Below are 57,671 nucleotides of genomic sequence, written 5' to 3' on the forward strand. Positions count from 1 at the left end.
TTTCAGCGTCTTTAGGTATCGTTCCGCGTCAACACAGTAGTGGCGGAAAAGATACTTTACTTGGGATAAGTAAGCGAGGAAATAGCTACTTAAGGTGCCTGTTGATCCAAGGAGCAAAAGCGGTTGTCTCCAGAGCAAAAACGAAGAATGATAAATTAAGTCAATGGATAAACCGACTAGTTCAAACTCGAGGGCATAATCGAGCATGTGTAGCTTATGCCAACAAGATGGCGAGAATGGCTTGGGCTATTAGCGCTTCAGGTGAGAGTTACTCACCCGTATAAATACTCTTCAAAGAATTGCGTAAGTGACTAAAACGATGACATAACAGGTCAAACCTGCATATTGAAAACCTATAGAGTTCAGTGGTAGTAAATACCGATAACCTGATCAGGACAATATGCGCGGATTACATCAAGGTCAGAAGTAATAATCTTCACTAAAAGACCGTATATATGACAGCAAACCTGTCCCTGCTATCGTTGAATGACACCTTGCAATACTGGAGGAGACCATATATGAACTCTGGATAATAAACCTATATCGAGCCGCTATTTTCAGCGCTAACTGCGTTGAATTTACTTGCAATAGGCTAGCTATTGACGCGTAAATTCGCCTTGTTTTCACTGAAAATCTCTGGCTAGAGAAGATAAATTTAAATATCACCATGATTCAACACGTTAGTAAATCTCTTAACCAGAGTTCAGGTTATCTACCCGTTAATTCTAAAAAGCCATGTTTAAACATGGCTTTTTTTGTTTTTGTGAGTCGCAATTAAACGGCGTTTGGGTATAATACCCGCCTAAAACCGGACATAAGTCCGCTATTTTGAAAAATACATTACTGAGGAGTATTTATGACTGTTGGCATTATTATGGGTTCTAAATCAGATTGGCCAACCATGGAACATGCAGCACTTATGCTAGAGCATTTTGGCATTAAGTACGAAACTAAAGTCGTGTCTGCACACCGCACTCCTCAATTACTTGCTGATTATGCAAGTTCAGCCGCAGAACGTGGTATTAAAGTGATTATTGCAGGCGCTGGCGGCGCTGCGCATTTACCGGGTATGGCTGCTGCTTTTACATCGCTTCCTGTACTGGGCGTACCTGTAAAATCAAAAGCATTAAATGGTGTTGATTCACTTTTATCTATTTGCCAAATGCCTAAAGGTGTTGCTGTTGGTACGCTTGCCATTGGTGAGCCGGGCGCTGCAAACGCAGGTTTACTAGCTGCACAAATTTTAGGGTGTCAAAATCCAGAAATTTTTGCAAAAATTGAAGCGTTTCGTAAAGCGCAAACCGACACTATATTAGCTAACCCAAACCCTGCAGAGTAATAATGAATATTTTAATATTAGGTGCAGGGCAACTTGCACGTATGATGAGCCTTGCAGGCGCGCCGCTTAATTTAAACGTAGTGGCGTACGATGTAGGCAGCAAGCAAATTATACACCCGCTAACTGGCGAGGTTTATACCACATCACTTGAGCAAGCAATTTCAAACGCAGATGCAATTACTGCCGAGTTTGAGCACATTCCTGATGACGTACTAACACTTTGCTGTAACAGCAATAAGTTTTACCCAGGAAAAGCCGCTATTAAAACCGGTGGCGATCGCTCGCTTGAAAAAGCATTGCTTGATAAAACAAACGTAACTTGTGCGCCGTACCAATTAATTACTGAAAAAGCGCATTTAGAACTTGCCGTTAAAACCCTAGGTAAGCCACTTGTTATTAAAACATGCCAAGCAGGTTACGATGGAAAAGGTCAATGGCGATTAAAGTCAGATGATCAAATAGACGAAATTTGGTCACAAATGGCTGATTTTATTGCATCGGGCACAGAGCTTGCGCCACATACAATTATTGCTGAAAAAATGATCCCGTTTGATCGTGAAGTCTCTATTATTGGTGCGCGCGATAAACACGGTAATGTTGCTATTTATCCGCTAACAGAAAACGAGCATACAAATGGTGTGTTAACTTTATCTATTGCGGGTAAAAACAATCGCAGCGTTGAAGCTCAAGCAAACGATGCATTTACTCAAATAGCAAACGAACTTAACTATGTTGGCGTACTAGCTATTGAATTTTTTGATGTACAAGGCACGTTACTCGTAAACGAAATTGCACCGCGTGTACATAACTCAGGCCACTGGACGCAGCAAGGTTGTCACTGTTCGCAGTTTGAAAACCACATGCGTGCTGTAGCAGGTTTACCGCTTGGTAATACAGAGCTTAAACACATTACCGCGATGATAAACGTACTAGGGCAACCTAGTATTCCAGCTGACGTACTAAAATACGCAGATGTGACTAGCCATTGGTACGGTAAAACTGCAAAACCAGGTCGTAAAATGGGCCATATAAACGTATCGGCCACTAGCATGAACGACCTAGCAGATAAATTAGGTGAGCTTACTGAATATTTACCTGAGCAAGACTACCCAGGTATTTTAAAAGCGGCAGCTAATTTAATCCTTCATTAAACGGCTAAATACTCGTTTTATTAAATGCCGAGCTTGCTCGGCTTTTTTATGTTTAAAAAAGGCGCGTGGATACCCAGTTTGTGAAATAATGATTGAGTCTAAAATTTTACAGTGAAATTATTTAATGAAACTTAAAGCAATTTATAGCGCACTACTTGTTGCCGCTTCTTTTAGTACTTTTTTTAGTAACAGTGCATTTGCATCAGACTCTCTTCGTGTTGCTACATTTAATGTAAGTATGGATGCAACTAATCACACGCCTAAAGGTGAGCAAATTAAAAGTGATGCTTTAGCTAACGCACTTAAAGCAAACCACCAGCAAATTAAAAACATAGCCGAAATTATTCAACGTGTTCACCCTGACATTATTTTACTTAACGAATTTGATTACATCCCAAAAGAGCAGGGCATTGAATACTTTAATAAACATTATTTAAATGTAGGTCAGCAAAAACAAGCGGCTATTAACTACCCTTACTCTTATATAGCCCCAGTAAATACAGGCCTAGCCACCGAGTTTGATTTAGATAATGATGGCAAAAAAAATGGCGTGATGGGCGATGCACAAGGCTTTGGCTTTTTTGAAGGCCATTATGGTATGGCAATTTTGTCAAAATACCCAATCGATTTTGATAAAGTAAGAACTCTTCAAACCTTTAAATATAAAGACATGCCAAATGCACTAATGCCAGTGATGCCTAAAACAGGCGAAAACTGGTATAACGCACAAGAATGGCAAGCACTTAGGCTCAGCTCTAAATCGTTTTGGGATTTACCTATTAACGTAAATGATAAAACCGTTCATGTTATTGCATCTCACCCAACACCGCCTGTATTTGATGGCGAAGAAGACAGGAACGGCAAGCGTAACCACGATGAAGTAAGGCTAATTGCTGACTATGTATCAAACGCCAAGTATATTTACGATGATAAAGGCCAAAAAGGCGGATTAAAAACTTACTCTCGTTTTGTTATTTTAGGTGATTTAAATGCCGCACCAGAGGGCGATAAAGCGCGTACAAATACCACCGATCAACTACTTAAAAACCCACTTATTAACGCTCAATTTGTTCCAAAAAGTGAAGGCGCTAAAGAGCAATACGATGTACCTTATGCACAAAATTACAGTGCTAATTGGCAAGCGCGTGTTGATTACGTACTACCGTCAAACTACGGCTTAAAAATTAAAGACGGTGGTGTGTTTTGGCCAACTAAAACTAGCGATGAATATCGTTTAATTAAGGACAGAAACGCTTCAAGCGATCATCGACTGGTGTGGCTTGATTTAATAGTTGAATAGCGTCCACTAATAAAGGGGGCGTTAGTAAACTGAGCTTTACCCTGTTTAATAGCTATTTATCTTAAAAAATTGCAATAACTTGAGTGCTTCTGCTTAAATACGGCTTAATTATAATAACCGTATAGAAGCACTATGATTTTTAATTTTTCTTCATCTAAAACGTTAGTGGCCTTAGCTGTTGCCTCAAGTGTCATGCTTGCAGGTTGTAGCGCTACTGCTAACACCTCTTCAACACAGCAAAGTGTATTACCAGCAACTAAGATTGCTGCGGTTGTAAACACACCAGCAGATATCGGCTCACAAAAAATAACGCTAGAACAAGCAATGGCCGATCCAGATTGGATGGGTAATCAGCCAGAGCGTGCTTACTGGGCTAGCGATTCGGCTACTATTATTTATGCTCAAAAAGAGCAAGGTAATACACTACGCGATTTATTTAGCCAATCTGTTACTAGCCAAACAGCAGAGCAGGTAGCACTTAATAAACTTCATACTGTGGGTTCAAATAAAGCTGTTTATTCAAAAAATAAAACAATGGCGGCCTACACGTTTAAAGGCAATGTATTTGTTAAAAACCTAAAAACGGGTGAACTTAAACAAATTACAGCTACATCAGCAAGCGAATCTAAACCACAATTTTTAAACAATGGCGATTTAGTTTATCGCCAAGGCAATGTGTTTTTTAGAGTTGATTTAAAAACAGGTTTAACGACTGAGCTTGCTAACTTAAAGCTTGCCGATGAGCCTAAAGGCATTGAAGAGCCAAGCACTTATATTGCTAAAGAGCAGCATAAACTGATTAAATTTGTAGCGCTTCAGCAAAAAAACAAAAAAGATAAGCAAGCGCGCAGTGAGCAAATTAATGAACAAAACGATTCAATTGCTAACACGGCTTACTACTTAGGTGACGGTAATAAAGTATCTGAAGCACAACTTTCATCAAATGGTGATGCGCTGTTAGTCGTTGTACAAAAGCAAACAGATTGGCGTGGTGAGGGCGATATTATGCCTAACTACATTACAAATGACGCCACTATTGAGCCTAAAAAAGCACGCCGCCGTGTAGCCGATGCTAAAGAAGAAACATCACAGCTTGTGTACATCAATTTAACTAATAAAGAGCAAACATCACTTAGCTTTAGTACCTTACCGGGTTTTGATGAAGATGTTTTAGCCGCAGTTAAAAAAGAAAATTATGCACGTGATGGTAAAACCTATAAGTCTAAAAAGGCGCCTCGTGGCATTAACCTTATTATGGACTGGGGTTTTGAGCAAAGCCCAATAGTATGGAACGATGACGGGTCACAAGTTGCTATCATGCTTGAAGCCTGGGACAACAAAGATCGTTGGCTTGCTACCGTTGATTTTGAAAGCAACAAACTCGTTTCGCAGCACCGCCTACATGACGATGCATGGATTGCTTATGCATTTAACGACTTTGGTTGGTTGCATAACTCAAACACGCTTTATTATCTATCGGAAGAGTCGGGTTATAGCCAGCTTTATAAAAAACCAGTAAATGGTAAAGCAACTGCGCTAACACAAGGCCAATTTGAAGTTTCTAATTTAACGCTTACCAGCGACGACAGCGCTATTTATTATAAAGCGAATGTTGAGCACCCAGGTCTTTACGAAATTTACCGTGTTAACCCGCAAACAGGTAAGAGTGAGCAAGTTACTGACTTAAATGGCATGACTGACTACACGTTAAGCCCTGATGAAACCAAGTTACTCCTTAAGCACTCTACAATTACCATGCCTAATGAGCTTTACGTAGCAGATGCTAAAGCAAATACAAAAGCCACGCGCTTAACTCATACAGTGTCGGATGAGTTTTTAGCTAAAAAGCTAACTGCACCTAAAATTGTAGCCGTGCCATCGAGCCATACTGATCAACCAATATACGCAAAAGTGTACTACCCAGCTGATTACGTAGAGGGTGAAGTAGGCAAAAACCGTAAAGCGGTTATTTTTAACCACGGCGCAGGCTACTTACAAAATTCACATATGGGGTTTTCGGTTTATTTTCGTGAATTTATGTTTCATTCATTACTAGCAGATGAAGGCTATATAGTAATGGATATGGATTACCGTGCGTCTAAAGGTTACGGACGCGATTGGCGTACTGCGATTTATCGTCAAATGGGCACGCCTGAAACACAAGATTTAGCCGATGGCGTTAAATGGATGGCGCAAAATGCCAACGTTGATACTAAAGCTGTCGGTACTTATGGCGGCTCTTACGGCGGCTTTATGACTTTTATGGCCTTATTTACCGCGCCAGAGTTATTTCAATCGGGTGCTGCACTTCGCCCTGTTACCGATTGGGCGCACTACAACACAGGTTACACAGCTAATATATTAAACCATCCTGATGTTGACCCGATTGCCTATGAACGTAGCTCGCCAATTTACTATGCTGAGGGTTTAAACAAGCGTTTATTAATTAACTCACCCATGGTTGACGATAACGTGTTTTTTCAAGATTCAGTACGTTTAGTACAGCGCTTAATAGAGCTGGAAAAGCAAAACTTTGAAACAGCGATATTCCCAGTTGAACCACATGGCTTTGTACAGCCTTCAAGCTGGTTAGACGAATACCGACGTATTCATAAGTTATTTAAAGAAACGCTTTAATTCTTAAAATAAAGTATAAAAACAAAAACGCAGCGTTAGTTTAATAAACTAACGCGGCGTTTTTATTGGAGGAGCAATAGCTTATGCGCTATTTTTGCTTTTTTAAGAGCTCTATAGCCAGTGGTATGGCAAGTAGAGTTCCACCAATAACGCCAATTAAATGTGCATCAATGGCCACAGTGGAGTTAATAAGTTTTCCTATATCGGCATTTGGGCCGCTAAATTGCTCAAACGCTATTTTAATCCATACGCCTATAAATAATAAATAACCCGATTTAAGTCCTACGGTTATATCTTTAACTGCCCCCCAAATAATTACGCCATGAAGTAAAGCACTTAACCCAGTGTAAATATGTATGCTTGGGCAAAACCAATACACACCGAGTCCACACCATAATGCCAGCAAGCATATATTAAACGCATAACGAGTAGGGGATGTATATTCACCATGCAAAAGCCATATTAATAAAACACCACTGGCATTTAATCCCAAATGAGCCCAATTAGCATGAACAAATTGGCTGGTGAAAATTCGCCACAGGTCACCTTCATGAATTAAGCTTCGGTTAAATTCAAGTAAATTATTTAAATCAAATGCAGCAAAAATGGTACTAAAAAGCAGCAAAATTATAGGCGGTAATATATAACGAGGTTGAATAGGGAAATTAAGCATTTTATTGTAATTTTTTAGTCAAAATTTTTGCATATTGTGCCCGTTTAACTTTAAGATGCCAAATACAACTACGTAATTAAGTGTTTTTAGTATTTTTATGCATTTTAAACTTAACTCATTATTTGCCATTGGACTGTGCGCAGTAACGCTGCCTTCTATTGCACAACCTACTCAAATCGAAACTCGCGAACCTGAAGCCGCTACTGGATTAATCCATAAACAAGTGGTGCAAGGGAATAAGTACATGGTTGCTGCGGCAAACCCATATGCTTCAAAAGCCGGTCAACAAATTTTAGCCCAAGGCGGCAGTGCGGTAGATGCTGCTATTGCTACTCAGCTTGTACTTACTTTAGTTGAGCCGCAGTCGTCAGGTATTGGCGGTGGTACATTTATGATGTACTACAACAAAGCAAACAATAAGCTTACTAGCTTTGATGGCCGTGAAACAGCTCCTGCAAATGCAGACGAAACGCTGTTTTTAGATAAGCACGGTAAAGCCGTTAAATGGATTGAAGCAGTAGTAGGAGGGCGCTCTGTTGGTGTACCTGGTATTTTACATGCCTTTGCAAGCGCGCATAAGCAATACGGTACATTGCCGTGGGAAGAACTTTTTAAACCAGCTATTGAACTTGCAGAGCAAGGCTTTGTAATTTCGCCGCGTTTACATGGCTTATTAGCACGCCAGTTAAACCCTGGCGTGTTGAGCATGCCTATTATTAACGAATATTTTTATCCAAATGGTAAATTAATTGAAGCAGGTAGTGTTAAAAAGAACCAACCACTTGCTGACTTATACAAAGACATTGCAAAGCAAGGCATTGATGCGTTTTACAAAGGCGAAAACGCTAAGCAAATGGTTAACGCCGTACAGCACTCTAAAATTGCTCCTGGTAAGTTGAGCGTACAAGACTTAGCGGATTACAAAAGCAAAGAACGCGACGCTGTGTGTATACAATACCGAGCGTACAACGTATGTTCAATGGCACCACCTAGTAGTGGTGGTGTAGCGGTGCTACAAATGCTTGGTCTACTTGAACATAAAGATATGAGCGCACTTAAGCCAAATGGCGAAAAAGCAATTCATTACTTTAGCCAAGCATCGCGTATTGCATTTGCCGACCGCGATATGTACATGGGCGACCCTGATTTCACCCAAGTACCTACAAAAGAGCTTTTAAACAAAGATTACATTGCCTCGCGCGCTAAATTAATTACCGAAACAGACCAACCAGCCGTTGCAGGTAATCCTGTAGGTTACTTAAGCTACGCAATGGATGACTCATACGAGTTACCGTCTACCTCGCACGTATCTATTGTCGATAGTAAAGGCAATGCAGTGTCGATGACCAGTTCAATTGAAATGGCGTTTGGCTCTACGGTTATGGTTAATGGCTTTATTTTAAATAACCAACTAACTGACTTTTCGTTATCGCCACGTAAAAACGGCAAACTTGTAGCAAACCGTGTAGAGGCTGGTAAACGCCCGCGTAGCTCTATGTCACCGGTAATGGTATTTAATAAAGATGGCAGCTTACGTTTAATTGTAGGCTCACCTGGTGGTAGTCGTATCATAGATTACGTTGCACAAGTTGTTGTGGGTGTTATTGACTGGAATTTATCAGCGCAAGACGCCATTAACTTACCGCGTACAACAAATCGTAACGATTACACCAGCCTTGAAAAAGGCACAGCCATAGAAGCTATTGCGCCTGCGCTTACTAAACGCGGCCACAATGTACGTATTATTGATTTAAACTCAGGCTTACACGCAGTTGAAGTTAAAAATAATACCTTATATGGCGGAGCTGATCCGCGCCGTGAAGGTATTGCGTTATCTGATTTAACTGATAATAACGCCACTATACAATTTTAAATTATGTATAATATGCTTGCGGGCAGTGAAGCCCGCATGTGTTTTCTCTCAATGGTCTGACAAGCTTAATTGTCGTTGCAATTAAACCTTTAATACTGATAATGACAGATCATAACTTAAGACTCCGTTAAAGCCTGGAAATATGACAACTAATACTGATCCTAACTACTTATATATTCATCATTCTGGCCCTGGCCTAATTGAAACACCGCTATTAAATAAAGGCAGTGCCTTTAGTAAAAAAGAACGCGAAAATTTCAATCTTGCTGGTTTACTTCCTCCTCGCTTTGAAACAATAGAAGAGCAAGTTGAGCGTTGTTATCAGCAGTACTCTAGCTTTACCGACAATCTTAATAAGCATATTTACTTACGTGCGATTCAAGATAATAACGAAACACTTTACTACCGTTTAGTGCGTGACCATCTTGAAGAAATGATGCCAATCATTTACACGCCTACAGTAGGTGATGCCTGTGAAAAATTCTCAGACATTTACCGCAGCGCACGTGGTTTGTTTATTTCGTATGAAGATCGCTACCAAATTGACGACATTTTACGAAACGCTACCAAAGGCAAAGTAAAAGTTATTGTTGTAACCGATGGCGAGCGTATTTTAGGCCTAGGCGATCAGGGTATTGGTGGCATGGGTATCCCAATTGGTAAACTGTCACTTTACACTGCGTGTGGTGGTATAAGCCCAGCATACACATTGCCTGTAATGCTTGATGTGGGTACTAATAACGAAAAGCTTTTAAACGATCCTATGTACATGGGTGCACGCCATAAGCGTATTGCTCAAGACGAATACGATGAGTTTTTAGATTTATTCATTAAAGCGGTTAAACGCCGTTGGCCAAATGTGTTACTTCAGTTTGAAGATTTTGCACAGCCAAATGCAATGCCACTACTTAAGCGCTACCGCAATGAAATTTGTAGCTTTAATGATGACATTCAAGGTACGGCGGCTGTAGCAGTAGGGTCTTTACTTGCTGCGTGTCGTATTAAAAATTCAACCCTAAGTCAACAAAAAGTAGTATTTGTGGGCGCTGGCTCTGCCGGTTGTGGTATTGCAGAGCAAATCATTAGCCAAATGGTGTTTGAAGGCATTAGTGAAGCACAGGCACGTAGCCAAGTATTTATGGTTGACCGTTTTGGTTTGCTTAGTGAAGGTATGGAAGGCTTACGCGATTTCCAACAAGCACTTGCACAACCGCAAGGCTCTTTAAGTGAGTGGACATACAGCGGTGAATACGCATCACTTCTTGATGTTATGCACTGTGCACAACCAGACATTTTAATTGGTGTATCAGGCCAACCTGGTTTATTTAGCGAACAAGTAATTCGCGCTATGCACGCCGGTTGTGAACAGCCAATTATTTTCCCATTAAGTAATCCATCTAAGCAGGTAGAAGCTCATCCTGCTGATGTTATTAAATGGACAGACGGTAAGGCACTTGTTGCAACAGGTAGCCCATTTGATCCGGTTGAATACAACGGTGAAATTTTCCCAATCCCACAATGTAACAACAGTTATATTTTTCCAGGTATTGGTTTAGGGGTTATTGCCGCTAAAGCGACACGCATTACAGATGCTATGTTAAGTGTGTCTAGCGAAATGCTTGCTGAATCATCGCCGCGTGCCAACACAGGTAAAGGTAGTTTATTACCAGCCCTAACTGAAATTGAAACGCTAAGTAAGCGTATTGCATTTGCCATTGCTAAAAAAGCAATCGAAGAGGGCGTTGCTCTTGAGATTACTGATGATGCGTTATGGGCAGCAATCGACAGAAATTACTGGTTACCAAAATACCGTAACTATAAACGTTGCAGTGTTTAATATGTTAAGTTAAAACAAAAAACAGGCAATTGCCTGTTTTTTTGTGCTTGTTCATATTTAATTAATACCAGTCTGCTTATATATGGGGTCTATTTAACGTTAAGAAAATTACGCTAGAATTAGGCAAAAGTTTTTATATCTAGTTGTTCTAAATAAAAAACTTTTAACGACGTTATAGTGCAATTTAATTCGTTAAATTGATCAAAGATTTATGCAGGTTGGTATAACCACGTAAGGTCTTTAATAACCTTAACAAAATTAAAGGATCGACTTATGAAAACACTGACTCTCGTTTTAGGTAGCGCACTGGCTTTAAATGTACTTAGTTTTGATGCACTTGCTGCTGCAACTCCCGATACTCCTCATATTTATGTTAAAGGCGAAGCAACCCTTACAACTATGCCAGATTACGTGCAACTTAGCGTAGGTATTACTGAGGTTGATAAAGACTTAATTGCGGCTAAAAATAAAACCGACTTAACCATCGCTAAAGCAATTAAGCTCGTAAAAGAAATTGGTGTTAAAGAGGGAGATATAAACGCCGGGCAAATCTCAATAAACCGTGATAGCCAATACAACCGCACTACCGGTAATCAAGAATTTAAAGGGTTTAAGGTTTCTCGTACATTAACTGTAAAGCTTAGCGATATAAATAAATACCCTGAGTTACTACAAAGCTTAGTTAACAACGGTATTAACGAAATTAATCAAACGCAATTTTTAGCAAGTAACTACAACGAGCTGCATAAAAAAGCGCAAAAGTTAGCAATTAAAGACGCACGTGACGCAGCAAAAGAGTTTAGTGAAGATTATGGCGTTGATTTAAAAGGATTGTACAGCGCATCACTAAGTCCACTCAATGTGCAGTCGCAGCCTTATATGCGTGCAGAAAAAGTAATGATGGCTGATAGCGCACCAAGTAACTATGTACCTGATGCCTACCATGCTGGAGAGATTAAAGTTACTGCCTCAAGCTATGCTGTGTACTACATAGACTAAAATATAGGTTCTTCCTAGGGACGATTAACTCTTTGTTGCCTACAGGATGTAGGTAAGGGGCGTGAGCAGGACGCGGAAGCTTTGCTCGGTTTTTACTTATTCTTACATGGATGTAAGTCATTAGAGTAACGCAGGAGCAGTTACCGAGCCCACTAGGTTACAAACCTCGCGCCGCGATTTAATCGCCCCTAGATTGAACAAATTTCAATCCACATAGTTCAACACGCCCTAGTCGTGCTCAAAACGTGCCACCAACTTCTCACCTTGCTCCTGGCTAATACGCGCTATTGAGTTGAGCATATTAGTCACTTCGCGTCTGTCGTATTCATTAGTTACATGCTCATTTATGTCATCAACAATCGCATTTAAATAATTAAATAAACTGTTGCGTGCATCGGTATCTTTATGGGCAACAAACAAAATATTTTTAAATGCCTCAAGCACGTTTGTCATTACGTATGCATCGCCTTTGGCGTAATTACGCAGCGGTGTAAAGTTGTCGTGTAATAACTCATCAAAGCTTGTTTCATGAAGGTATAACAAAGGGGCATTATCACTGTGCTTAAACGAGTAGTTAATATCGTTAATTGAAAGTCGTTGAATAAGTAAAATACTCAGCATATCAATTGATTTAACCGCAGTACCAGGATCGTTGATACCAGGGCTCATTGCCTTAACTGCAATTTCAGATATTTGCGTTAACCCATAACGATAATGATCACTAATGTACTCTTCTATATAAAAAATAAAGCAGTCGAGAATTTTATTTATCAGCTCTTCATCGTTTGATATGTCTTTATTACATTTTAAAAATGGGTAGCCTTTAACCGTAAAATAGCCTTGGTTAACAGAGATATACACCTTTATATCTTCATCGGCTAAAATGGCACACAGCTTATCGGTATGTACGCCTTTATAATATCCTTCTGTTTTACTGCTAACCGAATGCCACTTGCTAAAATCAGGAAAATCTTCAACAGGGTTATCTTGTTGCCTTTGGATAATTGTTTTAATTTCGTTTTTAGTTTGACTAAATAAGCCATTTAATACGTTATCAACCTGAATAGCACGTGAGATTGAATGTATAAAAAATACAAATAAACCTAATGAAATCAAGCCAAAAACAAGTGCAAACAACACACCAATGGAAGGAATAGCCGTACTGCCACCTTCAAGCTTATTAATATTTATAAGCATAATTATTGAGTAAATTATACTACCTAAATAAAAGCCCAAAACCATTTGGTGTGATTTACGCGTAATAAGCCCAGGCACTACGCGAGGCGATAAACTCGCACTGGCCGAATTTAAAACCACCATTACCATCGAAAAACTAAACACGGTAAGCGAAATAATACTGCCTGCTAAGGTGCTTAAAATAGTACGCGCGTTTTCGGCGCTATCAACAAGTACAACCGATATAAACGATTTTAGTTGCTCAATAGGGGCTAAATATTCAACTGACATAGTAATAATGGCGAATACCAAAAAGCCCACTGAAAGCACTGAAGGGTAAAAGCCAATACTGTTAATCATTCCACGGTAACTATCGGCTACTTTGCGAGGTACAAACATAAAATCCTTTGTATTTTTCTACTTACTTAATACCTCTAGCTTAGCATAGGCATTTATTAAACTTCTGATAATGCTGCTCAAATTTATATGTTATTATCACGCCCACAATAATAGAGCGCATATTTATGCGATAAAAATAACAGGACAACACTGTGATCATTTCAACTTATGCAGCACTACTTGCGTTTTACTATGTTTATTTAAGTTTTAACGTAATAAAATTACGCCAGGCACAAAAAGTATCATTGGGCGACAACGGTGAGCCAAGCCTTCAACGTGCAATACGCGCCCACGGTAACTTTATGGAGTACGTACCATTTGCTGTTATTTTACTTTTTTTAGTAGAGTATCAAGGCCTTGCTAGTCATTACTGTCACATACTAGGTGGGATGTTATTAATAGGACGTGTATTTCACAATTCAGGCATCGTAGAAAAAAACATGAGATTTCGCCAAATTGGTGCTGTATCAACATTTTTAGTCATTATTATTAGTGCATTTGTTATGCTTGTGACTCGTGGTTAATTAAAGAAAAATTAATGAGCAAAATATTTATAATAGGTTTACCGCGTACCGGCACAACCAGTGTGTGCCACGCATTTTTAGAGCTCGGCATTACAACAGCGCATACCGCCTATACCAATGCCTGTTTTGAAAACGCTAACGCGATTGCCGACACTCCCATATTTAACGATTTTAAAGCGCTTGATATCCATTACCAAAATTCTAAATTTATTTACCTAGAACGCGAATTGAGTGCATGGCTGCCATCAATAAAGCAGCTCCTAACGCGTATGCACACTAATTTAACGCGCGGCGATGGGGGCTTTAATATTCATATAAAGCGCTGTTATTTAAATACGTTTAGTGAGCTTTCGCTTAATAATATTAGCGACGATAGTTACTTAGCTCACTGCTATAAAACACATTTTAATGATGCTCAAACGTACTTTAATAACCGTGACAACGATTTTTTATCCATTGATATAGCAAAGCCTGATAGTTACAAAAAGCTATGCGATTTTTTAGCATTAAAAAGTGACAAAGCTGATTTTGAAAAAATGAATATGGGCGGTAAAGTCACCGCATGGAACGATATTAAACACCCGTTAAAAGTTGAATCTACGGCTAAAGGGCGCATAGATAAATTACTGCCTTACAAGATTTTTTAAATCAAATACGTTAAAATCCCCGCATTATTATTTAAGTTGTACAGAACATGTTTGAATTAAAATACCACACCCCATTTGAATGGACCGAAGTTGTCCTTGCTGACTTTAATACATTTTTACAAGATCATGCTGCTGCTGAAAAAAAAGCATCCGGTATGGCTATGTCTATGCTGTCGCATTACCCAGACAAACGTAAATTAGTAAAAGCCATGACCGACTTAGCACTAGAAGAACTAATACATTTTAAACAAGTGCTTAAGTTACTTTTAGAACGCGATGTAAACCTAGGTGACGACAAAAAAGATCCATACATAAAACAAATTCGTGCACTATTTAGACACGGACGCGATGGCTTTTTAATGGACCGATTACTGGTTGGCGGTGTAATTGAAGCACGCGGCCATGAACGCTTTTCTCTAGTTGCCCAAGCATTACCTGAAGGTAAAGAAAAAGACTTTTATGTTGCTATTGCTAAGTCAGAAGAAAAACATAAAAATCTATTTGTAGAACTCGCTTACGAATACTTTGAAAAAGAAGAAGTTGATGTTCGCCTAGAAGAGCTATTAATAGCTGAAGCGAAAATCTGTGAAAGCATTCCTTTCACTGCTGCATTGCATTAATTAATACTGTGCCTGTAGGCCTTTTAGGATTAACCTCGAAAGATAAACAGGCCCTAGCGCAGAGCGTATTTACACGCTCTGAGCTTAGCTATTTTAAGCTCACTCCTTTATTAATCCCTGTGTGAATCATTGATTTGCAATTTGCGAATCAAAATAACAAAAACCACATTTAGAAACTTCAATCTACTGATAATAAACATAAAAACCCTTGGTCTCATACTTGCTACCTATTCATTAAGCAAATTGAGGGAAAGGCTTATGTTAAAATTTACTTTTATACTATTACTAATATCTTTTACCGCCGTAGGCAGTGAAAGTAATTTAGATTATATAGAAAATGCAAATGGTGAGCGGGTACAAAAAGTGTCGCATTTAGTTAAATGGACGCACACTCGCTTTGTGTTCACGCGTGATATTTCGCGTATTGCACTTGGCCATGAAACAACACTTGATGTGAACGTGGTTAATGGCCGTGAGCTACTTATTTTAGCTAAAAAGTTGGGCCGTACATCGATGATGGTATGGTACGACGATAAAAGCTCTGAAACATTTTTACTTGGCGTAACCGAAGATTACAGCGTGCTTGAAAATGCCCTCAACGATATTCACCCTGACGTGCAACTAACAATTGCCCCCGATCGTCATGCTGTTGTACTGCGTGGTGAAGTACCAACAATAAATTACCGTCATGCCGCTTACGAGGCTGCAAAAAATTATCTTTACGCCAGTAGTAGCTCACAAGCAGCGCAGCCTGTTATTACCTCAAACCCTAATCAAGGTATGTTTAATTCTCTCGCTCAACGCTTGCAAGGCTTGGGTAATTCTAATGGCGGTGGTTCTCAAAATTCGAGCAAAGTCGCTATCATTAATTTAATAAAAGTAACTCAAGCACCTAAGCCAAAAGAAGAGCGGATTAGCGAAGTAATTAAATCGATGGGTGCAGATAAAGTAACTATTAAGCGCATTTCGGTTGATGAGTTATCAAATGACGACAGCGATGTATTTTTACTTTCAGGCTCTGTTAAAAACCAAATAGAGCTAGTGCGGTTATTAAATACAATTAATAAACTGTTTGAACCAGAGCAAGCAATGCAAACTCAAGGCTCGCCACTTGACCCTAATAATTTAATGGGCGGGGCTTCGCAAAGTGAAAATTCAGGTATTGAAGTGCTTGCTAACGAGTCTGGCGGGTTAATAAACGATGCTACCTCAGGATTAAACTTAAGTAATGTGAGTTCTAATATTGCAAGAGCAACGTTGCTTTCAGTGGCTGGCGGTAAAGTTTTGTCGAGTATTGAAGTTGAAGATTTACCTCAAGTACGTGTGTCGGTGCAATTATACGAAGTAAATCAACGTAGACTAAAGCAATGGCGCCCAGATATTAGCGTGCTCTCTAATGGCTATGAAAAAGAAGCGGGATTGTTTGGTCGTGACGGTATGACTAATCGAGAATCAGGTTCGGCCACTATAGAAAATGCGCTGCAATTAATTGGTGGGCAACTAACAAATAACTTACAGCTTTCTACCTCACAGTTTGCTATTGATATGTTGTTTTCGTTACTTGAACAAGAAGGTATATCTCGAACACTTTCTCGCCCTACAGTCACGGTTTTAGCCGGTGAAAGTGCCGTATTTAAAGTCGGTGGTGAAGTACCGGTACCTACAAGTTATAGCCCTTCAGGAATTACCAGCGGGCAGCAAGGTAGTAGTGGTTCGGTGTTTAGCGGTACAGAATTTAAATCATTCGGAGTTGAATTAAATGTACGCGCCATGGTTGACGACAAAGATAGAATAACGCTTGATCTAAACCCGGTAATTTCATTACCCGATACCACGTTAACCGCCGAAATTGCACAAAGCACAGGCAGCAGTTTAAACAGTAGTGCATTTAATACACGCAGCATGCAAACATCAACGCGTTTAAAAGACGGACAACCTCTTATTATTGGTGGCTTAATTAGCACCGATAACAACGCAAGCCACGACTTTGTACCTGATGGTAACGGCAATAGCATGCTGGGGAAGTTAAGCGAAACAACCAGTAAAAGTGAAAACAACCGCGAGCTTATAATTGTTGTAACTCCAAACCTGGTGCGTGAGCCAATTAATACTTTACGTTCGTGGGAACAGGCAAATATAGACACCCAGATACTTAGCTATATACAGGAGCAAGGGCTATGAAAATACTTTATATAATTTTACTGCTTACTTTATCTGGTTGCGCTCATATTGATTACAAGCCAACAGTAAATCCTTACAACGCGCTGGGTGACATCGTTAAAAAATACCAATTAAATGCCCAGCCATTAAAGTGCGAAGGTATTAATGCAAGTAACTGTTTGAACCTAGTACATGAGGTGAATCAGTTAATGCTTGAACACCCCGATAACACGGCAATACTGTCGATATCGGCCTACGTACTTTATAAAAGTGGCCGTGCTAATCAGTCTCAACAGGTTATAAACACTCTACTTAATAAAGCTAACCCGCCATTAAACGCAATTACTTTAGGGGTTACGTTAGCAATAGAGCAAGGTAATTTAGCTAAAGCAAAAAGCATTGCTCAATACGGCGTTGATGTTTTTGGTACACATGCTTCACCATACCTGCAAATGGCCTCTATACACTATGCCCAGGGCAGTTACGTAATCGCTTCTAATTACTTAGAGCTTTCGGTTAAGTTTGGTTTAAATAGCACCGCCTACTTTTACCATAAAGGGCTAATTGAAGAAGCTAATACTAATAATTTATTGGCCTGTGGCTACTATGAGCAAGTTTTACGTGCAGAACCCACGCACAAAAAAGCACTTGCTAGGCGCGGTAAACTCTCTGTTTTAGGTAATTGTTATTCTTAAGGCCTTCGGGCCTTTTTTTATACCTAAAATTTGGCATTACTAAGGAGCAAAACCACTTTATTATTTATCAACAATACAAGTAAAGCTTACGCTAATCCTACGTTTTATAAGTTACCCCACAAGACTGCTTCTAACATTTAACCCTTTTTGAGCACCTATTAGTTTTAATAATTTAACAGAACGTCTCTAGTATTAAGTATCTAAAAATTATATTTTTAATATTGATTTGCATTTTGCAAATCAAAAGTAAAAACAGTCAAAGAGCACACCACCAGAACACGCTAACCACCTGTATTAAAAGAGTTATATTAGTTGGCATGGTCCTCGCTATATATAAAGTGAGCATAAGCTCTTCTAATTTAAAGGCTACGATTATGAAAACTATTAAACATAACTTAAATAGCAAAAAGCAAAAAGGTTTTGTACTAACGTCAGAGCTAATCATTCTTTCTACTTCAATGGTAGCAGCACTTGTAATTGGTTTATCTACATTACGTGACTCGGTAACCAGCGAACTTGAAGATGTAGCTGAAGCAATTGGCTCACTTGACCAAAGCTATGTATTTGACGGCATGATTAACGCCGAAGGCACAGCTGAAGTGTCTGGCTCTGGGTTTGTAGATTCAGTTGATGTGTACGCAGGCGATGGCAGTTCATTCACTTTTGTTGCATCAGACTTTAGTGAAAGTGCCGCACTTGTTAGTGCAACACCAAGCGGCGATGCTGCAACTCGTACAGCAGCTGGCGGTTCGCAAGGTAACTAACGCAAAGTATCCAATATAAGGTAACCAGGTTTGAATACCAAGCTTAAGGCTCACTGCCACAAAAGTGTGGCAGTGAAAGTTACTCTGGAGGAATATTATGAAAAGTAAAAGTAACAAAGGCGCAACCACAGCGGCTCTCACATTACTCATCACCTCTGGCATGTTAGCTTCGGCTTTGGGCATTAGACAGGTAAACGATGAAAATAGCGTAACAGCGTGGGTAGTAAATAAAAATATGTCGGCCGGTCAAACAGTTACCGTTCATGATGTAGAGCAAAAAAGTATAGATCCAAGTAACTACTCAAATATTGCACTGAGCGTTCAAAATCCGCGTGCATTAATTGGTCAAAAATTAGCAACTAATAAAATGGTTGAACAACCTTTGTTCGACACTGATTTTATTAGAGCGAAAAGCCAAAATTTGTCAGAAGCGATACCGGCAGGGCGTGTTTTATATACTTTAAAACTAAATACCTTAGATATTCCGCTTTCGCGTATACACAAAGGTGACCGACTAGACATAGTTGCTAAAACTAATCGTTTAGTAAGAACAGTCGCCCGAGATGTACAGCTTATTGGTGTTTCAAAAGGGCCTAAATCTCAAGCCGCAAAAAGTGGCATAATGGATAATTTAGCAAAAGAGAAGAGCTCCGCTGGCGGTGTTTCGTTAGTACTTGCGGTGCTTCCAAAAGATGTTTATTCATTGGCTGGTATAGATAATGCTGACAAAGTCTCAATTATTGTGCATAGCGCTTATGACATTGAACAAGGTCGTTTGCAAAACTTTTCACGCTTACAAACCAGTCGCACAATCGAAGTGGTTAAAGGCGTTAAAAATGAAGCTGTATATGTAGCTAAGTGAGTTTTTATGTTTAATTTATCAAGCAAACATGAAGAAGTTCAAACCAGTTTAAGTACCTTTGAAGAGCTTAAAAAGCTATTGCACGATGCCGTTATCGAAGAGTACGAACAAGAGCCAACCGCGCTTTTATCTAGTAATGTTCTCGAAAAAATCTCTGCTTTGTGCAGTGAAATTCCACAATTTAATCAATCTTCATTTAACCAACATCAACAAGAGCAGGTTGTTCAGGCTGTATTTGATGAAATTCAAGGCCTGGGACCTATTGCACAGTTTATGCTGGACGATCAGGTAAGTGATATTTTAATAAATGACACGCAAGATATTTGGATTGATAAACAAGGCAAACTACTTTGCACAGCCAGTAAGTTTGATGACGAACGCCATTTACGACGATTTGTTGATCGCTTACTTGATGGTTGTGGCCGACAAGTCAATGCGCTTATGCCAATTGTTGATGGCAAACTAAAAGATGGTAGCCGAGTTCATATTATTGTACCGCCTGCGTGTACCAGCGCAGCTATTGTATCGATTCGTAAGTTTAATCATAAAAAAATAAACGATGACTTTTTAGTTAATAATCATTTTTTAGATAAAAACATCTTATCATTTTTAAAAAGCGCAGTTAAAACAGGCGTTAATATTTTAGTGTGTGGCAATGCCGGGGCAGGTAAAACATCATTATTAAACGTACTTGCTAACTCAATTAACCCAAATGAACGAGTTGTAACCATTGAAGAAAGTGCTGAGCTTAATTTGCATCACAACCACGTTGTGCAATTAGAAGCTCACGACACAAACAGCGATGGTAAAGGTGCAGTAAGCCTAAGAGATTTAGTAAAAGCAGCCCTTAGAATGCGCGCAGATAGAATACTTGTAGGTGAGGTACGCTCAGGCGAAGTAATCGATATGCTCCAAGCAATGAACTGTGGTCACCAAGGTTCGATGACGACCATACATGCTAACAGCGCAAATGATGCCGTTATTCGTTTATCTACCTTAGTGCAGTTACACAATGCACAACTGAGCGATACCCATACAAGTTCGCTAATCGCGTCGAGTATTCAACTTATTGTGCATGTTTCTCGCTCAACTAATGGCACCCGAACTCTAAAAAGTATTGGTGAAATTAAGCGTGTTAATGGCGGCGCACATTTTAGCCCGCTTTATAGTATTAATGAAGCAGAGCCAGTACAAAGTGAGTTAATAGATAACTCAAGTGTTATTGAGTTTATGAAAGGCCAAGGCGCAAATGCACAAGAATTAAAAGCATTACTGCACAATAACCCGGAGGCTAACAATGACTAAACTTGATTATTTATTAGCTGTAGCGGCGGTTATAACCTTTGTACTTGCAGCTAGTGTGTTGGTTTCTTTGTATGCTAAAAATAAAAGCAACCAGAGCGCTAAAAAAGTAGATATTTTAGAAGAAAAAGACGTACTTACTCTGTCACTACGAGTGCTAGGCTTAAACATAAGTAACGCCTGGTTTATAAGCATGGCGTGTTCGCTCTCTAGTAGCTCATGGTTTTTAGCTAAATTATATTATCCAGAGGCATCAACCAGCGCGTTTATTATTTCAATCGTGGTTTTTGTAACCTGTTTTATAACTGTGATTGACTTGGCTCACTATAAATTAGCTAAATTTGAGCATCATTTTTTAGAGTTTATTGAAACCGTACAATCGTGTTTAAGCACTGGGCTATCGCTACAGCAATCAATGCAGTTTGCTGATGAACATGCAGACCCATATATAAAAAAGCAAAGCACCTTACTAATACAACGCATGAGCATGGGTAGTGATGCCGAAACGTCGTTTGCCCCTTTAATTGAAAGATACAACTGCGAAACCGTAAGATTGTTTGCTCATAGCATCATTACACATACACAAAGCCAGTGTGATTTAACCGACATGCTAAAAAGCGTATGCAACATGATGTCGCTTCGGACCCTCGACCGCCAACAGCTAAAAGCTAAGCTTTCGGGCACTAAATACGCTGCTGTATTTAGTGGTTTTTTACCTTACGCACTAATTCCTTTATTTAGCTATACCGATCCAACCTGGTTTGAACCGTTACTAAACGATCCCAATGGAATCGCATTTATAACAGTTGCACTTATTTGTCAGCTATTTGGATTTTTGTGGCTACGCCTTAGCTTAAGGGTAACATTATGATTGATATACTTTTACTTATCGGACTTTTAGTGAGTATGGGCTCGTTTATTCATATTCATAGGCAGTCTCTTAAAGTTGAATTAGATAAACCCGATACTAAAAACATTAATTGGTATCCACTAATCATTATCTCTAAACGTCAATTAAGACAGGCTGGGGTTCAAATTAATAAAATATTAATAAGCCTGTACTGCTTCAAAGTGGCTGCTACTTTTAGTGCATTTACGGTTATAGAGCTAACAGGTTATGAGCTGAGCCAATCGATTAAATTATTACTGTGTTTTATGTGTTTTTTTGCACCCGAATGCTGGTTTTTATTACGTAAAAATCAACGCAAAACCACTATTAATAATAGTTTAGAGTTTTTTTTACGGGTGCTACTAGTTTACATGCGCGCTGGATTTTCATTAGAGCGCTCATTTGCACTGGCGGTTGATCATGGATTAAGTCAAAAGCATCCATTATACAAAGAGCTAAAGTTATTTTTATTTGAATTAAGCGCAGGTAAAGATAGAGAAATTGCATTTAACTCACTTTTTGAAAGAACGGGTGTAATGGACATTAAAAAACTCGCCAATTTAATGTTGATAGGTTCAAAATTAGGCACACCACTTATCCAAGCAGTAGAGGCCCAACTTGAAGGCCTAGCTCTAAAAAAGAACATTTTACTGGCTAAAAAAGTTAATAAAAAAGCGATGCATACAACCTTTCCCATAATCCTAATTTGTTTTCCGATGTTTTTGGTATTAGTATTTTTCCCCGCAGCATTACAAGTTATGAACGTACTTAAAATGCTTGTAGAAGTGTTATAGGAGTTTGATATGAAAAAGCATTATCAACAAGGGTACATACTTACTATCGAGCTTATTTTAATTATAACAATTTTAATTATTGGCTCGATTGGTGGTGTTATTTTAGTAAGGGATGCCCTTATTAAGCGTCATCAAACTAAGGTAGATAATCAAATTACCGTAGTAGATGCCAATAACAAACCGCTCGGTATTGCAGTTAGTTTTGACGAGCACCAAGCCCCACTCATTTTTTATACAGACCGTGGAGCAAACAACACTTACAGGGCATTAATAGGCATACGAGATGATAGGTTTACCTCACGAGAAGCTGTTTATTACGATGCACCAAATTGCCAAGGTAATCCATGCTTAAAGGGGTTAAGCGACGAGGCAACAGACAGCCAAGGTGTAAGTAAACTAAATAATACCGGTAATGTAAGTTATATAAATGCGCTGCAGCAAGGTCCAAATTATGCAATCGGGCAGCTAGGTAATACCGTTATTGGTCAGTTATTAAGAAGTACGCCACAACAATGCCCTGCAAATAGCGAGCAAATTTTATCTCGCTATGTATCACAAAAAGTTGTAGCAGGTTCACCTTGTGAAAGCTTTGAAATAGATAAGCAACCGGCCGATAGCAGCTGCTTGGTTGGAGTAACAGCGCTGGGCAATCCACTTTTAGGTACAAGCGATCAAGGTTTATCGCAATCGTGTGACTCGTGTCAAACCGGTTACGAATCACAAGGTGACATTCTTGATTTATATTTACCACAGGTAGAACCGCTTTTAAATACAGCCCTTAATGCACTGTCATTAGTTGGTATTGGAACAAACGTTGATATAGAGCTTGGCACAATATGCTGCCCAGAAGGTACACGCTTAGAAGAAGATGAAAACATTGTAGAGACACTTGTTTTCACTATTTTAAAAACAACGTTTGAGTTGGTCGGAATCGACTTAGTTAACAACCTGATTATAAGCGAAACACTGAGCTTAATAGGCATTGAGCCAGGCGTTACATACTGTAAAACATCACTGAATTTAGTAAATGCAGAACAAGTAATTAATATCACCACCGGCGAGCCCGCACTTAGTAGCTTAACACCACCATTTAAAGTTTTACTGCCAGTACACAGCGGTCAAAACAGTACAACGTGGATACATACTCCCCCTAAAGGGGAAGGAGAACGTCAATGAACGCCTCAAATATATTTACCTCACATGATAATTTAGTAGATGCAAAACCTGATGAAATCTCGTTAGAAATTAAAGAAACCCTAACCTTACTAAAACAATTTTATGATGTGCCTATTGTTAAATTTATCGATTTTAGAGGAATTTATTCAGACCAACTAATAACTTGCAACGATAAAGAAAGCGTTGAAAATGAGTTGTTAAGCTATCAAAAGCGCTGTACACAAGAAAAATTATATTTGTTCGAAGATACTTTTTTTGATGAGATATCTAGTAATACCCATAATTTAATTCGTTTTTATGCACAATATCCAATTTATAGCGCCACAAACAAAGTAATTGGCGTATTGCTAATGGCTGATTTAGCACCTAAAACATTAATAGGTTCGCAAAAAGATCAGTTTATTTCATTTTCTCAATTATTGCAGACGCAATTAAATAAAAGCTCAGATTCGATAGATGATAAAAGCACTAAATCTATAAATAAAATTAATAATGGAGCTAAATATATTCATGTATTTAGTTTAGCTCCCGTGGCTTTTTTAATTGCATTAGTATTATTATCATTCACTGCATTACTACTTTATACTATTGAAAAAAAAGAGCTGCAAAGTTATTATAATCAACAAACTCAGCAGTTACGTAAAACATTATTTAATGCATTAGAGCGGTTTGATAATCAAGGATTATATATATCGCAAAAAGATTTAGTGATTGCTGGCTTTTTACAAAGTCAAAATAACTATACAAAAGAGCAACTTAATAATTTAGTACAAAGCCAGGTTTCACAAAATTTAACCTACAAAGGTTACGTTGTGTTTGATTCTGAATATAACCAACTCGCACTTTGGTCTAAAAACAACTTTGATTTAGCTGCGTATGGGTTCACTAACTGGTTAAAAAGATTTGATTACAGAGCGAATAAACAATCAGTAGAAGTGTTTACTGTTGCTGATACAGCCTTCTTAATTTCTGAAATAAAAATAAAGCAAGGTTCTATTTATACTCTTACTGCATTTGATTTAAGCAAGTTTTTAAAAGCCATTATTGGTAAATTAAATACTGAAAACTATAACGTTTTTATAGTAACTCCACAGTTTACTCTAGGAAAAAAAGGAGAAGTAAACCCTAGTATAATTAAAAATAGCATTAGCGCTTTAAGCCATCGTTTTCCACCTACGTGGCGCTTACACGTGCAACCAATGAGTAAAATTATAAGACCACAAGTTACTAAATATAGCTTAATTAGATTAGGGTTAATCTCTTTTTGTGTATTCGCGTTTGTGTATTATTTTTTACGCTTGCCAAGGCGTTTACACAACGAAATAAAACAAAAAAATCAGTTAATACTCAATAGAGAAGAGCTTTTTTCAAGTTCTCTTGATGCACTGCCGCATGGGTTTGCTATTTTTAATAGCCACGAATTTCCTGTGATTACCAACAATGCGTTTAATCTTTTATTTGCACAGGTGAATAAACAAAACAGTCAGCTATCGTATAGCCAGCTGATAAGTATTGCGCAGCAGCATAATATTATAAATCATTACCATGAGCATCATAAGCTTGATGATGACCGTAACCAATTAATAGATATAGGTTTTACCGACGGAAAATGGATAACCGTATTACAAAGACATACAGATTTTAACGGTTTCGTTTGCTACTTTAGAGACGATACAGAGGCACATCAAAAAGAAAGTTTACTCGCTGATGTGCTTGAAAAATCAAAACAGACAAATCAACTAAAAGAAAAATTTGTTTCAAGGCTTAGCCGTCAGTTAAAAACGCCTTTATCATCTTTAAAGTCATTAGTTGAAATATCTAAAGATCCAATAAGCTTTAACGAATTTAAAAATAATGTGGGTAGCATATCAAATGTGTGCGACCAACTTGAAAGTGTAATTCAGCAACTCGTGAATATAAATAAATCGGAGAGTGGTAAGCTTAAGCTTCAGTCCAAAAACGTTGACCTAAATAAAATGATTAATAACAATATTTCAATTTTGACTAAAGAGGCTGAAAATAAAAAAATAATTTTAAAAAACAATATTGCACCTGAGTTAACCGTAGCAAGCGATGAAAAGTTAATATCTCAATTGGTTATTCAGTTAGTGACAGAGATTGTAGATTCAGCGAATAATACAACACTATGTGTTAACGCACAGATTAAAAATGAAAGTAAGCGTAATTACTTACACCTAGACTTTTCATTAAGTAATTTAATCAACAGCAGCCATTTCATAACTGAGCTTAAAAGCATATCGGGTGACGATATAACACGCTTTATAGATGATAAAGACTTATCACTAGAGCTAAAATTTTTCATTTCAATATTTAAAATGTTAGGCGGTAAAGCGATAACTATTAATAGTAGTACGAGTAAAACAACGATAGTACTTTCTATGCTTGTAAACTTAGCGAGCAAACAAATCAAAGATGAAGAACTAGAGGATGAAAGCAGTTCGCAAATAAACACTAATTCGGTAACCGATCTGTTAACTACAAAGCAGAAAAATACTTTATTACTTGTTGACGACGACCCTCTAGTTGAAATTGTTATTAGAGCAATGCTAAAAAATGAAAACATTAAAATAGATTACGCATGTAATGCGATAGAGGCAATGTTAATGGTATCGCAAAATAGTTACGACATTATTTTAATGGATATAGTTATGCCTGAGCTATCGGGAACTGACGCGATGTTAAAAATTAAAAAACACAGTGATAACTCTAAAACTAAAATCATTGCACATACTTCTACACCCGATACAGATTCTAAATACGTAAATCAGGGTTTTGATGACTTACTATTAAAACCAGTAAAGCAGGGTGTTTTAATAAACCAAATATCACGTATTTTAAAAAGATAAGCCAAAGGAGTAATAAATGAATAATACTATTGGAAATATGGCGGAAGTTATCGATTTTAAAGTAACACCTATAGATAACACTAAACGACTACTTTTAGTAGATGATGATTTACTAATAGAAATTGTAATTAGAAAAATGCTCAAAGAAGAAAATATTTTAATTGATTTCGCATCAAGTGCAATAGAGGCACTACTGATGGTTTCTCAAAATATTTACGACATTATTATAATGGATATAGTCATGCCGCAATTTACAGGCACTGACGCAATGCTAAAAATAAGAAAGCATGCTGATGCATCAGCAACAAAAATTATTGCTCATACATTTAGTGAAAACGAGAATAACGATAACAAATATGTAAAACTTGGGTTTAACGGCTTGTTATTAAAGCCAGTTAAGCAAACTGTATTAATTGAAAATATCAGATCGTTTTTAGAATAATTAAGTGGCATTAACAGAGCAGTTAACGATTTTAGGACTACACCCATCTAAATTAATTTGGGATTTTACTTTATTACGCGAGGTAAACTCGTGCCTACGGGTTAGGCTATGTTTGTAGGCGCGGCTTTATGCTGCGTTTTTAGTTTTGGTTTTATTACACGCGAGGTAAACTCGCGACTACGGGTTAGGTTATATTTGTAGGCGCTGCTTTATGCCACGTTTTTGGTTTTATTACACGCGAGGTAAACTCGCGACTACGGGTAGGCTATGTTTGTAGGCGCGGCTTTATGCTGCGTTTTTTGTTTTGGTTTTACTACACGCGAGATAAACTCGCGACTACGGGTTAGTTTATAGGTCATTTTGGAATAATTAAGGGGCAGCAGCAGGGCGGTTAACTATTTTATTCTTCAGTAAAAATAATCCATTGAAATATTGTCAGCTACGCTTTTATAATTGTTGCATATACAAGAGTCATCGTTTCACACTTCCTAAAGCAATTTAATAATCACAATTATTAAACCCTATAATTTTATGGGGTAAGTAAACCAACTTAGCCTAGAGCCTACGTATCACAAGGGTTTAACTTTAAAAATATTATGATGGTTCAATAACTATTAGATACTCATCTTGGGATGAAATTTGCTTTATAGGCTTATATTTCGGTTTTATCGGTTACTAAATATTATAATTTTTTAAAATCAACGAGGCATAAATATGAACAAAACACAGTACGTTACAGTAGAGGGTCATAAAATTGCATACCAATAAATTGGTGAAGGAACATCATTATTATTAATACATGGTATACCGACTAATAATGCATTATGGCAAAATGTTATGCCAAAACTAGCATCTAAGCATCGCACCTGATTTACTCAATTTTGGTGAATCTGATATGCCAAGCGACACAGATGTATCTATAAATGCACAATGTAGAATAATGCTTGCACTTAATACTTGAATTCAAGAGTTTATGGAAGAGCTAAATATTTCTAAAACAAATGTTGTAGCTCATGACATTGGTGGCGATATAGCTCAATTAATGGCTGTAAATCATCCGGATAAAGTAAACGGGTTGGTTTTAATTGATAGTGTATGTTTTGATTCTTGGCCAATACCAGAGTTTGAACCTTTGCTAGAACCAGGTGTAGAAGAAAAAACAACTGTAGCTGAATTTGTGGATACATTAAGAGATTTCATGCCCAAAGGTGTTTACGACTCGAGCGTAATGACTGAAGAGTTAATGGAAATATACTTAAAACCTTGGAGCAACGAGCTGGGAAAAGCCGCTTTATTTAGTAACATGCGCAGGCTCAATAAAGAATATACCGAAGCTATTACAGGCGACCTTAAAGCTTACCTCATGAAACGCTCATATTATGAGGTGAAGAAGACAAGTTTCAAAAGCAAAATTCATCAGCCAAAGTATGCGCCAATGTTAGAACAAGCCATATTGATTTGGTTGGACAAAGCAGCTCACTGGGTTATTGATGAATACCCTGATAAAGTGTCTGAGCTCATTGGTGAATTCATGAATGATAAAACATTCTAGAACATCAGAAACACATCAACTGGATAGTTTAAAAGCCATTAAATTCAATAGCTTGAGATTTACTATGTAGTATAACTACTAGGTAATTATTGTTTATACCGCTTGGATATATTAATAACCAAGCGGTATTTTTATATGCTCAATTTAAAAATAGTGTAAATAGGTAAGACACTAATTTTATAACAAGTAGGTTAATGCTTATTAAATAGCCAAAAAATGGTGTTTATACGTTAAATAATGAAGGTGAGTAACTTGGTTATGTATTTACTTAAGCCATTTAACATAATATAAATTATAGGAAGTAACTGTATATATAGAAAGAGCGCTTAAATGCGCCCTTACTATGTCCAATACTAGACGGTATCGGACATTAAGTGCTTTTATTACAATAACAGGTATTACTATTACAGATGCTTTGTTTTTCAAATTGTTCAATCAATACTTAGTAAACGCTCAGCTGTATATTCGTTAGTAATTAATCCACTGATCATGTTTGACCTTACTGCGCCCAAAATGGCTAATACTTTTTCTTCACCCGCAGCTATCGCATAAATCTGTTTGTTAGCATTTGTTTTTAATGGCGTACTTGCTACGCGCTGATTAACTGTGCAATCTAAAAGCTTACCGTTTTTATCAAACACCCAACTAATCATTTCACCTACGGCACCGAGTTCTTGTAACTCTTTAAGTTCTTGCGCATCAATAAAACCATCTATATGTAATGGCGATTTTTCACCTAAGCTACCAATACCCACAAATGTTACATCGGCATCTTTAGCGAGTTTTAAATTACCGGTAATATTTTGTTGTGCATGTAACTGTTCTTTTTCTTCAACGCTTCTTGGTAAAACTGGCAATGGCATTGGATAATGTTTTGCATTGGTATGTTCGGCCATTCTTACTACAACATCATAAGGCGAAGCCGATCCATCCAAAGCCATATTACCCAGCATTGCTACAATTTTATGTTGCGGACAATCAACAGTTCTTAGCTCATCTACACATGAACGTAAAACTCGACCGGTTCCCATAGCAAGTACTTTAGGTTGTTCTGATTTTAAATGGCGTTCTATTTCTGCCGCGCCAGCTTGAGCCAAACCTAATGCAGATGAAGGTTCAGACGGGTCGCTCGGTACAACTTCGCACGAATCTAACCCAAAACGGCTTTTTATTTTTTCGGCCAGATCCATACATTTAGCAATCGGATGATCTAGCCTAACTTTAATTAGCCCTTGGCTAACTGATAACGCAACCATTCTTTGTGCAGACTGGCGAGATATGTTGAGTTTTTTAGCTATTTCATCTTGCGTTTTACCGCCAACATAATACAACCACCCTGCTCTGGCCGCATCGTCTAGCTTTCTAATTTCTGTATTTGATAGCTTTACCACGTAAACCTCTTAAAATAGAAGGAAAACTAAGTCCTTATTTTCATTACATAATTTTAATTATATGTGCTGCTATATAAATTATTTATTAATTTTTGAGTATCTATTTATTAATAACGTTTTTGTTATTTATAGTTGTAAATATACCATTCCTTAATAAAAAATACCTAGGTTTCATGGGATTATGCAGTCATAATTTAATTTATAGCGACATCATTATTACTTATAAATGTACTCTTTAAATTAAAAGCCTCCCTATTTTAAGCGGATTTTTAGAGCTTTATAGCAATTCATGGAACTGTTTTAGGTAAGAAAATAGTGTCGATAACAAGACAAAATTTCGTTATTTCATTGTTCTATATTAGAAATTTTTCACGTAGAAACCTTTGGATTTAATCCCTCAGATTTATTAAGTCTTAGTGAGTACTATATATTTATTAATTACTTGTTTAAAGTAAGAACGCTTTTACACAGTTTTTAAATAACAAATAATTATAAAATTTGGCATTTTTAACACATAAAAATGCCAAACTAGTTGCTTAAAACTTAACAGATATTTCTGAAGTGAAGTCGTTAAATCCTTTACCAATTTGGCCGCCCGAATTAACACCTTCTTCTTGATGAACATACCCAACTTTTAGAATCGCTTTATCGTTAAACAGTAACCTGCGGCTACTTGAATACGCTCTACTGTGTTGTCTGTTTGTTCAATTAAGTCGGAAGTGTTTTCGGCTTCTGCATAACGAGCCGCTACATATAGTTTTTTAGGGATTAGATATTGTTGTGCTTCAAACACGAAGTACTCAACCGATAAGTCGCCTTCAATAACGCTGTTTGAATCAAACGTAGTACCATTTTCATCTGCTATGCCGTTTGTACCAAAATAAGTAATACCGGCAACGGCATTACCAGCGGCATCTGCGAACGTATAATCATCAGACGATTTGCCAACCATATAAATTAAGCTTGTTTCGTCTGATGGTTGATAAGCTAAATTTAACTGAATAATTGATTGCTCAAGTCCTGGCATTGCGCCTACGTGAGTGTCGCGCTCGTTTGAAGGTGACGCTGAGAAGTTATAGTTTTCACCATCGCCAAAGCGGTAGTTTGTTGTTGTTACGCCTACACCATTTTAAAAACGTAACTGGTCGCCTTGATTCGCTTTTAATAAGTTTAAGCCTGCTTTAAAGCCACCTTCAAATTCTATAAATAGTTTATTTATTAGTGTTTTTTAAGTAACGTTCTTGAGCTTATGAAGGGGTTAGCTTAGTATTAAAGCACTTAAGATGTACTCAAAATAGAAGTAACCTACATATGGAATTTGTTCGCCCGCTAGAGCCTATCCTCATTATTGATGATGTTAAGGAAATTCGTGATTATCTAAACCAAATTTTAACTGAGTTAGGGTTTGAAGATATATTAGAAAGTGCCAATTTTAGCTCTGCCAAGCCTATTATGGACAAAAAAACGCCAGGCGTAATATTTGTAGATGTAGATTTACCTGACTCTGACGGCACGGATATATTGGAATACATTAATAGTACCTACCCGCATACTCATGTTGTTATGTGCTCTGGCCATAATAGCCTCGAAAACGTGCAAAATACGTGGGAAATGGGTGCTAAAGGCTTCATTGCTAAACCATTTAATACAAAAAAAGTAGACACCGTAATGAAGCGTCTTGAAATAATAGAATAATAATAAGGTTAACATGCAAAGCACTGTTACTGCGATTATAGAAGATCTTTCGAGTGTTATATTTGGTAAACAGCAACAAATAAAACTGGCACTTACTTGCTTATTTAGTGAGGGACATTTACTCATTGAAGATTTGCCCGGTATGGGAAAAACGACTCTTTCTCATGCATTGTCGGCTGTATTAGGTTTATCCTATCAACGCATACAATTTACAAGTGATCTTCTGCCTGCTGATATTTTGGGTACTAATGTATTTAATTCTACCGAGCATAGCTTTACGTTTCATAAAGGTCCTATATTTAGCCAAGTGGTTTTAGCTGATGAAATAAACCGCGCAGGGCCTAAAACACAGAGTGCGTTGCTTGAAGCAATGGAAGAGCAACAAGTAACAATAGATGGTAAAAAATATACGCTGCCAAATCCATTTTTTGTTATCGCAACACAAAACCCGCTTTATCAATCGGGTACTTATCCGTTACCCGAGTCGCAATTAGACCGTTTTTTAATGCGTATAAGCTTGGGGTTTCCTCCTAAAGAGGCCGAAAAACGCTTAATTTTGAACATGCAAAAACGAGATTACAGCCAATTACCGCAGCGAATTAACAAACAAGAGCTTGCTGAAATTCAATCAAAAATAAGCAAAATTACACTAAGTAGTCCAGTGGTTGACTACATTATTGAACTAGTTAATTACACTCGTACGAGCAATGCGTTTGCAGCATCGCTATCACCGCGTGCAAGTATGGCTTTGGCTAAAGCAGCTAAGTCATGGGCTTTTATTGATGGCCGTGATTTTGTAATACCAGAAGATGTTCAAGTCGTATTTGCAAGTGTGTGCCAACATCGATTAGGTTTACATAATGAATCGGGTGAATCACAGGTAAACGATATTTTAAAAAACGTTTTAGTTCCGGTATAAATTTTTATGCCAAAAAAAACGGTTAAGCGCCCTTCTTTATTTAAGTCATTTAAAGTCAGTTTATTTAATAAGTTATTAAAAAATAAACATTTAAAAAACTCAATTACGCTTGAACATAGAACAATTTATGTATTGCCGTCATCCCTTGGCTGGTACTTTGTTATTGTGGCTATTTTAAACTTTGTGATGGGTATTAATTATCAAAATAATTTAATTTTAATAATGTCCTACCTTATGTTTGTGGTAATAATTATTGCTGTGCTAATGGGTTACAGCAATGCCAAAGGCTTAACGGTTAAATTTAAAGATGCTTTTAATAGTTACTCACCTCAAAAGCCAAGTATCCGATTTGAATTGCAAAGCCCCTCAGTTACCCAATCTATTAATTTAACGTATCAAGGTACTGAGCAAACTCAACAACATACTGATGAAGTGGATAGTAAAACGCAGCTAATCATACTTAACTTACCTTATAGCTCACGCGGTAAATATGCAGTACAACGCATTAAAATTGCGAGTAACTATCCGTTTGGTTTAATTACTGTTTGGAGCTACATTCAATTACAAACAGATGTTTTTGTATACCCGTCGCTTGAACAAGTACTTAGTGATACACATACCTCAATGCTTGACGAACAAGCTGATAAAGGGATATCAAAAGAATCGGGTAGCGAAGAGTTTGAGTCGTTAATCCCACATTTACCTGAGATGGGTTTACAAAGAATATCGTGGAAGCATTACGCAAAAACACAACAACTATTAGTCAAAGAGTTTGCAGATTTTAAAACCGCGAATGCCCTATTCGATTTTACATTGATGAATGGGGATACAGAACAACGTTTAAGCCAATTATGCTTTTTAATATGTGAAGCAACCGAGCAAAACACGCCTTTTATGTTAAAGCTACCTGGTAAAACAATAAATACTAATACCGGGCAGCAGCATAAGCAGCAATGCTTAAAGTTATTATGTTCATTTAATGGTGGTGTGTAATGGGCATACTCAAAAACGAAAAAGTAATAAATTACTCACTGTGTTTTATATATGCATGTTTGATTGTATTTTTTATAGCGCATTTACCGTTGGTTTTTGTAGGCGTACTTGCACTTATTTGTGCATGGAATTTTTTCATAACACTGAGTAATAAACCAAAGCCAAATGCCTGGCTTGCAAACATACTCGCTGGTGCGTCGCTTGGTTTAATGCTCTACACCGTAGGTATGTCCGATACGGTTATTTTATTTGTAGCTATGTTACTGCTTGCTAGTTTATTTAAGCTGCTGCAGGCTAAAACCAAAAAACACTATCATGTAATTACAACGCTTACATTTTTTTCACTCTCATCGGTGTATTTATTTAACCAAAGCATTTTAACGACTTTAACTGTAAGTGGTTTATACATATTAAACTTTGCAGTACTTGGCTTACTCGAATCCAAACATAATTTAAAAATAGCCTCTAAGCAAAGTGGTAAATTACTACTTTTAGCGCTTCCATTGGCTATATTTTTACTACTTTTTTTACCAAAAATGCCCGCCTTTTGGCAGCTTCCTGGGCCTAAGCTTGCAAAAACAGGGCTTTCTGAACAAGTCGATCCATTCGATATTGCAAAGCTTTCTAATTCAGATGAGCTGGTGTTTAGAGCTAAATTTAATGAAAGAAAACCTGTAGCCCCCTATTACTGGCGAGCAATAGTGCATGATGAATTTAATGGCAATACGTGGCTAACGTCTGACTTTTTAAAATATAATAATTTAAAAAGTAATATTGAGAGTACAAATGACGAGCAACTTATTGCAAGCTACTCAATTATTACTGAGCCCGCTACGCAAAAATGGCTCTATGGTTTAGGGTATTCAAGTAGTGACTCACAAAATGTTGAAGGTAATTCACTCGGTTTATTACGAAAAAAAAGCCGCCAAGCTAAAAGCTTACAATACGATGTAAACAGCTTTAGTTTTTCAGCTTTACGACTTGGACAATTTGAAGAAAAACGCTACAAATATCTAGCTCATAAAGAGAATGTTAAAACATCATCACTTGCTAAAAACCTAAAGAAAAATACACACTCTGACCATGAATTTTATAATAGTCTATTGCAATATTTTGTAAATAAAGGATTTACTTACACGCTAACCCCTACACCTATGAGTGGTGATAACACGATTGATCAATTTTTATTTGATAATAAACGAGGCTTTTGCGGCCATTACGCGAGTGCTGCGGCTTATATTTTCAGAACTGCTGGTATACCCGCTCGATTAGTCAGTGGCTATTTAGGTGGTGAACTAAATCAAGATAATAATACGCTCACTGTTCGCCAGTACGACGCACACGCGTGGGTAGAAGTATATTTACAAAACGAAGGTTGGGTTATTTTTGATGCAACTGCTGTTGTTGCACCAGAGCGCTTGAATGGTTCACTTTCACAAAACGAAGAGCTGAATGACGAATTTAAAAGTAATCTAGATTTTGGATTAGTGAGCTTAAGTAATTTTCCGGGTATTAATTGGTTAAGGCTAGAGCTCGAAAATTTAGATTATCAATGGTCTAGCTGGGTACTTGGCTTTGATGAAGAAAAACAAAACGATTTTTTAAAATCTCTTTTTGGTAGTAAAAACATTTGGCTTGTTCCATTAATGGTATTACTCACTGTAGGTTTTTGTTTTGTTGGTTACTTTGTTTATTTAAACTTACCAAAGCGCCCGGCTAAATTAGCGCCTATGGTAAAAGAGTTTAATGAAATACAAGCATGGGCAAAAAAACAGAAGTTTAATACGCCCGAGCATTTAACACCCAGCCAAAAATTACAGCTATATGCTGATCAAAAACCTCAAGCTGCGCAATCAATAAACACTTTTAGCCAATTATTTAACCAAGTACGCTATGGTAAAAAACCTTTTACTAAAGAGCGTAAAACTCAGGCTAAAGATCTGATAAAATTAATCAAAACATCCAAATGAGAATACTATGAATGCTGTTGTTATAGGCGTTATTCTAATGCTCGGGCTATCTTTGGCCCGCGTTAACGTCATTGTAGCTATGATTATAAGTGCTTTAGTTGCGGGTTTAACCGCAGGCCTGGGCATAAAAGAAAGTGTTGATGCATTTAATTCTGGCCTTTCTACGGGCGCCGAAATTGCACTGAGCTACGCTATGCTCGGTGCATTTGCCGTTGCTATTTCTAAGTCGGGCCTAACACGCATACTCGCCGATAAATTACTTGCCAAGGTAAATGCAAAAGGCAGCGGTAATGAAACGTTTTTAAGCTACTTTATTTTATTGATTATTTTAGGCTGTGCGATTTCTTCTCAAAATTTAGTGCCTGTGCATATTGCGTTTATTCCTATTTTAATTCCTCCACTACTCGTTGTTTTTAATCAGTTAAGATTAGACAGACGTGCTATAGCGTGTATTTTAACATTTGGATTAGCAACCTCCTACATGGTGCTGCCTTATGGTTTTGGTGGTATTTACTTGTATTCTATTTTGCATAAAAATCTGGTCGATAACGGCTTAGACATTGTAAATACACAAGTCCCTATGGCGATGATAATTCCTGCATTAGGTATGTTTATTGGATTACTTATTGCGGTATTTATTACCTATAAAAAACGCCGCGACTATACAGAACAACCATTAACAACTGTGAGTAAATCTGCTGATGTCGAAAACCCTAAAAAAGTAATGATTGTAGGGCTATGTGCCGTACTTGCTTCGCTTGTTGCACAAAACTTAAGTGGCTCAATGATTTTAGGCGGCTTAGTAGGTGTAATGATATTTAGTGTATTTGGTGTAGTTAAATGGGAAGAAAACGGCGACGTATTTAGTAAAGGCGTTGCGATGATGGCCATGATTGGCTTTATTATGATATCGGCACAAGGCTTTGCTTCAGTTATGCAAGCAACCGGCGATGTAGCAAGTTTAGTACACAGCGGTGCTGCCCTTTTTGATGGTAATAAACCTTTGGCGGCTGGTGTTATTTTGTTAGTCGGGTTATTAATTACAATGGGTATTGGTAGCTCGTTTTCAACAGTGCCTATTATTGCTACTTTGTTTGTACCTTTGTGTTTAGACCTTGGCTTTTCGGTAATGGCTACCGCTGCACTAGTTGGTACTGCGGGCGCTTTAGGTGATGCAGGCTCCCCTGCTTCAGACTCAACGCTTGGACCAACATCTGGCCTAAATGCCGATGGGCAACACGACCATATTAGAGACTCTGTTATTCCAACGTTTATTCACTTTAACATTCCATTACTGATATTTGGTTGGATAGCAGCAATGGTGCTTTAAGTAGTATGCATGTAAGTATTCGTAAATTTAATTAAAAGCTGAATGTAACTAAAAAGGTATGTTTAAAGCATACCTTTTTTGCTTCTAACAATTCTCTATACCACACATTAACAATAGCCCTACTTTGATTGCTTTATTAGTTAGTTTTAATTTTGATGTTGAGGTTATATTCAACAAAAACAATGTATGATGTGTTCTTTTCTGGTTTTTATATAAGCACCAATTTAGGTGCTTATATAATTTTACACTAGTGTCTTTAAATCTTTAAATTAATCAAAACCATAAATCATTTTATCGCAAACTACCGGTGTCGGTCTGTGATTATCGTCAACTGCAACAAACGTAAAGCTGCCACTAATGGCTGAGTGCTTATCGTCTTTATGCATTGTTTCAAGCAATATATCTACATCAACTTTTAAACTGGTGTTACCTACATGCACGACTTTAGCGATTAATTCTGCAAAAGTACCTGCTGGTATCGCTTCTTTAAAGTCTACTCTATCTGAGGATATAGTAACCAAAGGCTTACGACAAAAACGAGTCGCCGCTATAAATGCCACTTCATCCATCCACGCCAATGCATCACCACCAAATAAAGTATTGTGGTGGTTAGTACGCCCTGGGAATACTGTTTTAGTTACCGATGTGGTTGAGTCTTCAATACGCTGAGCAATTATTGCATCGCGGTTTACGTCAGTCATAATCTCTACTTTTTGTTTGCTAATGTATCTTGCATTAGTAATGCAGGATCAAGGCGTTCGCCTTTCCAGTTAAAGCGCCAATCTAGATGAGGACCCGTTACACGCCCTGTTGCACCAATTTCAGCTACTTTATTACCTTGAACTATTTTGTCGCCCAGTTTTACATCAAGCTTACTTAAATGGATGTAAGTTGAAGTAATACCGTGCCCGTGATCAATAATTAATGTACCGCCTGAGTAGTATAAATCAGGCTCTGCAAATACCACAGTACCACTAATCGGCGCATAAACAGGAGAGCCTGTTTTATTGGCAATGTCTAAGCCAAAGTGCGGACGACGAGGCTCGCCATTAAAATAACGTTGGCTGCCATAAACACCCGATATACGACCTTCTGCAGGCTTTAATACAGGGTCTAAAAAGTACAGCAAATCAGAGTCAACTTCACGTGCTTTACGCACAGCAACTGCTTCGCGGCTTATACGTGCGCTAACTTCTTTTGGCGGTGAAACATATTTTTTAGCTACGCCGGTAATTTTATCAATTTTATATTCACGCTTGGTAATAGCTATCGGCTGAGAATGTGACTTGCCGCTGTTATCTACCCACTTTAAAGTATGAGTAGTGTCAGCGTCACGACCAAAACCAAATACAAAATCACCACTAGATGAAAGTTTTAACTCTTTGCCATCTAAGCTTACCGATTTGGCATTTTCAAGCTTACCTGTAACCAAGCCGCCTTGTGTTAAGTGCCCTTTTAACTCAACCGCCATAGCACTAAAGCTAGTAGAGGCAATAAGTGCTGTTGCTAAAAGTGTTTTAAACATAGCTAATAGATCCTTTTCCTACCCCTTCATAAGCGGTTACTTTTACTGCTTTTTCTGGGTATTGAGCTTTAATTTGACCAGCTACATGCTCAGCAATACATTCTACGGTTGTATCTACTGGTAAAATGTCGCAACGAGATTCGCTAATAGCCATTTCAAAATAGCCTTGTGCCGATGTATAGGCAAAGCATACATCACCCGCTTTGGCTGTTATGTGTTTTAAATCACTGCCGCTAATTTGATCTTCACTGGTGGCTAAGTAAATATCTTCCCACTTTTGAGACCATTCTTTTTGCAAGCGCGGCATAGAAATGCCATCAAGGCTAATACCAATTTGAGAACGATGCCCATGAATAATACGTTGGCAATTACCGTCATGTTTTTTAAGGCCATGACTGTAATGATAGTAAAAGCTTTGGCTGTGTTCAGGCTTAAGAGACAGCTCAATTTTTTCAATGTTATCTGGGAGTTTTGGTAAAATAGTCGCAATTAAAAATTCAGTAACCGATTCAACCGTTACTTCGTCTGCGTTAATCATACAATAAGCTTGATGAGGGGCGCTCATAGCTAAGTGATTGTTTTCACCAAATGTGCAGTCGAGTGTTTTATGCTCGTCAAATTCAGATACAGTCCCATTAAGGCCCGTAGGAATTGCTAATCGGTGATCAATACACTCATCTATAATGCCTTTAATTTGCTTTTTAACTAAACCAAAGTCTAAAACCATAGACTCTTCGTTAAGTTTACCGTGCAAAGTTAAATCAACAATCCAGCTCTCGCCAACGGCGCCGCGTTTGTTACATAAGTAAGAAAAATCAATCACAGTTAGTGAGTTAACAAAAAGGATCATAAACTTCCTTTAGACTGGTTATAAGACAGCGCTAATTATAATGATTTCTGATTGTAATTGCGCGGTTTTATAGTGCAAAAACCAATCGCGTTGATTGATTGGTGATTTAATATGCAATATTTTGATTTTTTAACTGCTCCGAGTTGTTTAGCGTACAAGTGTACGCTAAAGTACTTGGCAATTTCTAAGCGAAGATAAGTGTTATGGAACCTAAAAATAGCTATACAAAAGAAGATTTGATCCTTTGTGGTCAAGGTGAAATGTTTGGTGAAGGCAACTGTCGTTTACCAAGTGACAACATGTTAATGATGGATCGCATTACCTCTATAACAGCTGATGGCGGAATACATGGTAAAGGCGAAATTGTTGCTGAGCTTGATATTGACCCTAGCCTTTGGTTTTTCGATTGTCATTTTAAAGGCGACCCGGTAATGCCAGGTTGTTTAGGCCTAGATGCTATGTGGCAACTAGTTGGCTTTTATTTAGGTTGGTCTGGTGGCCCGGGTCTTGGCCGTGCGCTGGGTGTGGGTGAAGTTAAATTTACTGGCCAAATTTTACCTACTAATAAAAAAGTAACTTATCGCCTTGTAATGAAACGCGTAATTAAACGTAAATTATTTATGGGCGTTGCCGATGGCACTGTAGAAGTAGACGGCCGAGTAATCTACGAAGCAAAAGATTTAAAAGTGGGCTTATTTCAAGACACTAGCGCGTTTTAATTACTTTAACTGAATCCTTAAAAATTTAGTTTTAAAAGTTAACGCACAAACAAAAAGGCCTCCAATGTGGAGGCCTTTTTGCTTAAATTCGATTATTGATTTTAGGTTTTGTACATGTTGCGGTTTTCAATCGCCTCACGCCACCCTCCTAACCACTCTGATTTGGGATCTACTTGTTGATAAGGGCATAGCTCTTTTGAGCGACCTGCTAAACCTGCTTTAAAACCTTGAGAATGAGCTCTTTCTAAACGATCTCTTTTCTGTCTCTTCATCGGTAATATCCTCACCTTTTTATTTATATATTGTGTAGCATTAGTGAAATCTACATTTAATGAATAGTTAATAAAAATGTAAAATTCAAATCGTAAAAGCAATTAAATTGTTTGACTTTAACTAAGCTGCTGATGCAAAAATGAATTAACATTTAAAAAAGTAAGTGGTCATACAACATTTAATTTGACCGGTTTTATGCTAAATAAAATGCGACTCAATAATCGCTAAAATGTACTTAAGTACATAATTTACGACCTGTGCATTTTGACTAAGTTCCAAACAAAAATGTAATCGTGACACTTTTATTTCAGTTATTTTAAATTAGTAGCCCGCCCCTAAATTTGAACTATTTTTAAACAATTTAAATTTATACTTGATTATTTAAAGTCGATCGGTCTAATATATGCCTATGAACAAAAATACATCAACACCAATACGACGTGGTCGCCCACCCAAAATAGCCAGAGAGAACGCCGATACAAAAGCGTTACTTATTCGCACGGGCCTAGAAACCCTAACTGAATTTGGTTTTAGCGCCACGGGGCTCGATACTATTTTAAAAAAAGCGGCTGTACCCAAAGGCTCTTTTTATCATTACTTTAAAAGTAAAGAAGCCTACGGCATTGCGTTAGTTGATGCATACGACAATTATTTTATTGCCAAACTTACCCATTACTTACAGCAAGAAGATGTTCCCCCACTTGAGCGAATCGTTAATTTTACCCAAAGCGCCATTAAAGGGATGAAAAAATACGATTACAAACGTGGCTGTTTAGTCGGTAACTTAAACCAAGAACTTAACCATTTAAGTGAAGAATTTAAAACCAGATTAATGCAAAGCTACACCGCATGGCAAAACCATGTAGAGGTTTGCTTAAATCAAGCTAAGCAACAAGGCACTATTGCAAGCCATGTAAACACACAATTAATGAGTGAGTACTTTTGGATTGGTTGGGAAGGTGCTGTTATGCGCGCCAAGCTCACTAAATCAAATACCCCACTTACTTTGTATACAGAAATGTTTTTACGCGCATTATTAACCTAATGCGTTTTTATTTACCAATTAAAAGACGATCGGTCTAAAAGGATATCCCATGAGTAACCCAATTAAAGCCATTGTTATTAATAAAGAAGATAATAACTACAGCGCCTCATTATCGACTATCGAACATAGCGATTTACCAAACGAAAATGTATCTATTGACGTGCTATACAGCACACTTAACTATAAAGATGGTTTAGCAATTACTGGTAAAGGCCCCGTTGTACGCAGTTTTCCTATGGTGCCGGGCATAGATTTAGTGGGCACTGTTACACATTCCACCAGCGATGAATTTAAAGATGGCGATAACGTAATATTAAATGGCTTTGGTGTAGGCGAAAAACATTGGGGTGGACTTGCTCAAAAAGCGGCACTTAGTAGCAATTGGCTAATCCCCCTACCTGCTGGTATTTCACCTAAACAAGCTATGCAAATTGGTACAGCCGGTTATACCGCCATGCTAAGTGTGATAGCTCTTGAAAAACAAGGCATTACTCCAGAGTCTGGCGAAATACTGGTAACCGGTGCTAATGGTGGCGTGGGTAGCTTTGCTATTTATTTATTAAATCAACTTGGGTTTAACGTTACGGCGGCAACAGGTCGATTAGATCAAAGTGAATATTTAAAAGAGCTTGGCGCTTCACACGTAATTGATCGAAATGAGCTTTCAAACCCGGGTAAGCCTTTGCAAAAAGAGCGTTTTGCAGCGGCAATAGATTCGGTAGGCAGCCATACACTGGCAAATATTTGTGCATCATTAAAATATGGAGGTGTAGTAACAGCATGCGGACTTGCACAAGGTATGGATTTACCAGGATCAGTTGCGCCATTTATATTACGTGGAATATCGTTAATGGGGATTGATAGCGTAATGCGCCCTAAAGCCGACAGAATTGAAGCATGGGATCGTTTAGCTAAATTAGTAAGCGCTGATTATTTAGATAAAATTTCGACAGAAATTACGCTTGATCAAGTAATTGATAACGCAGAGCAACTTATGGAAGGTAAAATTCGTGGTCGTGTTGTAGTTAATTGCCAAAGTTAAGCTATTTACTCTGTTAAAGCCTCGTTATTAAATTTATAATGCAATTTGTATTTTAATAACGAGGCAACACCTATGAGCAACCAAGAACTTTTCAGTAATAACCCACTGCAAGGCGTAAAATTAGAACAAGTGGTTGAAGAGCTGGTTGAACAATACGGGTGGGAACTCCTACACGCTTATTTACAACTTAACTGCTTTAAAAACAATCCTGATGTTAAGTCTGCGGTTAAATTTTTACGTAAAACACAATGGGCACAAGAAAAAGTAGATAACTTTTACCTTTATCGTCTTAAAAACTTACCTAAGCCTGATGATGTTCAATACGAATTGCCGCCACGAGATCGTGTGATCCCAGCTGATCATAAACCGGGTGAGCCGTGTGAACTTAGTTTTGTTGATGCTAAACGTATTGTAGAGAAAAAAGAATCTAAGCAACGTGCTCGCGATCGTAAGCAGCGTTCTAATTCTAGTAATCCTTGGGGTAATTAAAAACTTACTAATTTAAGGTTGAAGAGCTGTTTATAAATAGCTCTTCGATTATCTTCTCATTAACTTCAATTATATCCGCCCCCATATAACTAATAGATAACTATCAATATCCCCGATTTTTCCAAAAATCTGTTTCAGTGCGCTCAGGCTCTAATGCCACATTAAATGTTTTATCAGCAATAATTTTTCCATTAAGCTCAAGGGTCATTCGCCAATCACCCAATTTATTTTCTATTGGCAGCCAGAGTGTATCGCCTAAGTAAAAATTCCAATCACTATCTTTAACGTATACATCGCCTTCAAAAGGGTCCATTACATCACCGTTGCTGTCTGGAATATCAGGATGGTAAATACAATAATGAAGCTTTTCGCCCCTACCTTTTTTAATATTAACGATTAAACCAAACTCAATATCTACTTCAGCTATGACACTTGTTGTAAATTGCTCTATTTGAGGTAGCACTTTACTTTCACTATCCCACTTTGAGTAAATGCCGTGGCTTTGCAATGTAACTACAGGTTTTATTTTAGCCATTAAGATAGCCCTTTATATTGCTTAATTAGTGTTAACTTAACTTTTTGGAATCTAAGCCTGAATTAGAGGAATAAAACACAATCACACAATCCAATTTTTTATATTTAAACAAGTTTAGGATTTTTAGGAAAGTAATGCTCTTCTTGGTGCTCACATAAACTAAACTCACGCGTGTTTTTGTAAGGGAGTTTCATAAAACCAGCCACTCCCACATCTGTAATGTTTACCGCGTATTGCATAAGTTTATTAAGCAGGCGCTTAAACTCAACTTCTTTAGTCGAATCGAGTAAGCGGTAGTAATGGTGAATTTTCATTCTGTCAGGCAGTGCTTCAAAAATAATACACCCCGTATGATGAATTTGGTTAAGCTCAAATACGCACTTAATCACTTTTTTAGGCAGCTGTAGTTGCTCATCAGGGTCTTTACCATCTTCAAAGTATGAATGCGGGCGGGTTATTTCGTTTGCTTTCATACTAACTACTTCGTACTCAAGCTCTGGTAGGCTATCAAACTTAAATGCCCCGGTGCCATCTCGCTCTAATTGAATGGTTTTTCGGGCATCAAACAAACAACACTTAAATAACCCTTTTTGATTAATAGCTTGTGCTAGCATCACGGTGTTATTTATCGCATCACTAAATGCATCACCCAATGATTCGTCATGCATAATTAAAGACGACTCAACAAACAATGAGTCATCCTTCCAATGAAAACTAAGCCCACCAACAACAGGGTACTTTGCTAATCGGCTTATTGATGCTAAAAATGCTTTTTCGGTATCGCCGGTATCAAACAAAAATTCTTTATAATAGCGGTCAAGTTGCGCGTCGTTTATATCGAGTAATTGCTGGTTATGATCGGCTTGGCGTAAAAACTGTTTTCGTGAACTATATACAACTGTATCGGGCTGTTCATCGCTGCCATACCAAAAAGGGATATCGGCTTTTTTTTGCTTTTTATCAAACTCAGGCAAGTACGCTTTAGCCATAGTCGTAATGTTACGCATAAAGTAATCGCCAGCACCATCGCGTATCGCCTTACTTTTAGACAGCATACCGTCAATTACTTTAGCCAGCTCTTTAGGTAAGCCTAAGCTGCTTGCAGGAATAGCGTGTGCACCAAAGCGACACGACTGCGCTGACGCAAGCGCATATAACGTAGCGGCAACGCCTTGTTCGTCAAATCGTGGGGATGATTGCTCCCCCGACATTTGCGCTTCGCCAATAAAGTATACATCACCCATACGAGCATTAGTGGTACTTAAATCACCCGACATTAAATCCATAAAGTTACTAGCTACGGGATTACCAGTGCTATCAAGCTGTGCATATACAGAGCTGCCCCAATCCACTAACGAAAGCGCATCAGTGTTTGCATCCCACACAAGGTTTGAAGGCTTTATATCGCCATGCACAATAGGTTGTGGGCTAATGCCATTTTTATGGCTGCGTAAATCAACCAACACATTACGTAACCTAACCGCGAGAGCCATTATTTGCGCCGCACTAAAGCGGCCTGTTTTAAGCGATACTTTTTCAAGGTCCTCCCCAATGGCGCGTGCCATCATTAAAATCCCTTGTTTTTTAATACGCTCAAACGCATAAAAAGTAGGCACTAAGGGGTTGTTAATTTGCGAGAGCATATACGCTTCATCTTCTAGGCGGTCACGTATACTTTGAGCAAGCGTAATACGCGAAAACTTAAACACCCAAGGTAAGCCGTTATCATCATCACCGGCAAACACAAAGCCAAAAGCACCCGAGCCAATCATTTCAACGTTTTTATAGCCCAGCAGGGTTAACTGCTTAATACAAATATTAAGCCACTGACGATGCTTTTTAGCATCGCGGTGCGAAAGCAAATAAACAGATTGCTCTTCGTTGATGTAAAAATTGCGGATTTCTTTGGCTTTCAATACGGGCTCTCTAGTCTGTTAGTTTTATATAGTTACTTAATCCATTCGATTATTAGTTTTATGTAATGAGATTACAATAGCTTGAAGCCTAGTTTTTAAATTACACATATTTACTCACCTCTAAATAATTACAAATAACCAACAAATGTTGCATCCAATAAATTATCTAAGCCGTATTTAACTTAGCTGCATTTAATAACAAATACATTAAATAGGGATTTTAGTCATGAGAACATTAGCAATTTTAGCGCTGGGCACTTTGTATAGTGGTTATAGCTATGCAAACATAGAAAAATTAACCGTTTATGGCCACAGGGATGGGTTAATTGGTGAGTCAATCAGCGCATCTAGCGGTATTATTGGTCAAGGTGAAATTCAACAGCGCCCAATGTTAAGAAGCGCCGAAATGTTAGAGCTAATTCCAGGTATGGCGGTCACTCAACATAGCGGCTCTGGTAAGGCTAATCAATATTTTATTAGGGGCTTTAATTTAGATCATGGCACCGACTTTGCCACCAGCATAGATGGCATGCCAATTAATATGCGAAGCCTACTCAGGCTTTTGGGAATCTAACCTGCTACTTACTCCAAAACTTGAAGCAGCCGTGGGTGTGAGGTACGACTATTTCGATACTAACGTTACCAGTCTTGCCGCCGTAAACTCAGGTAAAGCAAAGGATGATTTAGTGAATTTTAAAGGGAGTTTAAATTACCGCTTTACTGATTTAGTCGCCGCATATGCTAATTGGGGGCAATCTTTTCATTCTAATGATGCGCGCGGCTCTACTATAAATAGTGACCCAGTCACAGGTGAGCAAGCAGAGTAAGTAGACTTATTAGTTAAAAGTGAAGGCACTGAAATAGGCATCCGATTCGCTGATGAGCAAAAATTTAATTTATCGGCTGTACTTTGGTGGCTAACACTCGACTCAGAGCTATTATTTGTTGGCGATGCGGGTAATACAGAGCCAAGTGACGCATCTAAAGCGTTACGGATTAGAAATGAGCGCTTATTACTGGATTAACGACAGCTTTAGTATTGACGCGGAAGCCTCGTTTACGCATTCTCGTTTAGATATTAATGACGAAAATAATTACATTGAAGGCGCTGTACCAGTTGTTGCAAGTACAGGGGTAAATTGGCATATAACACAGCAATGGCAGTCATCAATTAGAGTTCGTCATATTGGCAAGCGTACATTAACCGATGATGGTGATAAACGCTCAGAGCCTCTAACAGTAGTAAATAGCGCTATTAGCTATGAGCAAACTCACTGGAAGGTAAATTTTGAATTACTTAACCTATTTAATAGTACCGACCACGATATAGATTACTACTATGCGTCGCGTTTACAGGGTGAGGCTGCACAAGGCGTTGAAGACTATCATTTTCACCCTATTGAGCCTAGAACAGCGCGACTAACATTAAGTTTATTATTTTAATATTTAGTAAGAACACAGCAGTACTGTATATAAAAACAGTGCCACTATGAATTGCTACTTACTTGCTAAATTATGTTCAAATAACCAGCAAATATCAGTTAAAAGATATAAATACCAATTTTTTAGGGAACAATACGAATTTGATCAACTGAATTTACATCAACATGTGTTTGATAATAATATTTATTGGTTTTCCTTCCTTTACTTAAAAAGTCGATGGTAACCCGCTTCGCTTCACCTGTTACTTCAATTGTTTTATCAATAAAAAATGTTTCGGCTGATTGTCCGTATTTTTCTGTGAGTTTAGCCGCTACTTTTGAATCAATTGAAATTGTAATAGCGCGTCGATCACGATAGTCATTTTCTGTATTTAAAAATACGTCACCGTACTGAGAGCCCGCAGTTTTAATATAAAACTTAAATGTACCGCTAACACCTTGTGGCGCGCTCTGCTCCGAAAGAGCTATTAAATTCATATTTGCAGTAGTGCCTTCGCCAAGCGCCGGTAATTGTTGTACAGAGCTGCAAGCACTAAGGGCCAGTACACTCAAAAGAGTAAGGTATTTCAAGATATAACATCCTTTTTTTATATGAAGATGTTAATAATAACATTTATTGGTTTATAGTTTCTATAAGTGAAACAAACTAAACCCTAATTAGTGCTTAGTTATATTTTATAAATACTAGGGAGCATTTCGCTGGGATGGGTTTGACTTAAAGCTTTTTAACATCTGCTCAGGATCTTCAACGTCACTCTGATTTTTAGCCGCTTGTGCCCACCAAATCAACTGCCCAAAAGTACGGTGAAAATAATTAAACCACGATGATTTCTCTTGCCCAACTTGCACAGAACCATCGTCATTAAATACTTCTTCTGCTTTTGGTACGTGGATCATTGCTGATACAGGTAAGCAGCCAAGCTCCGATAAAAACGAGCGCATACTTATTGCAGCTCTTAATCCGCCCCATTGCCCAGCAGAATAAGTAACAATAGCACTGGGTTTATACGAAAAGAGTGAGCTACCAAAGTGGTTAAGTAAGTCGCTCAGGGCTGGGCTCATACTATGGTTGTACTCGGGGCTGATCATTACATAGCCATCAGCCGCTTTAATTTTGTCTGCTAAAGTATTTAGCATTGAAGGCGCTTTGCCTTGTGCATATGAAAAATGAGGCTTAAACACTTTCTCGCTTGGGTAATCAAGTGCATCTATCAGTTCAAACTCATGATCTGAAAATTGCTCATTTAAACATTCAATGCAGGCTTTACCTACTCGCTCACCTAGTCGGGCAGGCCTAGGAGGTGTGCTATCTCGCACTGTCCCTAAAAACACTAAAATCTTCATATGTAATCCTTATATGTATTTGAATAACAGCTAAACACTAACATTTTTAGGTATTGTGTATTACACATATGCATTGTTGATCGATTTAATCATACAGCGAGGGTTTTATCCACTGAGCTCTGAACAGTCTAAAAGTAAAACACACAGCTACAAACACAACCTCGAAAAAGCGCGCCCTAATATTGATAACTTAGCCCCACACCACCCCAAAATATATTTCGAAGTGTCTCGTCGCCTGCAAAGCGTTTTTCATCTTTATTAAAGGCAATGCTATAGCTTATATATGTGTATAGGGCTAACTGATTAAAAAGCTGATACGACAAGTTTGCAGTAAACTTAACGTTGTTTACTCCGTTGTGCCCATCACTAAAATACCCCGCGTTAAACCCCACGCCTGATTTAATATCTACTGATAGTAAATCGTTAATATAAAAATCCTTTTTTACTGCCATCTCCAAAAATGTACCGCTGGCATCAAATGAATGATAAACACTACTTAATAACTGAATATCGTTTGCATAATAATACGCAAAGTCGAGGCTTAGCTCATTATCGTGAGCATCAATGCCTTCTTCACGAGCTTTAATATAGTTATAACCTACATACATCTCTATCCGCTCAGATAAGTGAGCGGTATAAATAGCATTTAAATTCAGCTCTGAATAATCACTACTAATACCTTTTGCCGCCCAAGGGATCACCGCAAAGTTTTTATAATTAAACTCAGTAGCAATTGATGCAATACCATTACCGGCAAGGTTATCTCGACCTTCGGTTACATATCGGCTTTCCCATAATGGGTGAATATGTAAATCAAACTCTTTATTTTTATAATTTATGTCAGTATTGGTATGCTTAATATTTCCGCCTACGCCCACTTCAAGCTCTTGATAGTGCTCTTGTATTTTTGCTTGTGCGTAAGCTGTATTTACTCCCGCTAGAGTCGTAATAACAAATACATATTTTAAATAGTGAGTCATTTATTAAATCCAAAACCATCATAAATGGTAAAAAGTGGCGCATAGTATTGTTATAAAACGTATTAGCGCAATAAATGGATGTATATATATTGTTTTATTTATTAGATTTGAAGTATTTACTAAGTATTACCCATAAACTACAAGTTGCAATTAGCTCGGATTTCAACCAACAAACCAAAGCTATATAAGCACCGAGCAATGCTCTAGCAGGTACTTAATTTAATAGTTCAAATGATAGTTATAGTACTCACGGTGAGGTGTTCCCTATTGCAAAAACAGGAAAAGTAGGAAGTGTAAAAAAGTGCGGTAACGGGGAAAGCATAAGCAGCGACTACTCAATATGCTGGTTATTATTAACCTAATTTATTAGCAAATTTAATAACTTAAATAAGCCATAAGGGCAATAAGTGCAATAAGTGCAACATAAAAACAAAAACCTAATAAGAAGGTTAAATCCACTCTTTTAGCTTTACTCGCTTTATACGATGCAAAGTCTTTAAACTCACTTTTATACTGCCCAAACGTTACCACTTTTACTAGCAGCCACCCGGTTGAGTAAAATAAAAAGCTCAAACCCGTTTCAACTATTAGCCAAATAAAAATTTCAAATGCAATACTCATTAACTATGTCCATTAGTTTGGAATACAAAAACTATATCAGCTATGTGTTTAAAATACAGCCAGCTAAATTAATTAAGGTGTAACAGTAAATTTCGTTAAACCTATTAACTGACCTGATTCGGTGACTACTTTTACCTGCCACTTACCAACAGAGTCGCTAGGGAAATTTACCTTGTGAGTCCATGCTCTATAACCTAGTTCTCGCCCACCGTTTATATTTAATGTAATTCGATCAACCTCTTTTTTATTATGTATCCACACATGAAATATTTTTTCGTTTAAGCCTCTTGGCGCTTTAACAGCCGTCCAACTATATAAACCTTGATGGTGTAGCGTATAAGAATCTAACTGCTTAATACTCCCTACTGGCTTTTTATGCTGTAAATCAACCTCATGAGCTAACGTAATATCGGTTAATCGCAGTGCTGCAGGCGGCACGTAGCTCCTTAATTGCCAAATAGACGCGCTTAAGGCACATAAAATCACTACAAGAATAGGAAAACGCCACCAGCGTGCATTAGGCATTAAGTTATTTAAACTTGGTAAGGTAACCACTACAGCTGTTACAAGTGCAGCGGCTAAACTTTGGCTAGTAGTCAAATTTAATAAAATAGGCAGCGTAACAAGCAACACCACAAAAAGAGCAAAGTTATGAAAAACAGTAAATAGTGTGCGGTTTCTGGCAAGTTTTTTGTAATAAAATGGGTCGATTACCGATATAAGTGCACACAAAGCAATAAGGGAGGTAAAAAAAGCTTGAGGATGATCCCACTGCGTAACCGCTAAAAAAAATGGCAACGCAAAAAATAGGCTTTCTTGCTGCACCATTTGCAGAGCAAAACGCATAACATTAGGGGATACAGCCACACCAAACTTTTCTTCTACTTTGTCACGTAGCCAGTTATCAATAATCAGCCATAGCCAACTAACAAGCAAAAATATGGCAATAAATTGCGAAAAAGACTCTTTTCTATCTACCAGTGCAAAGCTAGCTACACCCGACAAAAATGACATCACAGCCAATAATCCAGGCCGCTTTTGCATTGCGCTTATAAATTTAGCAATTATATTTTTACAGTAATCCATGTATGAGTGCTTCCGTACGGGTATGTACTTTATTATTTTTATTCAGAGTATGATTAGTTTAACCAAGTTTAAATGAACAGCAGATAGATGGGCTTAAAACTAGCTATTTAACAGTTGATTACAAAAACAGCGATTAAATAGCATCATCCTAAAAAGCAGGTTGTTTTTACTTATTTAAGCTCAACGCAATTAAATAAAAGATCGGCATAGCGGTCCATTGGTACATTTATTAATTCTTGCAACGCGTGAGCTTTGGCCAGTAACTCATCCTGATTAATTGAAGGCATTGTATTATTAAAAGCAAAAACAATTTTATTACCGCCTTCAATAACAAAACTAAGAATTTTTCCTGCAAACTCTGTATCAAGCAGTTGGTCAAATACCTCTCTTTGCCCAACTTTGGTATGGCAAATATTAAGGACGAGTACACCATCAAAAGTGAGCGCATTTTTACAATCGCGTAAGTATGATGATTGCACTTGGTCTGACTCCATCCCCTCTGAGCTATATAAATCAGAAAAAATAACATCCGTTTTTATTTGCGTTTTTTTCATATAATTTGCAGCATCATCAATATGAATAAACAAACGCTCTGACACAGGAACTTCAAAATATTTTATAGCTATATCGGCAACGGCTTTGCGGTATTCAACGGTATGAATAGTCAGTTCAGGAAACGCATGATAAAGACTTTTTGCTATAGAGCCCGCCCCAAGCCCCATTATCATCGCAGTTTTTAAGTGCGGTATAAAAAAAAGCGCAGCCATCATCGCTTGCGTATAAGCTAAGCTTAACCCGTTAATATTATCTAATTTGATACAGCTTTGATAAATTTTCCCGTCAAAGCTGAGAATAAGATTCTTTTTTGTTTGATATACATATACAGGGCCATGCTCATCAGTAACTGATGCAATACAAGTGCCTTTGATATCCACGAATACTCGATAAGTGAGGTGATGAAAAATAAGTATAACTTACTTAACGTACTGGCATTGCTATTAATATGATTTATAGCGCTTTTGCTAATACCTAAGTACTATGCAGTTATTAAGAAGCCTGTTTACCTTTTAATACTAGACTAGCAGAAGTAGCTACTTTTTAGCTAACTTAAGCTTAAATAGTCATAACATTTACTATAAACAACGATGTAAACAGCTAAAAGCTTAGCTAATACACTGTTATAGCTATAAAAAACTTCTTTGAATATTCCTCATGTTCAACATGAATAAAGTGCACACCAAAATAAAGGAAGTCTAAACGGCTAAACATCTATCCTTTATTTTTATCGATTTGTGCCTTTTTTTCATCAATTAATAAGCAATCACATCTAACAATAATGATTAATGAATATGACTCATGTTTTATGTGAAATTAAACCGTTTTTCTTCATATACCAATCAACGTATAAATTACTCATCCCTTAGCGCTAAACACTATTACTAACAACTTAAAGCCGCTGAATAACAAAACCAGCACAGTAAGTTGCAAGGCTAATAAAGCGCAGAGCATCAATCAGGTTTAAATTATAAAATTGGATATAAACACGATGAAAAAAGATTTTACATTTAATATTAAGAGCGTTTCACTCGACGAAAATTATCATCCATCAACTAATACACGTATCACAACCAACTTTGCTAATTTAGCCAGAGGTGAATACCGCAAAGCAAACTTGCGTAACGCCTTAAACATGATTAACAACCGTTTTAATGCCCTAGCCCATTGGGATAACACCAAAGGTGAGCGTTATGCTGTTGAGCTTGAAATTGTCTCTGTTGAGATAGGTATTGAAGACGGCTGCGAAAGCTTTCCATCAATCGAGATATTAAAAACAAATATTGTTGACCATAAAACAAATAAGCGCATTGAAGGCATTGTAGGAAACAACTTTTCATCGTATGTGCGCGACTACGACTTTAGCGTACTTCTACAAGAGCATAATAAAGGTAAGTCTCAATTTAGTATTCCAGATGACTTTGGTGTTTTACATGGCAAACTATTTCAGTCATTTGTAAATTCGGATACATACAAACAAAACTTTAAAAAACCGCCGGTTATATGCCTAAGTGTGTCAGATAACAAAACCTACAACCGCACCGAAAACCAACACCCGGTACTTGGCGTTGAATACGAACCAAATGAATCGTCTTTAACTGAGCAATACTTCAAAAAAATGGGCTTGCAGGTACGCTACTTTATGCCATTAAATAGCGCCGCGCCTTTAGCATTGTTTTTCTTTGGTGACTTACTTAATGATTACAGCAACCTTGAGCTTATTAGCACCATTAGTACGATGGAAACGTTTCAAAAAATCTACAGACCAGAGATTTATAATGCCAATGCAACAGCGGGTAAGTCATATAAACCAAACTTAAAAAACTTGGATCACTCACTAACGCAAATTGTGTATGACCGAGAAGAGCGCGGTAAATTAGCGAATGAGCAAGGCAAGTTCGCACAAGAGCACTTTATCAAGCCATACCAAACGGTTCTTGATCAGTTTTCGGCTAACTATCTTTCATAACAATTGATAGTAACGAGCATTAATAATAACTAATAATAACGCGCTTAACGCTACGTTTAATAATTAACTAAAATATACGGCATTATTTATCATGAAAAAATTACTACCTACCTCTACCGCTGGCAGTTTACCTAAACCTTTATGGCTTGCAGAGCCAGAAACACTTTGGTCACCTTGGAAATTACAAGGTGATGAATTAATTGAAGGCAAACACGACGCCCTACGTTTGTCATTATTCGACCAGCAACAAGCAGGCATTGATATTGTTAGCGATGGCGAGCAAACAAGGCAGCATTTTGTAACTACATTTATAGAGCACCTAAATGGCGTTGACTTTGAAAAACGTAAAACAGTAAAAATTCGTGACCGGTACGATGCAAGCGTACCCACCGTTGTGGGCCCTGTTAGCCGTCAAAAACCTGTGTTTGTCGAAGACGCTAAATTTTTACGCAAGCAAACCAAACAACCAATAAAATGGGCATTGCCAGGCCCAATGACCATGATCGACACGCTATACGACGACCACTATAAAAGCCGTGAAAAACTAGCGTGGGAATTTGCCATAATTCTTAATCAAGAAGCTAAAGAGTTAGAAGCCGCAGGCGTTGATATCATCCAATTTGATGAGCCCGCGTTTAATGTATTTTTTGATGAAGTAAACGATTGGGGAATCGCCTGTTTAGAGCGCGCAATTGAAGGGCTTAAATGCGAAACCGCCGTACATATTTGCTATGGCTACGGCATTAAAGCCAATACAGATTGGAAAAAAACACTAGGAAGCGAATGGCGACAGTACGAAGAAGCATTCCCTAAGCTTCAGCAATCTAATATCGATATTATCTCACTAGAGTGCCATAACTCGCATGTACCAATGGATTTACTAGAACTTATTCGCGGTAAAAAAGTAATGGTAGGCGCAATTGATGTAGCAAATCATACTATCGAAACGCCAGAGGAAGTAGCTAATACGCTACGTAAAGCACTGCAATTTGTAGATGCCGATAAACTTTACCCGTGTACAAACTGCGGCATGGCTCCCCTACCTCACCATATCGCTAACGGCAAACTAAATGCCTTAAGTGCTGGGGCTGAAATTATAAGAAAAGAGTTATTAGAAAAGAATTAAAAAAAGAACTAAAAAAGTAGCTTTAAAATACAAATTGTAAACGATTACAGCTGGCGCATCATGCCATGATCAAACCTATAAACATGGTGCGCTAGTTAAAATTTACTAAAGAACAAAGATTCGTCGTATTTGGTTAAAATAAGCGACGCAGGAGCAAAAACCAACTGTTTTTTGTCCTTTTGAATGCCTTATAGTTCGACCAAGCCACTTAATTTAAAAGTAACTGACTATTATATTAAGTGGAATATGCTTCTGTTGGTTACGAATATTGAATGCCAAACATCCAATGTTTTTAACAAGACGTTCGAGCCAACAGAGCACCTCGATTTCAAAACGCATACTCAGGGATTGCCGACCAAGACTATCTATAAGACCTGCGAGAAACTACCAAACTAGAGACAGAAACTACCAAACTAGACAGCCATCCTAATTGAACAAACAAAACTGCGCCACTAAATTTGCCATTCCGGTTCAGAATTTATCTTTTATTGCTGGGTCACTTTATTTCATCCGTTAAATGAGTAATTAGCCCTATTAAACCTAAATTACACGCATGAAAATAACTGCATAATGCAGTTGTGATTTATTACTAAATAGTTTTACTGAGTAGCTTAAATTTTATGCGAGTAGCTTTTCGCAATTACTGATATTTGAGCGCCGTTTACGCTTTAAATTTTCACAGTAACTTGCTTGTGAAGTGGGCCTACCTACTGCACCATGAAATACGCGCGTAAATTGTGTGGTGAGTTTTAACCAGTTTTCTGGGGATATATTAAGTCTTTCTAGCAAAGGAAGGTTCATATTATCAATGTGCCCGCGTTTATCCTCTCGTATTATTCGCCCTGTTAACTCAACAAGTTCAAGGTACGATTTAAGCTCAAACGGCAGCCCTTTAGGCATAATCTGACGTGGCATGCCTGCAAAACGTAGTAACTGTTTTGGTTGTTTACCTTCTGCCGCGCATGTTAAGCGATTTTGTACACTGGTATGGTCTGATTCTTCTGGTGTGTTAGCCATTTTAGCTCTAATGGGATTTAAATCGACATAGGCCATACAGGCTGCAAGTGCTGCTTCATCTAGTAATGCTTGCGATTTGAATCTCCCCTCCCAGAACCTCCCTGTGCAGTTATCTTCTTTATTTGCTCTGCGCGCAATATCTTCATTTAGTAACCGCATAAACCAACTGATACTTGCTAGGCGTTCGCGGTATTGTTTAACCGTTTGATTGAAAAAGATGAGTTCAACTTTACTTAGCTTTTCACCTTGTACATATTTTTGAGTTAACACTGTGCCTTTACAAAGCTTATGCCAGCGAATAACAATCGCTTTATCATTCAGCCTATTCGCTTTTTTATCATCAACATACAGTACTAAATGGGTGTGATTACTCATTACGGCATAAGCACATACATCAATACAAAATACTTTAGCTAACTCAAGCAGTTTATCTTCAACCCAGCCTCGTCGATGCTCGTAAGATTGACCAGTAAAACGGTCTTCCCCACATAAAAATGCACGTCGCACGCAACGTGAAATACAATGGTAGTATTTTGTATCAACCAAACTTACTTGACGCTTTCTTGCAATTGCCATAAGACACCCTGCTCGTTTTTTACACTAAACAAAGGCTAGCCTCTAACTTCGAAAAGTGCAAAATTTAGTATGCGTGTCTTGTTAATTTCTATGTTGTTAATTTCTATGCCCCTGTTAGGTGCAAATTTTAATACTGCCCTTTTAGCCATCTTTTTGCTGTGATTTTTTCAAGCTTTCGTCTGTACTTTTTTGGTGAAAACTCTTCTACAATACCATTCATAACATCGAAAATATCTGCTGATATAATTGCTCCAATAGCATGAATTGTTTCATGCCTATTCAAGCCTTGTCTCATAAGTCTTGCGAAAGTTTCTGGTATTAATTTAGCCTTCATAGCTAATTGATTTTCAACTATTACATGTATTGATGAATGTACACTTAAAGCGTCCTCGGTTAATTCGTGATCTAAACCAATATGGAAATCATGAACTAATTCAATTCTTGTAGCTTCATCTAGGGCTAACCAGTTTTCGGGTTCTACTGCTTTATTGGGATTATATGTATCCATGTTGCCTCGAATGCATGAGTTGTCTTTGCACCTAACGAGCCTGTAGATTAACTCGTTTTTTATTTGTTTTTATTGATAAATAAACCATAGCTGAGTTCCTATTTTGATTCAATTGATTACTGTATTTTTACGCAGAATATAAAGAAGTGTTTGCTGTTGGTTTTAATTGGCGTTTTGGAAAGGATTACTGGTGTTTATGTGCAAAATTTAGGTTGGGTGTCTTTGTTATTTTCGTTGGACTTTAATTTACACCCATCAATGGCAAACATGTTACGGCCTATCAAGCCTTCTTCATCACATATCATCAGCACTTGCGTAAAAAGTGGCTCAATCTGTTCATGCATTTTAGCCACGAAGCCCGCTATTGATGTGTAATGCGGCTGGATATCTCCCGACACACTCATAAATAAAATGTTCGTCTCACACGCTTTAGCAATTCGGCGGCTACTGATAAAACCATGTGCATAACCCAGTAAAATAATCTTTAGCATTACCGAAGGCGAATACGCAGCAGCGCCCGTTTTGTCATTGTTGTACCACGCGTCAAAGCCCGATAAATCGAGTTTGTTTTCGACGATATAACAAAGGGCATATTCAAATGTGCCTGGCAAAATTTGCTCAGCGAAATTGATAGAAATGAATTTATTTTGACAGGATAAGTCAGGCTTATAGTTAGCCATAACAGTTTACCATGGGTGAATAATATCTATTAGATCACAGCGAACAGATGGATTCAAGGTTAAAAAGCAACCAACAAAAAATAGTTGGATACGTTCCTAAAAAGAGTAATTCTACAGCCTCAACGCCTTGCTAAGCGGAAAATAATGGTTGGCTATAATCGCGAAGCGATGGCCAACTGTTATTTTTCCGTTTGAGCAACTTGTTATAATTTATTTTGCATGCGCTCTAATTGCAGACACTATACTTTCTGTATTCCATTTTATATCTACAACTGATCGGGTTGAAACAATAGTAGATATTCTATCTTGACCTCTTGGTATTACACCTATAACAGGAATACCTAGTTCAATTGCTTTATCTAACTCCCACTGCATCCAAGAGCTATGACTTGCATAA

The 57,671-nt window shown here is 37.7% G+C and carries 53 protein-coding genes and 3 pseudogenes (1 of these 56 running past the window's edge); 36 read left to right on the forward strand and 20 right to left on the reverse strand.

Translation table 11 applies throughout. The features are described from left to right. From I6F49_RS13715 to I6F49_RS13735, 5 genes are all read left to right on the forward strand, one after another. A partial coding sequence (locus I6F49_RS13715) for a transposase (protein WP_197181011.1) occupies nt 1-284 on the forward strand: 284 nt, incomplete at its 5' end. Nucleotides 285-856: 572 nt separating this feature from the next. Next, the gene (purE, locus tag I6F49_RS13720) at nt 857-1,339 is read left to right on the forward strand and encodes a 5-(carboxyamino)imidazole ribonucleotide mutase (protein WP_002962540.1); all 483 of its coding nucleotides are present in this window, start codon (nt 857-859) and stop codon (nt 1,337-1,339) included. Between the two features lie 2 nt (nt 1,340-1,341). Further along, complete coding sequence (locus I6F49_RS13725) at nt 1,342-2,490, forward strand: 5-(carboxyamino)imidazole ribonucleotide synthase (protein ID WP_197181013.1); 1,149 nt, start codon at nt 1,342-1,344, stop codon at nt 2,488-2,490. 124 nt (nt 2,491-2,614) lie between these two features. Further along, nucleotides 2,615-3,790: an endonuclease/exonuclease/phosphatase family protein gene (locus I6F49_RS13730; protein ID WP_197181015.1), complete on the forward strand. Its 1,176-nt coding sequence runs from the start codon at nt 2,615-2,617 to the stop codon at nt 3,788-3,790. A gap of 132 nt (nt 3,791-3,922) precedes the next feature. Further along, on the forward strand, nt 3,923-6,427 hold the full coding sequence (locus I6F49_RS13735; RefSeq protein ID WP_197181017.1) for a S9 family peptidase: 2,505 nt from the start codon (nt 3,923-3,925) through the stop codon (nt 6,425-6,427). 88 nt (nt 6,428-6,515) lie between these two features. Here the strand turns inward: I6F49_RS13735 and rrtA are convergent, their stop codons facing one another. Beyond that, nucleotides 6,516-7,100, reverse strand: coding sequence for a rhombosortase (gene rrtA / locus I6F49_RS13740; protein WP_197181019.1), 585 nt, complete (start codon nt 7,098-7,100; stop codon nt 6,516-6,518). A 97-nt stretch (nt 7,101-7,197) separates the two neighbouring features. Between rrtA and ggt the strand changes: the two genes are divergently transcribed. From ggt to I6F49_RS13755, 3 genes are all read left to right on the forward strand, one after another. Continuing rightward, nucleotides 7,198-8,973: a gamma-glutamyltransferase gene (gene ggt / locus I6F49_RS13745; protein WP_197181021.1), complete on the forward strand. Its 1,776-nt coding sequence runs from the start codon at nt 7,198-7,200 to the stop codon at nt 8,971-8,973. Between the two features lie 142 nt (nt 8,974-9,115). Continuing rightward, a complete protein-coding gene (locus I6F49_RS13750; protein WP_197181023.1) occupies nt 9,116-10,810 on the forward strand; it encodes an NAD-dependent malic enzyme in 1,695 nt (564 codons plus the stop codon). 273 nt (nt 10,811-11,083) lie between these two features. Next, nucleotides 11,084-11,809: an SIMPL domain-containing protein gene (locus I6F49_RS13755; RefSeq protein WP_197181025.1), complete on the forward strand. Its 726-nt coding sequence runs from the start codon at nt 11,084-11,086 to the stop codon at nt 11,807-11,809. Between the two features lie 228 nt (nt 11,810-12,037). Here the strand turns inward: I6F49_RS13755 and I6F49_RS13760 are convergent, their stop codons facing one another. Then, nucleotides 12,038-13,384, reverse strand: coding sequence for a DUF2254 domain-containing protein (locus I6F49_RS13760; RefSeq protein WP_197181027.1), 1,347 nt, complete (start codon nt 13,382-13,384; stop codon nt 12,038-12,040). Between the two features lie 152 nt (nt 13,385-13,536). Here I6F49_RS13760 and I6F49_RS13765 point away from each other — a divergent pair, with 152 nt between their 5' ends. From I6F49_RS13765 to I6F49_RS13830, 14 genes and pseudogenes are all read left to right on the forward strand, one after another. After that, entirely contained in the window at nt 13,537-13,908 is a 372-nt protein-coding gene (locus tag I6F49_RS13765; RefSeq protein WP_166420314.1) for an MAPEG family protein, read from the forward strand. Nucleotides 13,909-13,922: 14 nt separating this feature from the next. Next, the gene (locus I6F49_RS13770) at nt 13,923-14,555 is read left to right on the forward strand and encodes a sulfotransferase (protein ID WP_197181029.1); all 633 of its coding nucleotides are present in this window, start codon (nt 13,923-13,925) and stop codon (nt 14,553-14,555) included. Nucleotides 14,556-14,602: 47 nt separating this feature from the next. Then, a complete protein-coding gene (locus tag I6F49_RS13775) occupies nt 14,603-15,175 on the forward strand; it encodes a tRNA-(ms[2]io[6]A)-hydroxylase (protein ID WP_007586685.1) in 573 nt (190 codons plus the stop codon). A 258-nt stretch (nt 15,176-15,433) separates the two neighbouring features. Next, on the forward strand, nt 15,434-17,356 hold the full coding sequence (locus I6F49_RS13780) for a pilus assembly protein N-terminal domain-containing protein (protein WP_197181031.1): 1,923 nt from the start codon (nt 15,434-15,436) through the stop codon (nt 17,354-17,356). Next, nucleotides 17,353-18,030: a tetratricopeptide repeat protein gene (locus I6F49_RS13785; RefSeq protein WP_197181033.1), complete on the forward strand. Its 678-nt coding sequence runs from the start codon at nt 17,353-17,355 to the stop codon at nt 18,028-18,030. Before I6F49_RS13780 ends, I6F49_RS13785 begins: the two co-directional genes overlap by 4 nt. A 374-nt stretch (nt 18,031-18,404) precedes the next feature. Next, nucleotides 18,405-18,794: a hypothetical protein gene (locus tag I6F49_RS13790; RefSeq protein ID WP_197181035.1), complete on the forward strand. Its 390-nt coding sequence runs from the start codon at nt 18,405-18,407 to the stop codon at nt 18,792-18,794. 97 nt (nt 18,795-18,891) lie between these two features. Beyond that, nucleotides 18,892-19,656: a hypothetical protein gene (locus I6F49_RS13795; RefSeq protein ID WP_197181037.1), complete on the forward strand. Its 765-nt coding sequence runs from the start codon at nt 18,892-18,894 to the stop codon at nt 19,654-19,656. A 6-nt stretch (nt 19,657-19,662) separates the two neighbouring features. Further along, on the forward strand, nt 19,663-20,961 hold the full coding sequence (locus I6F49_RS13800; protein WP_165741300.1) for a CpaF family protein: 1,299 nt from the start codon (nt 19,663-19,665) through the stop codon (nt 20,959-20,961). Further along, entirely contained in the window at nt 20,954-21,829 is an 876-nt protein-coding gene (locus I6F49_RS13805) for a type II secretion system F family protein (protein WP_197181038.1), read from the forward strand. Before I6F49_RS13800 ends, I6F49_RS13805 begins: the two co-directional genes overlap by 8 nt. Next, on the forward strand, nt 21,826-22,641 hold the full coding sequence (locus tag I6F49_RS13810) for a type II secretion system F family protein (protein WP_197181039.1): 816 nt from the start codon (nt 21,826-21,828) through the stop codon (nt 22,639-22,641). The genes I6F49_RS13805 and I6F49_RS13810 overlap by 4 nt, the downstream gene beginning before the upstream one ends. A 9-nt stretch (nt 22,642-22,650) precedes the next feature. Then, nucleotides 22,651-23,817, forward strand: coding sequence for a hypothetical protein (locus tag I6F49_RS13815; protein WP_197181040.1), 1,167 nt, complete (start codon nt 22,651-22,653; stop codon nt 23,815-23,817). Continuing rightward, a complete protein-coding gene (locus tag I6F49_RS13820) occupies nt 23,814-26,684 on the forward strand; it encodes an ATP-binding response regulator (RefSeq protein WP_197181041.1) in 2,871 nt (956 codons plus the stop codon). Before I6F49_RS13815 ends, I6F49_RS13820 begins: the two co-directional genes overlap by 4 nt. A gap of 16 nt (nt 26,685-26,700) precedes the next feature. Continuing rightward, a complete protein-coding gene (locus I6F49_RS13825) occupies nt 26,701-27,126 on the forward strand; it encodes a response regulator (protein ID WP_197181042.1) in 426 nt (141 codons plus the stop codon). Nucleotides 27,127-27,894: 768 nt separating this feature from the next. Further along, nucleotides 27,895-28,678 (forward strand): annotated as a pseudogene (locus I6F49_RS13830) (alpha/beta fold hydrolase). Nucleotides 28,679-29,109: 431 nt separating this feature from the next. On the opposite strand, the gene I6F49_RS13835 reads toward I6F49_RS13830, so the two are convergent. Both I6F49_RS13835 and I6F49_RS13840 read right to left on the reverse strand, forming a co-directional pair. Further along, nucleotides 29,110-30,069, reverse strand: coding sequence for a sugar-binding transcriptional regulator (locus I6F49_RS13835; protein ID WP_197181043.1), 960 nt, complete (start codon nt 30,067-30,069; stop codon nt 29,110-29,112). Nucleotides 30,070-30,605: 536 nt separating this feature from the next. Beyond that, nucleotides 30,606-31,273: pseudogene (locus I6F49_RS13840) on the reverse strand (hypothetical protein); the annotation flags it as partial. Between the two features lie 107 nt (nt 31,274-31,380). Here I6F49_RS13840 and I6F49_RS13845 point away from each other — a divergent pair. From I6F49_RS13845 to I6F49_RS13865, 5 genes are read left to right on the forward strand one after another with little or no spacing between them, the layout of a single operon-like run. Then, nucleotides 31,381-31,764 carry a response regulator gene (locus I6F49_RS13845; RefSeq protein ID WP_197181044.1) on the forward strand — a complete coding sequence of 128 codons (384 nt, stop codon included), beginning with the start codon at nt 31,381-31,383 and terminating at the stop codon, nt 31,762-31,764. Nucleotides 31,765-31,777: 13 nt separating this feature from the next. Beyond that, nucleotides 31,778-32,683, forward strand: coding sequence for an AAA family ATPase (locus tag I6F49_RS13850; RefSeq protein ID WP_197181045.1), 906 nt, complete (start codon nt 31,778-31,780; stop codon nt 32,681-32,683). 6 nt (nt 32,684-32,689) lie between these two features. After that, entirely contained in the window at nt 32,690-33,676 is a 987-nt protein-coding gene (locus I6F49_RS13855) for a DUF58 domain-containing protein (RefSeq protein WP_197181046.1), read from the forward strand. Then, nucleotides 33,676-35,646, forward strand: coding sequence for a transglutaminase family protein (locus I6F49_RS13860; RefSeq protein ID WP_197181047.1), 1,971 nt, complete (start codon nt 33,676-33,678; stop codon nt 35,644-35,646). Before I6F49_RS13855 ends, I6F49_RS13860 begins: the two co-directional genes overlap by 1 nt. 7 nt (nt 35,647-35,653) lie before the next feature. Further along, nucleotides 35,654-36,976, forward strand: coding sequence for a Na+/H+ antiporter family protein (locus I6F49_RS13865; protein ID WP_197181048.1), 1,323 nt, complete (start codon nt 35,654-35,656; stop codon nt 36,974-36,976). 269 nt (nt 36,977-37,245) lie between these two features. On the opposite strand, the gene I6F49_RS13870 is transcribed toward I6F49_RS13865, so the two are convergent. Genes I6F49_RS13870 through I6F49_RS13880 form a run of 3 tightly spaced genes read right to left on the reverse strand, consistent with a single transcriptional unit; the run spans nt 37,246 to nt 39,351 of the window. Beyond that, entirely contained in the window at nt 37,246-37,677 is a 432-nt protein-coding gene (locus tag I6F49_RS13870) for an acyl-CoA thioesterase (RefSeq protein WP_002960891.1), read from the reverse strand. A gap of 5 nt (nt 37,678-37,682) precedes the next feature. Further along, the gene (locus I6F49_RS13875) at nt 37,683-38,501 is read right to left on the reverse strand and encodes a M23 family metallopeptidase (RefSeq protein ID WP_197181049.1); all 819 of its coding nucleotides are present in this window, start codon (nt 38,499-38,501) and stop codon (nt 37,683-37,685) included. Then, nucleotides 38,494-39,351, reverse strand: a complete 858-nt coding sequence (locus tag I6F49_RS13880; RefSeq protein ID WP_166420331.1) for a 6-carboxytetrahydropterin synthase — start codon at nt 39,349-39,351, stop codon at nt 38,494-38,496. The genes I6F49_RS13875 and I6F49_RS13880 overlap by 8 nt, the downstream gene beginning before the upstream one ends. Before the next feature lie 203 nt (nt 39,352-39,554). Between I6F49_RS13880 and fabA the strand changes: the two genes are divergently transcribed. Beyond that, a complete protein-coding gene (gene fabA, locus I6F49_RS13885; protein ID WP_007582756.1) occupies nt 39,555-40,070 on the forward strand; it encodes a bifunctional 3-hydroxydecanoyl-ACP dehydratase/trans-2-decenoyl-ACP isomerase in 516 nt (171 codons plus the stop codon). Between the two features lie 101 nt (nt 40,071-40,171). Here the strand turns inward: fabA and rmf are convergent, their stop codons facing one another. Further along, nucleotides 40,172-40,342 carry a ribosome modulation factor gene (gene rmf, locus I6F49_RS13890; protein ID WP_002960897.1) on the reverse strand — a complete coding sequence of 57 codons (171 nt, stop codon included), beginning with the start codon at nt 40,340-40,342 and terminating at the stop codon, nt 40,172-40,174. Between the two features lie 410 nt (nt 40,343-40,752). Between rmf and acuR the strand changes: the two genes are divergently transcribed. The 3 genes from acuR (at nt 40,753) to I6F49_RS13905 (ending at nt 42,919) form a co-directional block, all read left to right on the forward strand. After that, a complete protein-coding gene (gene acuR / locus I6F49_RS13895) occupies nt 40,753-41,388 on the forward strand; it encodes an acrylate utilization transcriptional regulator AcuR (RefSeq protein WP_165728614.1) in 636 nt (211 codons plus the stop codon). A gap of 49 nt (nt 41,389-41,437) precedes the next feature. Next, a complete protein-coding gene (gene acuI / locus I6F49_RS13900) occupies nt 41,438-42,430 on the forward strand; it encodes an acrylyl-CoA reductase (NADPH) (protein WP_197181050.1) in 993 nt (330 codons plus the stop codon). 72 nt (nt 42,431-42,502) lie between these two features. Next, nucleotides 42,503-42,919, forward strand: coding sequence for a VF530 family DNA-binding protein (locus tag I6F49_RS13905; protein WP_007582761.1), 417 nt, complete (start codon nt 42,503-42,505; stop codon nt 42,917-42,919). A 103-nt stretch (nt 42,920-43,022) separates the two neighbouring features. On the opposite strand, the gene I6F49_RS13910 is transcribed toward I6F49_RS13905, so the two are convergent. Next, on the reverse strand, nt 43,023-43,454 hold the full coding sequence (locus tag I6F49_RS13910) for a DUF3859 domain-containing protein (RefSeq protein WP_197181051.1): 432 nt from the start codon (nt 43,452-43,454) through the stop codon (nt 43,023-43,025). 104 nt (nt 43,455-43,558) lie between these two features. Next, complete coding sequence (locus I6F49_RS13915) at nt 43,559-45,370, reverse strand: protein kinase domain-containing protein (RefSeq protein WP_197181052.1); 1,812 nt, start codon at nt 45,368-45,370, stop codon at nt 43,559-43,561. Between the two features lie 226 nt (nt 45,371-45,596). On the opposite strand from I6F49_RS13915, the gene I6F49_RS20380 reads away from it, so the two are divergent. The 3 genes from I6F49_RS20380 (at nt 45,597) to I6F49_RS20390 (ending at nt 46,813) form a co-directional block, all read left to right on the forward strand. Further along, the gene (locus tag I6F49_RS20380) at nt 45,597-45,944 is read left to right on the forward strand and encodes a TonB-dependent receptor plug domain-containing protein (RefSeq protein WP_231615099.1); all 348 of its coding nucleotides are present in this window, start codon (nt 45,597-45,599) and stop codon (nt 45,942-45,944) included. 37 nt (nt 45,945-45,981) lie between these two features. Next, the gene (locus I6F49_RS20385) at nt 45,982-46,197 is read left to right on the forward strand and encodes a TonB-dependent receptor domain-containing protein (protein ID WP_331461453.1); all 216 of its coding nucleotides are present in this window, start codon (nt 45,982-45,984) and stop codon (nt 46,195-46,197) included. Nucleotides 46,198-46,372: 175 nt separating this feature from the next. Next, nucleotides 46,373-46,813, forward strand: coding sequence for a TonB-dependent receptor (locus I6F49_RS20390; RefSeq protein ID WP_231615101.1), 441 nt, complete (start codon nt 46,373-46,375; stop codon nt 46,811-46,813). Nucleotides 46,814-46,935: 122 nt separating this feature from the next. Here I6F49_RS20390 and I6F49_RS13925 read toward each other — a convergent pair whose 3' ends face one another. The 6 genes from I6F49_RS13925 to I6F49_RS13950 form a co-directional block, all read right to left on the reverse strand. Then, entirely contained in the window at nt 46,936-47,382 is a 447-nt protein-coding gene (locus I6F49_RS13925) for a hypothetical protein (protein ID WP_197181053.1), read from the reverse strand. A 114-nt stretch (nt 47,383-47,496) separates the two neighbouring features. After that, complete coding sequence (locus I6F49_RS13930; protein ID WP_197181054.1) at nt 47,497-48,156, reverse strand: NADPH-dependent FMN reductase; 660 nt, start codon at nt 48,154-48,156, stop codon at nt 47,497-47,499. Between the two features lie 176 nt (nt 48,157-48,332). Then, nucleotides 48,333-49,136, reverse strand: coding sequence for a hypothetical protein (locus I6F49_RS13935; RefSeq protein ID WP_197181055.1), 804 nt, complete (start codon nt 49,134-49,136; stop codon nt 48,333-48,335). A 375-nt stretch (nt 49,137-49,511) separates the two neighbouring features. Continuing rightward, a complete protein-coding gene (locus I6F49_RS13940; RefSeq protein WP_197181056.1) occupies nt 49,512-49,757 on the reverse strand; it encodes a hypothetical protein in 246 nt (81 codons plus the stop codon). A 72-nt stretch (nt 49,758-49,829) separates the two neighbouring features. Next, complete coding sequence (locus I6F49_RS13945; RefSeq protein WP_197181057.1) at nt 49,830-50,843, reverse strand: DUF5924 family protein; 1,014 nt, start codon at nt 50,841-50,843, stop codon at nt 49,830-49,832. Nucleotides 50,844-51,013: 170 nt separating this feature from the next. Beyond that, nucleotides 51,014-51,778 (reverse strand): ATP-binding protein, encoded by a 765-nt coding sequence (locus I6F49_RS13950; RefSeq protein WP_197181058.1) that lies wholly within the window; start codon nt 51,776-51,778, stop codon nt 51,014-51,016. Between the two features lie 611 nt (nt 51,779-52,389). On the opposite strand from I6F49_RS13950, the gene I6F49_RS13955 reads away from it, so the two are divergent. After that, entirely contained in the window at nt 52,390-53,367 is a 978-nt protein-coding gene (locus tag I6F49_RS13955) for a DUF1852 domain-containing protein (RefSeq protein ID WP_197181059.1), read from the forward strand. 91 nt (nt 53,368-53,458) lie between these two features. After that, nucleotides 53,459-54,493: a methionine synthase gene (locus I6F49_RS13960; RefSeq protein ID WP_197181060.1), complete on the forward strand. Its 1,035-nt coding sequence runs from the start codon at nt 53,459-53,461 to the stop codon at nt 54,491-54,493. A gap of 618 nt (nt 54,494-55,111) precedes the next feature. Here I6F49_RS13960 and I6F49_RS13965 read toward each other — a convergent pair. From I6F49_RS13965 to I6F49_RS13980, 4 genes and pseudogenes are all read right to left on the reverse strand, one after another. Then, the gene (locus I6F49_RS13965) at nt 55,112-56,086 is read right to left on the reverse strand and encodes a transposase (RefSeq protein WP_197181061.1); all 975 of its coding nucleotides are present in this window, start codon (nt 56,084-56,086) and stop codon (nt 55,112-55,114) included. Between the two features lie 127 nt (nt 56,087-56,213). Further along, a complete protein-coding gene (locus I6F49_RS13970) occupies nt 56,214-56,594 on the reverse strand; it encodes a hypothetical protein (protein WP_197181062.1) in 381 nt (126 codons plus the stop codon). Between the two features lie 221 nt (nt 56,595-56,815). Beyond that, nucleotides 56,816-57,274: pseudogene (locus I6F49_RS13975) on the reverse strand (transposase); the annotation flags it as partial. 210 nt (nt 57,275-57,484) lie between these two features. Further along, nucleotides 57,485-57,671 carry the end of a TIR domain-containing protein gene (locus I6F49_RS13980; protein ID WP_197181064.1) on the reverse strand. 218 nt of this gene lie beyond the right edge of the window, so the window shows 187 of its 405 coding nt (coding positions 219-405); the start codon falls outside the window, past its right edge — the gene reads right to left on this strand; its stop codon occupies nt 57,485-57,487.

This window comes from Pseudoalteromonas sp. SWN166, from assembly GCF_015864485.1.
Classification (GTDB): Bacteria; Pseudomonadota; Gammaproteobacteria; order Enterobacterales; family Alteromonadaceae; genus Pseudoalteromonas.

What these genes read in the sequence shown, in the direction of transcription:
- purE (WP_002962540.1), top strand. Translation starts at nt 857, where the DNA reads ATGACTGTTGGCATTATTATGGGTTCTAAATCAGATTGGCCAACCATG.
- I6F49_RS13725 (WP_197181013.1), top strand. Translation starts at nt 1,342, where the DNA reads ATGAATATTTTAATATTAGGTGCAGGGCAACTTGCACGTATGATGAGC.
- I6F49_RS13730 (WP_197181015.1), top strand. Translation starts at nt 2,615, where the DNA reads ATGAAACTTAAAGCAATTTATAGCGCACTACTTGTTGCCGCTTCTTTT.
- I6F49_RS13735 (WP_197181017.1), top strand. Translation starts at nt 3,923, where the DNA reads ATGATTTTTAATTTTTCTTCATCTAAAACGTTAGTGGCCTTAGCTGTT.
- rrtA (WP_197181019.1), bottom strand. Translation starts at nt 7,100, where the DNA reads ATGCTTAATTTCCCTATTCAACCTCGTTATATATTACCGCCTATAATT.
- ggt (WP_197181021.1), top strand. Translation starts at nt 7,198, where the DNA reads ATGCATTTTAAACTTAACTCATTATTTGCCATTGGACTGTGCGCAGTA.
- I6F49_RS13750 (WP_197181023.1), top strand. Translation starts at nt 9,116, where the DNA reads ATGACAACTAATACTGATCCTAACTACTTATATATTCATCATTCTGGC.
- I6F49_RS13755 (WP_197181025.1), top strand. Translation starts at nt 11,084, where the DNA reads ATGAAAACACTGACTCTCGTTTTAGGTAGCGCACTGGCTTTAAATGTA.
- I6F49_RS13760 (WP_197181027.1), bottom strand. Translation starts at nt 13,384, where the DNA reads ATGTTTGTACCTCGCAAAGTAGCCGATAGTTACCGTGGAATGATTAAC.
- I6F49_RS13770 (WP_197181029.1), top strand. Translation starts at nt 13,923, where the DNA reads ATGAGCAAAATATTTATAATAGGTTTACCGCGTACCGGCACAACCAGT.
- I6F49_RS13775 (WP_007586685.1), top strand. Translation starts at nt 14,603, where the DNA reads ATGTTTGAATTAAAATACCACACCCCATTTGAATGGACCGAAGTTGTC.
- I6F49_RS13780 (WP_197181031.1), top strand. Translation starts at nt 15,434, where the DNA reads ATGTTAAAATTTACTTTTATACTATTACTAATATCTTTTACCGCCGTA.
- I6F49_RS13785 (WP_197181033.1), top strand. Translation starts at nt 17,353, where the DNA reads ATGAAAATACTTTATATAATTTTACTGCTTACTTTATCTGGTTGCGCT.
- I6F49_RS13790 (WP_197181035.1), top strand. Translation starts at nt 18,405, where the DNA reads ATGAAAACTATTAAACATAACTTAAATAGCAAAAAGCAAAAAGGTTTT.
- I6F49_RS13795 (WP_197181037.1), top strand. Translation starts at nt 18,892, where the DNA reads ATGAAAAGTAAAAGTAACAAAGGCGCAACCACAGCGGCTCTCACATTA.
- I6F49_RS13800 (WP_165741300.1), top strand. Translation starts at nt 19,663, where the DNA reads ATGTTTAATTTATCAAGCAAACATGAAGAAGTTCAAACCAGTTTAAGT.
- I6F49_RS13805 (WP_197181038.1), top strand. Translation starts at nt 20,954, where the DNA reads ATGACTAAACTTGATTATTTATTAGCTGTAGCGGCGGTTATAACCTTT.
- I6F49_RS13810 (WP_197181039.1), top strand. Translation starts at nt 21,826, where the DNA reads ATGATTGATATACTTTTACTTATCGGACTTTTAGTGAGTATGGGCTCG.
- I6F49_RS13815 (WP_197181040.1), top strand. Translation starts at nt 22,651, where the DNA reads ATGAAAAAGCATTATCAACAAGGGTACATACTTACTATCGAGCTTATT.
- I6F49_RS13820 (WP_197181041.1), top strand. Translation starts at nt 23,814, where the DNA reads ATGAACGCCTCAAATATATTTACCTCACATGATAATTTAGTAGATGCA.
- I6F49_RS13825 (WP_197181042.1), top strand. Translation starts at nt 26,701, where the DNA reads ATGAATAATACTATTGGAAATATGGCGGAAGTTATCGATTTTAAAGTA.
- I6F49_RS13845 (WP_197181044.1), top strand. Translation starts at nt 31,381, where the DNA reads ATGGAATTTGTTCGCCCGCTAGAGCCTATCCTCATTATTGATGATGTT.
- I6F49_RS13850 (WP_197181045.1), top strand. Translation starts at nt 31,778, where the DNA reads ATGCAAAGCACTGTTACTGCGATTATAGAAGATCTTTCGAGTGTTATA.
- I6F49_RS13855 (WP_197181046.1), top strand. Translation starts at nt 32,690, where the DNA reads ATGCCAAAAAAAACGGTTAAGCGCCCTTCTTTATTTAAGTCATTTAAA.
- I6F49_RS13860 (WP_197181047.1), top strand. Translation starts at nt 33,676, where the DNA reads ATGGGCATACTCAAAAACGAAAAAGTAATAAATTACTCACTGTGTTTT.
- I6F49_RS13865 (WP_197181048.1), top strand. Translation starts at nt 35,654, where the DNA reads ATGAATGCTGTTGTTATAGGCGTTATTCTAATGCTCGGGCTATCTTTG.
- I6F49_RS13870 (WP_002960891.1), bottom strand. Translation starts at nt 37,677, where the DNA reads ATGACTGACGTAAACCGCGATGCAATAATTGCTCAGCGTATTGAAGAC.
- I6F49_RS13875 (WP_197181049.1), bottom strand. Translation starts at nt 38,501, where the DNA reads ATGTTTAAAACACTTTTAGCAACAGCACTTATTGCCTCTACTAGCTTT.
- I6F49_RS13880 (WP_166420331.1), bottom strand. Translation starts at nt 39,351, where the DNA reads ATGATCCTTTTTGTTAACTCACTAACTGTGATTGATTTTTCTTACTTA.
- fabA (WP_007582756.1), top strand. Translation starts at nt 39,555, where the DNA reads ATGGAACCTAAAAATAGCTATACAAAAGAAGATTTGATCCTTTGTGGT.
- rmf (WP_002960897.1), bottom strand. Translation starts at nt 40,342, where the DNA reads ATGAAGAGACAGAAAAGAGATCGTTTAGAAAGAGCTCATTCTCAAGGT.
- acuR (WP_165728614.1), top strand. Translation starts at nt 40,753, where the DNA reads ATGAACAAAAATACATCAACACCAATACGACGTGGTCGCCCACCCAAA.
- acuI (WP_197181050.1), top strand. Translation starts at nt 41,438, where the DNA reads ATGAGTAACCCAATTAAAGCCATTGTTATTAATAAAGAAGATAATAAC.
- I6F49_RS13905 (WP_007582761.1), top strand. Translation starts at nt 42,503, where the DNA reads ATGAGCAACCAAGAACTTTTCAGTAATAACCCACTGCAAGGCGTAAAA.
- I6F49_RS13910 (WP_197181051.1), bottom strand. Translation starts at nt 43,454, where the DNA reads ATGGCTAAAATAAAACCTGTAGTTACATTGCAAAGCCACGGCATTTAC.
- I6F49_RS20380 (WP_231615099.1), top strand. Translation starts at nt 45,597, where the DNA reads ATGAGAACATTAGCAATTTTAGCGCTGGGCACTTTGTATAGTGGTTAT.
- I6F49_RS20390 (WP_231615101.1), top strand. Translation starts at nt 46,373, where the DNA reads ATGAGCGCTTATTACTGGATTAACGACAGCTTTAGTATTGACGCGGAA.
- I6F49_RS13930 (WP_197181054.1), bottom strand. Translation starts at nt 48,156, where the DNA reads ATGAAGATTTTAGTGTTTTTAGGGACAGTGCGAGATAGCACACCTCCT.
- I6F49_RS13935 (WP_197181055.1), bottom strand. Translation starts at nt 49,136, where the DNA reads ATGACTCACTATTTAAAATATGTATTTGTTATTACGACTCTAGCGGGA.
- I6F49_RS13940 (WP_197181056.1), bottom strand. Translation starts at nt 49,757, where the DNA reads ATGAGTATTGCATTTGAAATTTTTATTTGGCTAATAGTTGAAACGGGT.
- I6F49_RS13945 (WP_197181057.1), bottom strand. Translation starts at nt 50,843, where the DNA reads ATGGATTACTGTAAAAATATAATTGCTAAATTTATAAGCGCAATGCAA.
- I6F49_RS13955 (WP_197181059.1), top strand. Translation starts at nt 52,390, where the DNA reads ATGAAAAAAGATTTTACATTTAATATTAAGAGCGTTTCACTCGACGAA.
- I6F49_RS13960 (WP_197181060.1), top strand. Translation starts at nt 53,459, where the DNA reads ATGAAAAAATTACTACCTACCTCTACCGCTGGCAGTTTACCTAAACCT.
- I6F49_RS13965 (WP_197181061.1), bottom strand. Translation starts at nt 56,086, where the DNA reads ATGGCAATTGCAAGAAAGCGTCAAGTAAGTTTGGTTGATACAAAATAC.
- I6F49_RS13970 (WP_197181062.1), bottom strand. Translation starts at nt 56,594, where the DNA reads ATGGATACATATAATCCCAATAAAGCAGTAGAACCCGAAAACTGGTTA.